The sequence below is a fragment of the Oceaniferula flava genome (genome assembly GCF_016811075.1).
Classification (GTDB): Bacteria; Verrucomicrobiota; Verrucomicrobiia; order Verrucomicrobiales; family Akkermansiaceae; genus Oceaniferula; species Oceaniferula flava.
Genome location: NZ_JAFBGL010000006.1, coordinates 113,001 through 168,851 on the forward strand (window position 1 = coordinate 113,001; position 55,851 = coordinate 168,851).

Below are 55,851 nucleotides of genomic sequence, written 5' to 3' on the forward strand. Positions count from 1 at the left end.
CCTAGGCTTTCGGTGCTTTTGCTGCCGACACCGGGGATGGAGGAGGTGAACCCAGCGTCCTCCGGTTCCACCTGGACGCGGGCGATGCCGGCTCCGAGGTTACTCAGGGCGGAGATTTCGACCTCGATTTCCTGGTGGTAATCGAAGGGGTAGGCTTTGAATTTCTTCGGCTGGCGCATGCTGTCTGTTTACGTTCCAAATTTAAAAAACCAAATACGAAAGTGGTGCGGGGGGATTTTTTGACCTTACTTCGCTGAAAAGCTTCGCAGGGGACGGCCGCGAAATAGGCGGAAGGAAGACTTGGGTTGTGGCTGGGGTTGAGATTCGTTTTTAAACCACGGAAGGGACGGAATACACGGAAGGTGCTTGGGATGATGATTCCTTGGGGTGTGGTTTTTGACCGCGAATCTGGCTAATTGGGCGAATTTTTTTGCTGGGGTTGATGATTCATTTTGGAACCACGGAAAAGACGGAATTGACGGAAGGTTGCTTGGTTGTGGGGTTTTTGACCCTGCTGTGCTAGCGCTTTGCAGGGCGCGGGCGCGGATTTTTGCTGGGGTTGTGGGGGGCTGGGGGGATTTGTTGCATGTGGGCGTTGCTCGTTCGTTATCTGGGTGTAACTTTGATTGTGATGAGATTTTGGATACCAGCGTTGTTCTTGCTTGCTGCGCCTTGTTGGGGTGGGGAGAAGGATGTTTGGTATGATGCTTCCGGCAAGGTGGTGAAGACGACGGAGCCGGTGGTGGAGAAAGAGCCTTTTGTGGCCGACTGGCAGAAGCGGGAAGCGGCGCGGCTGGAGGCGCAGCGGACGGGGAACTACAGCGATCGGGTTTACCATCGCTCGCGCAGTAGCTGGTATCACGGCTACCCGCACTACGGCGGCTATTACTATGGCAGTGCGCCGCGCTATCACTACAGCGGTCATCACCGGAACCGTGGCCACGGGCATTCACGCTGGGGTTTCCGCGGCAGCTACCACGGCAGCTACCACGGCAATGGCTGGTCGGTGCGCGTGGGTTACTGAGCGCCGAGGAGGGCGAGCTTTTGAAGCGCGGCGACGATGTTGCCGCTGATCCGTGCATGGAGGCACGGTTGTGTCGCTGCACGCTGCTATGTGAGCCGATTGATGGGCCGCTGGTTTTTCAGCGCAGGTGAACTATTCCGCAGGAGCGGCGCTGGGTGGCTTGATGGCAGCGCTGGGCTGGTCAACAGGGTTGGTGACATTGGTGCTGCTGCTACCGAGGCCGATGGATGATTCCTTGCCTTCGGCGAGCTGCTCTTTGGTGGGCAGGTTGGTATCGCTTTTGGGAACCAGAAATGCGGCCGTGGCGTTGTAGTTCTGAGGTTTCGCAGTTGCGGCGACACGTCGCTGCGATGAGCGCTGCCTGGAGTTACGGCGTGGGACTTCGACCTCTGGCTCCTCAATCACGATGGCCAGTGGGGCGTCCGTCGTGTCCACCTCGGCCTCTTTGTTGGCACAGGATGAGGCAATGACCGAGATCCCGGCGAGGGCGGTGAGCGTGAGCATGGTGGTAAAGTTCTTCATTCCGTAGGTGGCAAGCAGGTGTGGCTGACATTCATACGGCGACGATGATGGGCTGGCAATACGGAAAATCTGGAAATCCGAGCGGTGAGGGGTGGATTTCCTAGCTCATGCCGGGCACAAAAAAACAAGCGACCGGTTTCCCCGTCGCTTGTTCTCAAATAGGTTTAAGTCGCTGTGACTTAAGCGGAACTCTTGGGGAGACGCTTCATGCTGGAGATGTGGCGGACCATTTCGCGGGTCTCTTGCTGCCATTGGTTCATGGCCTTGCGGGAGACTTCCACTTTGTTAGAAATGGCATTTTCCAGCTCGGTGTAGCTCTCGCTGAGACGCTGGGAGAAGCTGTGCAGCATCTCGGTAGCTTTCTCGGTGATCGGGCTGTTCTCTTCGATGGCAGCGAGGCGTTGCTCGGCCTGACGGCGGGCTTCGCGCATCTCTGCGAGTAGAATTTTCTCATCAGGCACGGTGCGCAGGTTGCTGGCGAGGCCGAGCTTGGAGAGCGTCCAGATCATCCACTTGGTGGGATCGAACTGCCATGGCTTCACGCCGTTACGGTAGTCGTGCTGGAATGCGTGGTGGTAGTTGTGGTAGCCCTCGCCGCAGGTGAAGACGGCCATGATGGCGGAGTCACGAGCGGAGTTGTCTGTGTTGTAGGGGCGTTTGCCGATGGTGTGGCAGAGGGAGTTGATGAAGAAGGTGCAGTGCTGCACACAAACGATGCGCAGGATACCGGAAAGCAGGAAGCCGCCGAGCGCGCCCTGGGAGCCGTTCCAGAGGTAACCGAGGCCGGTAGGAAGAAGGACACCGACGACCAGGCCGATGAGGTGCACCCACTTGTGCTGCCACATGACGAGTTTGTCTTTCTTGAGGTCGTTGACGTTGTCCATAGGTGGCTCAGGCTTGAGCTTGAACATCAACCAGCCGATGTGAGCCCACATGAAGCCCTTGGAGATATCGTAAGGATCGTCGTCGTGATCGACGTGTTTGTGGTGCAGACGGTGGTCGGCGGTCCAATCCAGGCAGGAGTTCTCAAAAGCGCAGGCGCCGAACACCAGGGTGGTGAGTTTCACCGGCCACTTCGCTTTGAAGGCAAGGTGGGAAAAGAGACGGTGGTAGCCGAGGGTGATGCTCATCGTGGTGATGGTAGCGTAGAAGAAGAACATCGAGGCTTGGAACCAGTCGATGCCGTATTTCCAAAGGTAAATCGGCACGGCGGTCACGGCAGTCAGGGCCGTCACGATGAGGAAGATACTGGTAATCCAGTTGACTCGGTTAAATGGAATGCGAAGCATAATATTAAAGTTTAGGTTAAACGGGGGGTTAAAACCAACTCCTCTCAGGGGAGTGAGGCGCACTCATTACACTCGCTATCCCATAAGGTCAAGACTGGGCTGGGGCAGCGGAGCGTGAGCGAATCGTCATTTCAAACCTTGTTTTAGGCGCAATTCCCCATTCCATAAACATTGCATATGGTTGAATGGCAGTCATTTAGAGGGTGAATTTTTTTATGAATTGGTGGGGTTTCAGGTCGAAAAGTGGCTATTGCTGGGCCAGAGATGTGCCTGTTAGCCGGAATTTCGAATTTCGACTTAAGACCGAGGCACATGATGAAGTATATCTCAGTGCATTACACGCCGTTGCCTCCCGAGGCTCTTCCGGCGGCCCATTTCACCTGATCCATCATGACTCTTAGACCGCTCCTGCTCAGCCTGACCCTCGCCTCCGCCGCCATGGCGCAGGAGAAACCGAATATCGTGTTCATCCTTGCCGATGACATGGGCTACGATTCTATTTCCATCAATAACCCGGCCATGGGGCCGCTGAAGACGCCGCACATCGATCGTTTGGCAGGTCAGGGGATGAACTTCACCGATGCCCATTCCGGCTCATCGGTCTGCACCCCGACCCGCTACGCCCTGCTCACTGGGCGCTACTGCTGGAGATCGCGGCTGAAGAGCTCGGTGCTCTGGGACTACGCACGGCCGCTGGTGGAAGACGAGCGATTGACGGTAGCTGAGATGCTGAAAAAGCAGGGCTACCACACCGGAATGATCGGCAAGTGGCACCTCGGGCTGAACTGGTATGATCGCGAGGGTAAGCTGGCCAATGCTGACCTGAAAGACTCCGATGCCATGTTCCGCCGCGACAAGGGAGCCAAGCGCCTGAGGGCGGTGCAGGCGAGCATCGACTTCAGCAAGCCGACCACCGGCGGCCCGAACAGCCACGGTTTCGACTACTGGTTTGGCGTCGATTTACCCAACATGCCCCCCTATCTCTTTCTGGAAAATGGCAAGACCGTCGGCACCCCCACGGTGATGAAGCCGAAGAGCATGTTTGGCCACGATGGCCTGATGCTGGAAGGCTGGGAGCTGGAAAACATCCTGCCCACGCTGGCGAAAAAATCCACCGAGTGGATCCACAGCGCTGCCAAACAAAAGCAGCCGTTCTTCCTCTACGTGCCGCTGACCTCGCCGCACACACCGATCTCGCCAAGCAAGGAGTGGCAGGGGAAAAGTGGCGTCAGCCGCTACTGCGACTTTGTCATGGAGACGGACGCCGTGGTCGGCCAGATCGTGCAAGCGATCGATGACGCAGGCATCGCCGACAACACCTTGGTGATTTTCTCCACCGACAATGGCACCACCGGCGGGGCGGCAAAAATGAAGCAGCACCACGAACAGGGGGTCAACCTGATGAACCAGCTCAGAGGTTTCAAAGCGCAGATCTTCGAGGGGGGCCACCGGGTGCCGATGATCGTGCGCTGGCCGGGGAAAGTGGCAGCCGGATCGACTTGTTCGGAGCTTGTGGGCCTGACCGATTTCATGGCCACCACTGCTGATCTGCTAGGCGTGACCCTGCCGGAAGATGCTGCCGAAGACAGCTTCAGCATCCTGTCCTTACTAACAGGAAAAGCCGAATCTCTACCGAACCGACCCTTGGTGGTGAACCACGACATCCGCGGTAACTTCGCCATCCGCAAGGGGAAGTGGAAACTCATCCCCGGCGCCGAGAGTGCCGAACTCTACGATCTGGAAGCCGACCTCAAGGAGAGCAACAACGTCGCGGCCTCACATCCGGAACTGGTGAAGGAGCTGCAGGAAACCTTGCAGCGCTATCAGGAATCCGGTCGCTCGAAGTAGTTACGCCTTGCGTTTCCAGACACTCACCAGCGAGACCGTCCACTGGAACTTGCGGGCGGTTTCGCGGATTAAAAACGGTTCGTCGTGCTGGCTGCAGAGCTCAAAGTGCTCGGCCAGCTCGTCTTTGAGCCAGCTGAAGGTGTCCGATTGCGGCTGATTCGCCGGCGGGGTGAATTCGTCCAGCCAGGTGCAGGGGGTGGCGAGCACCAGGGTGCCGCCGGGACGGACTAACGAGCCGAGACGCTGCAGCAGCTTCTGCGGCTCGGGAAGCCGACAGATCAAGTTCGCCGCGTGCACCCGATCGAAGCTGCCTAGGCTGTCCGGCAAGTTCATCGCATCGCCCTGCAGGAAGCGGACGCGCTCAGGTATCGCCCCGTCGGGCAGGGTGGCGGTGGCGGGTCGGCTTTGTTTTCCCGTCTCCAAAATCTGGTAGTCGTGTTGGCCGCTGCTGCGTAGGGTCTCTGCGGCATCGATGAAGCTCTGTGAGAAATCGATGCCAATCACCTCCGCGCTGCTGCGGCTGAGCTCGAACGACGATCGGCCGACTGCGCAGCCGAGATCGAGGGTGCGGTCGCAGTTTTCCTCCGGGAAATAGGCCACCGTGCGCGCCGGGAATCCGATCGCCTCCTTGGGGCCGAACTTCCACGGCATGATTTCCTCCTCGCTGCCGTAATGCATCAGGAGATACTCGCTGAGCAGCTGATCGCTTTCGTAGACGTTGGCCATGGCGTCACCCTCATGAATGCGGCGGCAAGAAGCAAGGGCGAAGCGATTGCCATGGGCTGAAAATTCCTCTATCGATGCTGGCATGACCGCAGTGAGCAAGCCCAGTGGGCGAAATCGTCCGGAGCTCTGGCTCTATTCCATCGCCATGTTTGGGCCGGCGTTTCTCGCGGCATGTTATTTCGGCCTGCCGGACTCCTTGGCTCCCTATATTCGATGGATCCTCGGTGTGCACATTCTGTGGATGTTGTTAGGCGCCTGCTATTGCTCCTGGTTCAACGCCACCGATGAGGGCAAGGGGCCGCTCGCCGTGGGCCGCGCGATCCTCGGTCTGGTGATGAATGGTCTGATGCAGGTGCTGCTGCACATTGCCACGCTCATCATCGGCGCAGGGATCCTCCAGCAAGTCTGAACCCGTCTGCTGACGCTGATGGCGGATTTCCAGATTGCGTGTCTGCTAGACGATCGGTAGATTCCATCACTCATCATGATGAAATACCTCTACAGCCCCCTCATCGCGCTCACGCTTGCCAGCACTTGGGCGACTGCTGCACCGTCTGAAATCGACCCCAAAGCGGTGCATGAAATCACCAAGCGTGTGGCCGATTGGCAGATCAAGACCTTCCCTGAGCACCTGAAATACCGCGCCCTCTCGACCCGGATGCAGGAAGCGGTTCAGAAGAAAAAGGAAGACCCGAACTACAAGATGAACGGTTACGTCAGGAGCTCGACCAGCAAGAACTGGCATGACCTCGCCTGGCACAACGGCGCGCTCTACGCCGGCATGAACCAATGGCGGAAGGTGGTGAAAGATCCGAAATACATCGAGTGGCTGAAAATGATCGGCAAGCGCAACGACTGGAAACTGCACAAGCGCCCCTACCATGCCGATGACCACACCGTGGGCCAGTTCTACCTCGCCCTCTACGAAGAAACCAAAGATCTGGCGATGCTGAAACCCACGGAGGAGCACTTCGACTGGATTCTGGCCAACCCCAAGACCGGCTCGCTGACGTGGACCAAGGACAAATCGAGCGACGCCCACCACCGCTGGGGCTGGTGTGACGCGCTGTTCATGGCACCTCCGGTCTGGGCCCGACTCGCCAAGGTCACCGGCGAGCCGAAGTATCTCGATTTCATGCACCAGGAATACATGGCGACCTATGACCTGCTCTGGGACAAGGACGAGCACCTGTTCTGGCGCGATAGCAGCTACTTCGAGCAGCGTGAGGCGAATGGCGAGAAAATCTTCTGGGCGCGTGGCAACGGCTGGGTATTCGGCGGCCTCGCCTTGATGATCCCCGATCTGCCGAAGGACTGGGAGCACCGCGCGTTCTACATCCAGACCTACAAAGAGATGGCGGCGAAAATCAAAACTCTCCAGCGTGAGGACGGGACTTGGTCGATGGGTCTGTTAGGCGGTGTCGAGGGCTACCCGATCAAAGAAACCAGCGGCACCTCCTTTTTCACCTTCGGTCTCGCCTGGGGAGTGAATCAGGGGATTCTCGACAAAGAAGAATACCTCCCTGTGATCACCAAGGGCTGGAATGCGCTGACTCAGTGCGTGCAGCCTGATGGCCTGTTAGGCTACGTGCAGCCCGTGGGAGCCGCGCCGGGTGATTCATTTCCTGACAAATCGGAAGTCTACGGAGTGGGTGCATTTCTCGCAGCAGGCGCTGAGGTGTATCGGCTATCCGGTGGCAAATAAGGTTCAAGTTTGAACCAGCTGCTGCACGAGCTATCCGGGCGGCAGCAAGCAATAGCCTTGCGCTCCGGCCTTGGCTGGCATTGTCTCTGCCGCGAGTATGGATGACAGTGCGGACATCGGGCAGCAGCGACGCACCTTTCTATGGGAAATGGTGCGCTCTGTGCCTCAGGGGTTTATCGAAACGTCGGGCACCACCTTCGCCATGTATGTGGCCATTGCGGTGTTTGATGTGCCGATGGGCATGAAGATGGCGATTGCCGGAGCTGGCAGCATCGGGCTGCTGCTGAGCCTGTTCATCGTGCAAATTGTTAGGCGGCTCGGCTGCTCGGTGAATGCGATGTCGCTGTTCGTCTGGGCGGCGGCGGCGCTGGGCTTTGCCATGGCGGCGATGGCCGGGAGCTCGGCCACGCTCTACGTCGCCGGCGTCTGCGTCTCCGCCCTGATGCTGACCCTCGGCACACCGCTGATGGCGCAGATTTACCGCAAGCATTATCCGAACCGACTGCGCGGTCGGCTATTTTCCATCGCCGGCATGTTGCGCGCGGTGATCGCGGCGGCGGCAGGTCTGGGGCTGGGTGTCTGGCTCACGGCGCAGGGGAAAGATTTCCACGGATTGTTCTGGTTCTACAGCGGCTGCTGTCTGCTGATGGCCGGCTGTGTGCTCGCCATGGCGCGGGTGAAGCTACGCCGGACACGCCGGCTGCGCTTGTTCGATGCCTTCAGCCACGTCAAAAACGATCGCGTCTTCCGCAAGCTGCTGATGTCGTGGATGGTGCTCGGCCTGGGGAATTTGTTATCCTTCGCTCTTTTCGTCGAGTTCATCACTAATCCGGATTACGGCTTTGCCCTCGAGGCGAATCGGGTGGGAATGATCACCAGCACCATTCCCATGCTGGCCTTCATCCTCTGCGTGGTGCCCTGGGGCATGGTGTTTGATCGACTTCCCTTCTACCGTGTGCGCATCATGGTGAACGTGTTTTTCCTCAGCGGCACCCTGGTTTACTACCTCGGGGGCTCATACCTGACACTCTGCATCGGCATGGCCATTCACGGCATTGCGCGCGGCGGTGGCAGCATCCTCTGGAGTCTCTGGGTGACCCGTTTTTCCACCGAAGACAACGTCGGGGAATACATGAGTGTGCACACCTGCTTCACCGGCCTCCGCGGCACCATCGCCCCGATCATCGCCTTCTCCGTGGCCGGAACGCTCGGCCCCAGCGTGGTCGCGATCTCAGGAGCTTCCTTGATCGTGATCTCCTCCATCATGATCTGGCCCGAACTCCGCGAAGAAGCCCGCCAAGCTAGCAAGTAGCTCGTAGATCGTAGCGAAGGATTTGCATCCTTCGTGCTCTAACGCTTCGATGAACCTTGCGCTGACGAAGAGTGCAAATTCTTCGCTACGGGTGGAGAGCGCGGAGTTGGGTGAGTTCTTCTTGGGAGGTGATCGGGCTTAGGTTTTGGAGGACCTTGGGCCAGCTGGGGATGTGGAGGGACTCTTTTTCAATTTGCACTTCGTCCCGGGGGTAGGCTTTTGCGGGGAGGACGCTTTCGGCAAGGTGGAAACAGGCCCAGGCGCGCCAGCTGCGGAGCTCGCTGTTCGGGCCGCTCATGCGACTGGCGAGGTGCTGGTAGTGGCGCACCGGGTTACCCAGAAAGCCCTCTTCGTGGCGGCGGGTGAAGAGCCAGATTTTCGCCTGGTAGGGAAGTGGCCATGGGGTGGGGCTGTCCGCTGGTAGCGACAGCGCGTGGTTCAGCTGGAGCAGCGCTTGAGCGGGTTTTCCCTGCAGCCAGAGCGACTGGGCACAGCTCAGGCAGGTGATGAAGTAGTCCGCTTCGCCGCGACGGCTTTTCGAGTCGCCAGGGCCTAACACTCGAGTCGCCTCGGGCAGAAACGGGCAGCTTTCGCGGTCGGGGAGATGCTTGCGATCGGCCATTAGTCATCGAGGCTGCGGGCATCGGCGTGCCCATCTGCGAAGCTGATCACCATCGGGCGGCAGCAGACTTCGCAATCGTAGTCCACCTCGCAGGGGCATTCGCTGGCGGGAGGCAGAGCGACCTCAAACGACTCAAAGCATGACGGGCAGGTGACGGCGACGGTTTCCACGTTGGCAACCTGCGGTGCATTCGGGCCATCGTCAACTCGTGACTACTCCATGATCACCCGATAGAAAGCCTTGGGCTGGTTGGGGTCGACCGGGATTTCCTCGACCGTGGTTTCGCTGGCGCTGCTGGTGCCGGGGATGAAACTGCGGACGTCTTCCCAGCTGTTAGCTTCCAGGGTGTAGGACCGCTGCACGGTGAACAGGCGGGTGTCTGTGGAGTCGAAGGTGAGGTTGATGCTTGTTCCGTCGTTGCTGAGGGAGGTTTGTCTGATCTTGAACTCGGCGGGGGTGGTGACGGCGGTGAGCGGTTGCAGCTCGCTGCTGGCCAAAAACCCATCGGTGATACTGAGCTCATCGATCAGGCCGTCGAAGGCGGAGTCGATTACCCCCGAGGAGGTGAAGTGGGCACCGATGATCAGAGGTCCGTCGTTGGAGCTGCCGGTGGAGCTGATCGTCTGGGTGTCGGTCTGGCTATCGAGGGTGAAGCGCACGGTGTTCGTGGCGGGATCGACGGCGACGCTGATGTGGTGCCATTCCGTGTCTGGGATGGCGAGCGTCGAGATGATGAGCTGCGAGCCGAGGTGCAGGGCGAGGCAGTTATAGCTGGTGCTGGAGCCGTAGTTGCCGGCGGCGGCGAGGAACATGTAATCGAGGTTGGTATCGTTGCTGTTCGTCGGCTTCTTCATCACCACGGGCATGGCGCTGGCGGCATCGTTGCCGGTGGGCATGGATTCGAATTTCACCCAGGCTTCGATGGTGAACGGGTTGGCTCCAAAATCGAGCGCGCGGTTGTCGGCCACTTGCACGTAGTTTTGATCGTCTTGCTCGAAGTCCAGCGAGGCGGTGTTGCTGGCGCCTAACACATAGTCGGTGGCGTTCGGCACGGTGGCGGAAAATGCGGGGAGCGAGCTGCCGCTGCCGTTATTGCCGTAAGGCAGGCTGTCGGTGAGATTGTTTTCAAATCGCAGCAGTGTCCGATCGCCCAACATCGCGTAGGGGTCGACATTTTCTAACCGCTGGCGCGTGAGTTCTTCCTCGAGGCGCTGTCTAATCGAGGCGTAGGCAGTCTGACTGGCCAAGTTTGGCGTGCCGTGTTCGGGCAGGAGCTCGAAGGGGTTTTCCTGGAGGTCAAAGAGCTGGGTGACCTGGGTGCCATTGCTGCCGACATCGTACTTGATCAGCTTGAATCGGCCGTCGGTGATGGAGCGCATGCCCGGCTTGTCGCCGCCGGAGTAGAGGCCGTAGTGGTAAGTGTGGTGGCTGGTGGCGGTGCCTTCGAGAACGGCTTTGAAACTCTGGCCGTCGTTGCTGTCGATGGTGCTCGGAAGATCCAGTCCGGCGATGTCGCAGAGGGTGGGGAAGGTGTCGTGGAGGTAAACCAGAGCGTCTGTGGTCGAGCCGGCGGCGATGCCCGGGCCGCGGACGATGTAGGGCACGCGCCAGGTGTGCTCGTAGAGGTTTTGTTTCCCCTGGAGGCCGTGACGACCAATCGACATGCCGTGGTCCGAGGTGAAGATGATGTAGGTATTGTCCATCACGCTATCCGAGGTGTCGCCATCGTTGTTAGGGTCTTCCAGTCGGGCGTAAATCCGGCCCAGTTGCTGGTCGATCCAATCGGTGCAGGCGATCTGTCGGCCGATCTCGTTGCGGATGACTTTTTCCGTGCGGTAGGTTAAGACGCCGTTGACCGAGACCTCGTCGCGCACACCGAGGTGGCCGTTGTCGAAGGGATGAGCCGGAAAGGTGCTGGGATCGCAGGTCAGGTGGTTGATCGGCAGGGGTGGCGAGTCGGGATTGATGGAAAGGATGTTGGCGGGATCATCGACATTGAAACAGCCGTAGCGCCCGACGAGATCCGGGGTTTCACGCGCGTTGCGTTCGTCGTGGGGGTGGGAAAACCCGAGATACATCAGGAAGGGTTTGCCGTTCGCCCGGTGATTGTTCTGCCAATGGGAGATGTGTTCCAGGCCTCGATCGCCGTGCCACTCGCTGCCGGAGCCATCGGTGTTGCCGCGTTTGGTGGCATCGTTGACGATGGTGAATTCGGCATTGGCGGTGGGGTAGCTGTTGCCGTTTTTACAGGTGCGGTAGGTGGCGTAGGGGAGATCGGTGTTGCCGCTGCGCACGCCTCGGTTGAACACACCCGGGAGCGTGTCAGCGGCGCTTCCCGCGCCGGCGCGATCGGTCTCGGAGCTCCAGGTGTTTCGCCCGGTCATGATGCAGGTGCGCGAGCCGGTGCAGACGGCGGCGGTCCAGGAGCCCATGATGCGTGCCTGGTGGAACAACATGCCCTCGGTGGCGAGCCGGTCAATGTTCGGTGTGTCGGTGACATAGGGATTGCCATCCGCCTTCATCTCCACGGGTTCGAGATTGCGGTAGGCGTTGATGACGTAGGTATCGAGGTCATCGGCGATGATGAACAGGAAGTTGGGCGGCGGGGTGATCGACGACAAGGGGGTGGCGCTGGCTTCATTGCTGTCGGCGGATTCCACACTGGCTGAATTCACCTTCGAGACCACGTAGTAATAGGTGGTGTCGTTGACGGCGGTGCCATCGTAGTAGCTGTTGGTCGTGGCGGTGGCGATCTGGGTGTAAGGGCCGCCGGAGCTGGTCGAGCGTTTGATGCGGAAGTTGAGAAAGCCGAGCTGGGTGTTGGCGTCCCAGCTGAGCGAGTTGCTATTGTTTCCTGGGCTGGCGATCAGATTGGTGGGGGTGTCCGGCGCCGGAGGAGGGCCGCTTTCCACCACCAGGATGGCATTGACGTGGATGTTGCTGAAGCCGCTGGCGGCATGGGTGAGTGCCTGAGTGGTGCCATCGGCGGTGAACGAACCAATCGCATACTGCCCCCAGCCGCTGCCCTGACCGGAAACGGTCACGCTGTTGGTGCCATCACCGAAGATCATGGAGCGGGTGTTGCGCTGGTCGTTGAAGAAAACTTGGATCTGGTAGTTTTCTCCGTCGGTCAGGCCGCCGATCGTTTGAGTGCCGCTGCTGACGCCATTGTTGGTGTAAGTCAAGGAGTCCAGCAAGTTGTCCATGTTGATGTCACCGGTGCTGGCTGCGCCGCTGGAGGCTCCGGTGAAGGTGGCGCCGGTGGCTGCCGGAGCGAAGGTGAAATCGGAGTAGGTCACACCACTGAACGTGTAATTCGCCGTGCCGCTGCTCCCTCCGCCGGTGATACTGGTCGCCGATCCACCACTCCAGGCATGGACGACGTTGCCCTCGATCAGGTTGGCTTTACCGGTGGTATTTTGGGCCGCACTCCAGGTGATGGCGGCCGCGTTCAGGCTGGATAGACAGCCGATGAGACAGGTCAGATGGGCCAGGGGGCGTAGTGGGAGAAGCTGCGTGAGAGTCATCATTGGGAGGAGGCTGGGTGGATGGGGGGAAAGTGTGCAAACCTAAGACAGCGAGCGTTTCCACAGTATAGGGTATTTAACCCATGCATGCACGAGATGAATTCTGCGAGCGAGTCATTCATGCTCTGCCATTCGGCTGATGAACGGGTGGGGCGGCGATGTTTTCTGACAAAAAATAGGCTCTCTCCTGGGACGGAAAGAGCCGGTGAATTGGGATAGAAATTCTTAGCTCAATCTACTTCCGGCGACGGAGGATCAATGCCAGGCCACCTAGACCGAGCAGAGCGGCTGACGATGGTTCAGGGACTGCTGTTACAAGAATATCCACCCCCCCAATGGCCCAACCATCTCCGGCAGTGGCGTCGATGATCACGGAACTAGCAGCGGTGACGAGGTCATTGCGGCCGTCAGCGGTAAGATTACCACCCGCCGATCCTGTTGTGATAGCAACCCCATTGAGCGTGCCGGCGTCATTGTCGGACGTCCTCCAGCTATTGATGTAAACGGCTGCGAACTCGATAGAGTAAATGTTCGAGAGGGCGTCCCCCGAGACATAAGTGAACTGGAGGTTTGATAGAGTGAGTGTGCCATCACCAGCAGAGATCGTAGCTGGGCCTCCTGTGCCTTCATTACCATCGACATTGATTCCAAAGGCTCCCTTGCTTCCTCGCCCAATTAGGTCGGTTGGTGCTCCTGAGACTGTAGCGACTAGGCTGATATCGACCACTCCATTATACCCACCATCCGACCATGCGACATCGTTTAGACTGAGGTCAGACACTTCATTAAATGTCTTGGGTGAGGCGAAGTCGCCGCTCGACTCTCCGCTGCCCAAACCGTCCACGTCTTTGCCAGTCAGGTTAAGTGCGCCCACCAAAGTGGCAGCATTTGTTTGCGCGAGTGGAGCTAGGGCGAGCAGAGCAATGAAAGAGAGTGGTTTGGACATTGTGTAATTGACGAGTTCTAGTGAATTGCTTTCGCAAGCGTGAGCTATCTATCTGAGAGGTTGTATTGGATCAAGGGTGAATATCGAGATCTCTTGAAACCTTGGAGATGTTTATTAATATCTAAATACTGGCTTCGCTTCCAAATACAGGACGCCATTGCTGAGCGCACACCAATCTGTTAACGAGATTCATGACCATCAACCAGCTTGCCGATCAGAACCCTTTCACCACTGCCGATGGCTCGACCATCCGCAGTATCCTTGATGCCACCAATGCTCCGGTGCAAAACCAGAGCCTGGCCGAGGCGAGCCTGCCGGCTGGCGGTCAGACCGATCGGCACTACCACAAGCTCAGCGAGGAAATTTACTTCATGCTCGATGGCGAGGCCTCAATGGAGATCGACGGCGAGGTCAAAACGGTGGGGCCGAACGACGCCATCCTCATTCCACCGAATGCCTGGCACCAGATCACCGCCACCAGTGACATCCGTTTCCTCTGCTGCTGCGCCCCCGTGTATGCGCACGAGGACACTTATTTCAAGTGATTGCCGCTTACTCGTCCACCTTGATGGGACGGTTTTGAGCGTGGCTGGTGCGGTAGAGCATGAGTGAGAGGTCGGTGCGTTGGTTCGCCTCGATCTTGCGCCAGATGGCCCCGGCGCCGAAGCTGACCGGCTGCGACAAGTCCTCGGCCATCTCCTTGAGGAAGTGCTTTTTCTCACGCACGGTTTTGCCATCGCTGATCAGGAAGGTGTTGATGAAGCCCTCGTCCTTCGACATCACCGGATCGCGGTAGGAAACGATGTCTTTGTTCGAAAAGGAAGCCTTCGCCTTGGGGTCGCGGGTGGTGATGCCGGCCACCGGGCGGATGCCTGTGGCATCACCTTCAACCTTGAACGCCGAGCTCACCGTGAAGTGGTGCTCGCCGGCGAGCATGGTGAAGGTGCGGGTCTCGGTGATTTTCGCTTGGCCAATTTCCACTGGTGCGTAGCTGAGCACGAACTTCAATCGGAGTGGACCTTGTTCCACCACCTTGTGACTGCTGTAGACTGGGCTGGTGTAGAGCTTGTCATCGGCATCGAGGTAGCCGACGCCACCGCAGCCGAGGGTATCGCCCACCTTGTAGCCATCGAGGCCGGTGCCATTGTCCTTGTGGTAATTATCGAGCTTATACCAGGCGTTGGCGATGGAATAACGCACCGACTTCGTCCAAACATCGATGCCGCCCCGGGCTTTTTCCACGGCCAGTTTGGGGCCGTAGGCGCGGAATGCGATGCGATCGTTCTCCCAGACAAAGTCATCTTTTCGCTCAGGCACATAGCGCGCCATCAGCTGGGATTTTTCCGCCTGAGGCATGACCCCAGCACAGGCGAGGAGCTGGAAAGTGCGCTTCTCGGACGGGGTGAAGTCGGATTGGAAGAGCAAGCGGTCCGGGCTGCCATCAGCATTGTCATCGAGCACCTGCACGGGCAGGAAATAGCCGGTCACGGTGTCGCGCACGGCGGCATTCTCGGGAGTGATGCCGGACACCAGAGCGGTGGCCTTTTTCCAATCCATCGACACCACCTCATTAAGTCGGTTCTGGCGGCCGGGGTTGCTCGCGGTGAACGTGGCGAGTTTGGCGGAGGAAAGAATCAGGTGCTTGTGCAGCTCGTGCGCGGCGAGCAGGAAGCCACCCACTCCGTAAACGGCGGTCTGATCATAGGTGACCTTTTTCGGGTTCTCCCCGATGGGTTGCACGTAGCCGAGCTTGCCATTGGCGTGCACATTATTGACCAGGCGCTGCCAGCCGCGGATGGCGGCCGGTTTGAAATCGGCCTCGGCCAGCACACCATTATTGATCCCCCAGAGGAATCCGTAGGTGAAAAAGGCAGTTCCGGAGGACTCAGGCACAGGGAAGCTTTCGGGATCCAGCAATGCTGCGTGCCACGAGCCGTCTTCTAACTGCAGACTCTTGAGCTTGGCCGCCATTTCTTTGAATTGCTGCAGGTATTTGGGGCGGGTCGGGTGATCGGCAGGCATGTGCTGCAGCACGTGGCAGAGGCCGGCGAAGACCCAGCCATTACCACGCGACCAGAAAACCTTCTCGCCATTGGCTTCCTCGCGGGTGAAGTATTTCGAGTCGCGCCAGAAGAGATGGCTTTCTTTGTCGTAGAGGAAATCGGAGCTTTTCCACCACAGCTCGTCGACGTTCTCGAGATACTTCGCTTCGCCTGTGGCGGCGTAAATCATGGCGAGCGTGGGGGGCGCCATGTAGAGAGAATCGCACCATGCCCACTCGCGCATGTGCACGTGGTTTTCCCATTGTAATTCTTCATCGTGCGGGCGATCGACCCAGAGGTCCATCAGCTTCTGGGTGGGCTCAATCTGCTTGGGCAGCTCGTCGCGGAGGTAGTGCCAGAGGTGCAGCTGACCGACGCAGTGGTCGTCGGCGAAATCGATGCGTGGCCCCAGTTGGTAATCGAGATCCTCGGAGACTTTGAGCAGGGCTCGGTGGTATTTTTCCTCCCCGGTGGTCTGCACATGCGCCATCATGCCGGTCCACAGCGCGCCTTCGGTCCAGTCCCAATCGGCGCGTTCATAGGGGTTGGCCAGTTGCCAATCGGCCACGGCATTGGCCACCTTGAGAATGGCGTCGGCCTTGACGGCGGAGGAGAAGGCTGGCGACACCGGAGCGGTGCTGGCTGCGCTGACCGCTGGCTTTTCCTGGGCAACAGCAGGCACAAGGGCTGCGGTGGAAACACTGAGGGTGAGTAGGATGTGAGAGATTGGCTTCATAGGGCGCATCGTGATGGATGATGCTGCCAAGCCTCCCATGATCTAACCACGATTCAAGCGGTAAAGCGGACATAGGGTGGAAATCACAGGGAGCCATGATACATGAGATGGATGAAAAAAATTCACAAAATCGTCAAAGCTTGAACAAAAGCCGATGACGAGAGCGTTTTTACCGATGTCAGCCCGTCAACGGCTATGCAATCAACGGTAGGGTGTGTGTGTGTGTTCATGCCCTACCGTTCTTTGTTGGCAGGGGTCACTTATGGTGGATGGTGCGATTTCCATTGCGCTCCGGGCCGAAGTAGGCTCTAACTGATGATAAGCATTCCTCCTAACCCATTATCTACCAATCCCATGACTCCCAAATTCGCTCACAAATTTCTTGCCGGTGCCGCGCTAGCTCTGGCCTGTGTCACCTCCGCTGTTGCGACGCCCAAGCACACGCTTTCCGAGTTCACACCCGGCGATCTGGTTTCCGGCCCTGAGGTGGATTTTTCAAAAGCGACAGGCAAGGTGGTGGTGATCGATTACTGGGGCACACGCTGCCCGCCCTGCCTGGCCCTGATGCCGCACATCTCCAAGTTGCACAAACGCTACAGCGCGAAGGGGCTGATGCTTGTGGCTGCTGAGTCGCAGGGATCAACCACTGAGGCGATCGATAAGGTGGTGAAGAAAAACCGTCTCGAGTGCAGCGTGACCAAGTTCGTCCGTGGTCCGAAGCTTTCCAGTGGACTCCCGCACATGGCGGTGTTCGACGTCGATGGCAACCTGGTCTTTTCTGGTCGTCCCGGCGATGAGGCCGACCGAGTGATCAAAAAAGAACTCAAACGAGCCAGCGGAGACGTGGCCGAGTCCGAAGACACTTCCGCATCCGGTCCGCTGGTGAAGAACCGGACCTGGACCAATGCCAACGGTCGCACCATGTCCGCCATGCTCGTGAGCCTGGAGGGTAACACCGGCACCTTCCGTAAGGTCGGTGGCACGCCTTTCGACTACGATATCACCAAGCTCTCCGAGGCTGATCAGGAGATGATCCGCGAGGCTGCTGCGAAGTAGGCATTCAGGGTTGCGCCCACCGCCATGGTGGAGCATCTATCTTCCATGACGATAGGATCTGACACATGGAATGAACGTTATCAATCCGGGGACACCCCCTGGGATAAGGGCACCTACACGCCGGCGCTGCTAGAGGTGCTGGCCAAACAAGTCATCCCCGCCGAGGCCGAGGTGCTGGTGCCGGGCTGTGGTTACGGCCACGATGCCGCAGCAATCGCTCAAGCCGGCTACCCGACGACGGGCATGGACATCGCGGAATCCGCGGTGAAGGGGGCTCGACTGGCGCATCAGGGCGTCGACGGGCTGGACTTTGTCCAGGAGGATTTGTTCGATCCCACACTCTCGGAGGAAAAGCGCTACGGCGCGATCTGGGAGCACACCTGCTACTGCGCGATCCTGCCTGAGCAGCGACCTGATTACGTGCGGGCGGTGGCTAACTTGTTAGAAAACGATGGCATCTTCGCCGGGATCTTTTTCATCAACACCGAGATGCCTGAAGGTGAGGGGCCTCCTTTTGAAACCAGCGTCGAGGAGGTGCACCAGCGCTTTAGCGATCGGTTTGAGTTGCTCTGGGAGAAATCACCAGATGCCACCTTCCCCACCCGTGAAGGCTGCGAATGGCTGATGGTTTGGCGGAAGAAATCCTGATGGAGATGCTCCGGGGTGATGATCGCTGTGGAGCTGCGTGTGAGGTTTGGAGGTGAAGGCTGCGGCCTGCGGGCTGCCGTCAGCTGGTGTGAGGTAGCGAAGGATTTGCATCCTTCGTGGTCTAGCGCTTCGATGGACCTGACACCGACACAACGTGGCAACTCTTCGCTACGGCTAGAACCCAGCGGTGTAGGAGGTGGCGGGGGGCGGTAGGGGGCTGCTCTCGGTGGCGACCGGACCAGCGGCCTGCGCATAGTTGCCGGCCCAGAACTGGCCGGAGCGCCCGAAGCCGACGCGGGTGTATTTTTTCCCCATCATATTCTTCCGGTGGCCAGGGCTTTCCATCCAGAGACGGTGCACCAAGGGGGCATTGGGGGCTTGCGCAATGTTCTCCGCGCACCACACCTGAGGGTAGCCCTCGTTCATCAATCGCTGCTGGAAGCCGGCCTCACCCTGGGTTTGGTGGGTGAGCTGCTGCGCGCGGTTCATCGCCTCGGCGTGCTTTTGCGCGGCCCTTGCCAAGCGGGGATCGATGACTAATTCAGGTCGGCCTTTTTCCCGCCGCGATGCATTGGTCAGGCGTAAGAGGGCGGCGAGAGCTTCCTGCTGACTTTTTGGAGCGGTCATTTGCGATGCCGGCACCCGGATGGTGTAGAGGGTGCTGGATTCGCTCGTTTTGCTGCTTTTGCCACCACCGCATGCGGCCAAAAGAGCGCAGGAAATGGAGGCAAAAGTCAGTCGGCGCGTCATGCTTGCGCCTTCTTATACGCGATGACTTTCTTGACGAGGAAGAAAATCCCGACCGCTGCGGCGAGCAGCAGGGGAATACCGATCAGTGGACGATAGAAAATCCATGCAATCGAGATGGTGGCCAGGCTCAATGGCGCGGCCAAGAGGAAGGCGACGATGCCGGTGCCTACTCCCACGATGGTGCCGGCGATTGGCAGGACATCGGCGACCACTGAGAGTGGCTTGAAGATCAGGCTGAAGCCCATGAACATCAGCACAAAACCGACCAGACGTAGGATCCAGCTCATCATCTTATTGCTTTCCTGAGCGCGTTCAAACATCGCCTCGGCGCTGTGTTCGCCGGTTTGGATCATGTTGATGGTGGTGCCCTTGGAGCCGGTGAAGGGCTCGAAGCTGCTGCCTTTTTGCTTGGAAATCAGGCTGACTACGCTGGGTTCAACCTGCTGGTAGGAGATGCGCACATCGCCTACCACTGGATTGGCAGTGTCCTTGGCGAGATAGATTTGGCCTCCGGAGAGTTTCACTTCGCGCTCGGCAATTTTTTCCGGGAGCTCGGTCGTTTCTGCCACAGTCAGCGGTTGGTAGTCGTTCAACTTGCTGACGAGATCTTTGGAGAGAGTGAATGCGCCGACGGTGACTGGCGAGGCGGTCCAAGAGCTTGATGTCACAGGTAGTGACGGATTCTCATGCCCAGCTGGTTTTTTAAAGTTGGACGAATCAATGCGTCCCTCCGACCAGGTTTTGGTGTAGTTGTATGTGATGGTTTTTTCCTCGCTACCGCCGAGCTTTTTCTTGGTTTTGGTATCGGTGCTTTGTTTCCACTGATACATCTCGACCTTGCGCTTGAGCACCAGCGCTTTGGTTCGGATGCCGAGTGCTTCGTCGGCCAGCTCTACTGGAGTCTCGGCTGCGCCTGAGAGGTGCACGAGTTTGCCGTCGTTCGCCGGATCAACTGTATCGGCCGAGACCTGGACGAAATCCTTCGCCCCTTCGTTCAGATCCTTGCGTGTCTTGACCGCTCGACCTTCGTTCCAGAACAGCACTGGAAAGGCGATCACGACCATGATCATTCCTACAAAAATCCCCTTAATGGCGCCGCCAATTCGGCTAAACCAACCTGTGCTTGTTGTTTCAGTAAAGCTATCTTCAGACATAACGTCTGCATCTAACGAATAAAAGATGTAAATAACAATGAGAAAAGTAGAACTGAAGAGTCACCTAACAATTTTCATCAAGATCATGATGAAAATGGATGGAGTCCTGCACTGTGCGGACTGAGAGTGGAAAACCATCTTCTGTCTGAGATGGCATGCTTGCAGCCTAACAAGGTGGCTGACTAAATGATCTACTTGTTAGCTTGGTAGCTTCCAAGTGAGACGCCTGCTGCTGGCCAAGTTGCAACAGCTAGGCGTGAGAATGAAGAAGTTCGCAGGGGGCTGATTGCCCCCTGCGTAAGATACTTGCTTAAACGCGAGGCAATCTACTCCTCGGTGGCCTCTGTCACCTTCAGTCGGGTGAAGAGCTGACCGTTGACCGCGTTGCTCAGCGGGATGCTGACAGTGACCTCGTCAGGGTCTCCGGCTGGGACGATGATGTCGTTCCAGGTGTTCATGTCGGTGGACCACTGGACCATCTGCACGGTGCTGGTCTTGGATTCAGCGGTGCGGGTGTAGCTCATCTTCATGTGGGTGGCGTCGGAAACCACCTGCGGCAGGGTGACGTTACCTTTCGCCATGGGGTCGCCGTTGAGGACGAATTCCAGACCGTTGGCGATTCCGTCCTGATCTTCATCGGCATCGAAAGCTCCGGCAACAGAGCGAGCCGCTGCCCAGATTTCGTAGGCACTGGTCATTTCTTCGATGCGGATATTGTCCAGGGCGGTGTCCGAGGAGTTCCAGGTCTTCTCTTTATTGGTGAAGCGGACAGTGACCTCCGGGTTGCCGACGTAGGGGGTGAGGTCGACACAGGCGGTCGACCAAGCATCCTCGCTGCTGCTGTGTTGGGCACTGGTTTTTTTCCAGACATCGTAGGTCCAGGTGCTGCCGTCGTAGACATCCACGGTGAGGTAGTCGATGTAGACGCCGAACATGTGGTAATCGAAGGTTAGTTTCGCGTGAGCCACGGTGCTGAGATCGACGGTGCTCTGCAGGGATGCGGTTTTGTTTTTCAACAACACACCGCCTGTTTTGTCGTGGCCTTCGAAGTAGACATAGGAGCTGCCTTCCGAAGCTGCGGCTGGGCCGGTGCCTGCGGTGGGTGTGCCACCGCTGATACGCGTCCAATCGGCCTCTTCATCGTTAGGCTGCGCCCACGATCCGAAACCTTGCTCGAAGGTTTCGATGTAGGGCAGTGATTTCACCCGCTCTCTGACGATGATGTTATCGATCGCCGGGTCGGCCGAGTTCCATGCTGTGCGTTTGGTGCGGAAGCGGATGGTGACGGAGGAGTTTCCATCATAGGCGCTGAGGTTCACCACGGCGCGCGACCATTCTTCGTCGCTGTCACTGTGCTGTTGGCCATTTTTCACCCAGACATCGTTGGTCCAGGAGTTGCCATCGTGAACATCCACGGCCACGTAGTCGATGTAAGAGCCATACATGTGGTAATCGAAGCTCAGCTCGACATCATCGACGCCGCTGAAATCGAACTTGCACTCGGCCTGGGCGAGGTCAGCAGACGAGCTGGAATCGTGGCCTTCGGCAAAGAGGTAGTAGTTGCCGCTGGAGGCAACATTAGGTCCGGCAGCGCTTGATGGTGTGCCGCCGGTGCCGACTTCCCAGTAGTAGCCGCCGTCGGAGAACTGGTGCCATGCGCCGATTCCATTCTCGAAGTCCTCTTCGTAGGGAAGCGTCTGCACGCTGGTGATTTCCGATGGTTGCGCCGGGGCGATGAAGCGGAAGCGGGCGTTGTCGTTATTCACGGTGTTGTTCTCAACCACCACGTCGTGGCTGCTGTTGATGGAGAGGCGTTTGCCGCTGGACGGGTGGTTGACGTAGAACCAGCCATACTGGTATTCGTCGATTTCCCACTCGACGTTCGCTCCTGTGGTGCCTGCCGGGGAGAGACCGACGGAGCTGCCGTCGTAGTGCAAACGGCGACCGTCGCTCAGGCCGACGATGTATTTCTTATCGCCTCCGGCCGAGACCAGCATGAACTGCTCGGTGGCGGCGCGGTGGCTGACATCGGCGGTGGTCACCGAGGCTTCGTCCGGGTGATCGATCAGGCGCATCATTTGGCCTTTGTTGTGGATCAGGTAGGCTTTGTCATCGCGCACGGTGTCGTCACCGTCCCAACCGGCAAGCAGCAGCCCGCACTCACTGAGATCTTCCCAACCTGGATCACCCGAATCGTTGGAGTTATGCAGGGCCAAACGGGGTGAGTTCATGTCGAAGACGCCGGTGCTGCTGGCATCCGAGCTGTCAGGATCTCCCCCATACAGGGACCACTCGAAGATCGAGTAGCGCTTGAGCCAGTCGAGACTCTCGGCACGCCACATGAATTCGGCGAGGAAGTTGTAGTTATGCGCACGACTCCAGGTGGTCTTGTCTCCGACGAAATCACGGGTGGAGAACTCGGTCAGCCAGATCGGTTTGCCGTAGAGATCGTAGAGGTATTTCATGTTGTTGATCAAGGTGCCGGGGCTGCCTGTGGAGGCACCGGAGATGGAATACCAGTGCACTGCCATGTATTCCGAGCGGTGGCCGAGTTCTTCGGCGGCGGCTTCGAAATCTTGGCGCCAGTATCCTTTGTAGGCAGCAGGCACAGGGCCACCCAGTGGCAGACGCATGCGCTCAAGGCGCGGCCATTGGTAGGAGGCGGTTTCGACTTCCATGTTCGCCTGGTCGTGTAGATCAGGCTCGTTGAATCCTAACACCGTGGTCTGATTGGCACGGCCATACCAGATCGGCTGATGGTTCAAAATCCCTGGTGAGGCGGAACCCATGCCACCCCACTGCATGGGGATGTATTGGCCACTCTGCAGCAGGCTCTCGTCGTTGTAAGTCCAGCGGTATCCCCAGCTGGGTTTGAACATGTGGCTGAAGTGGAAATGGGATGCCTGTCCTTGTTTTGGGAAGTGCTTCTCGTAGTTGATTTTCCACTGCTGATTGGCACTGCCAGTGGCGACCTGCTGCACCACGGTGGTGCCATCGAGACCCAGAGCCATGCCGGACCAGAGGTTGACGATCATGGAGTAGCCGTCTTCGACCGGGATGATCTGCCAGCGTTGATGCGGCATGTGTGAGTAGGTGCCCTCGACCACCGCAGCTCCTGCTGTGGTGGAGGCCATGGCGACTTCAAAACATTCTTCCGTGTCCTTGCTGCGGATGCGGTAATCATCGGTGCCGATGTTCAGCAGGACCTGGAACCATGGCTCGTCATTGGTGAGTTCGGAACCACTTTCGGAGGTCGAGAGCTGGCCGCCGGCGCCTCGGTTCTCGAGGGTGTAGTAGGCGTCGTCGTAGTCGAGGAAGCTTTTGGACGATGGCGCTTCATCGCTGACATCGGTCCACAGCGGGAACCAGTCGCCGCCGAGTTCCGGCAGGGCAACGAGCTCACGGATCACGGCCTGGGTGGAATCTAGCGAGCGGATGCGGATTTTTTTCGTCACCGCCGAGGTGGTAAATTGGACGCTGCGTTCGAGTTCGGTATTTCCCGTGATCGAGCCACCGTCGAAGACGACCCAGCTGCCATTGTCATCGTAGGAAACTTCAAAGTCGCTGATCTGCGTGCCGTTCTGGCCAGCGTAGCCGGAGTAGAGGTGGATGCCGGCGATCTTTTCCGCATGTGCCAAATGGATTTCCAGATCGTGGGGGCCAGCGGTGTCGGCGCTCGCCCAGGCGGAGTTGTCATGGGCAAAGCCATCGATGGCCAGCTTCGGGTAGCGGGTGCCATCGATGCTGGAGTAAGCATACTGGCGAAGTTTGGCCAGGTTCAGGTCGATGTCGGTTCCGAAGGGCACTGGTTCGCCATCGGCGGTGGGCGCATACATCGCCAGCTCCACCACGCGGGCGGTGCCGTCGGTGGTGGTGAGGCGGAACTTCTGCGCGGTGACCGGCTGGGTGAACTCCAGGTTGACAATTCTCGATGTGTTGCCAGTGAGGCTGGCACCATCGATACTCACCCAGTCATTGCCATCGTGATACTGCAGCTCGGCATTGGACATGGCGGCATCCCAAGTGCCTCCGGTGAAGAGGTGGGCACTGCCAATGGTCATTGGCGTGGCGAGCTCCACTTGCAGCCAGTGGGAATCGCCCGAGGTGGAGAGCCAACGACTGTCCTGTGTGGCAAAGCCGTCGGTGGCATACTGTGAGGGCCAGCTGCCGTTCTGAGAATCTGCGCTGGTGGTTTGGTAACGAGCCAGGTTGTGGATGGTGGTAGCGGCTGTGGCGTCCTCAGCAACCACGCTGATGTTATCAATCCAGGCGCCACCATTGAGTGTGCCATTGTTCGCGATGCGCAGGGCGCTGATCTCGCTGACGCTGCCGTCCTTGGGGCCGATGTTGACCTGAACCCACTCGCTGGCATCGTCGTAGTCGCCATCGGCATTCCAATCGATACTGATCTCGGCCAAGGTCGAGGTGACTTCCAGTTTCACGTGCACTTGGCTGGCACCGGTCCAGGCGAGAAAGCCGTCCACGGCCGGGTTCTTAAAGCCGTTGTTAACGCCGGTGGTATTGCCGGTGCTGATGCTGGCCGACCCGTCTTCGCTGGTGGCGAGGAACTTCTTGGTGTTGTTCATCTGGAAGGTGAACTCGTAGGCCTGATTGCCACTGGCGTCATCCAGCGAGAACAGCACCGCCTGGTTGTTCGCCTGGCGCACCGCGTAGACGTCCATTTCCATGGTCAGCGACTTGGCACTGAGGTCGATGCTTTCGCTGAACTGGGCTGTCACCGCATTGTTCGTTTGGCCGGAGGTGGCACGATCGAAAACAAAGGCGTTATTTGTATGGCCGCTTGTGGCGATGATGGCACCCGGAGCGGAGCTGACCTGCCAACTACCGATGGCCGTGCCAGCATCCAGGTTACTGGCTGTGGCGTTGGCGGAGACCGATCCGCTGATGGCTGTGGCGGCATCAAAGTCGGCTTCGAAGACCGTGGTTTGAGCGTGTGTGAGAGAGCTTCCTAACAAAATAGGAAGCATAATGGACGAGAGCGGAATAGGTTCGTTAATGAGACGAACTAATCGTGATTCTGAATTGGATTTCATGAAATGGAATGGCGTTTGAACGCAGTGTTTTTGAGCGTTCGCAGGAAGCAGTTTCCATCCCAAGTGGGCATCGATTTTCTATTTTTTTAGGTCTTTTTTTTAAGGTGTAACTGACAAATTAGACAATAAATCTCCGTGCAGCGAGACTCATGATAACCATGTATCAGGCAATGGGGAAAAGTGCCCATCTTGGGCCTTTTGAGAATCTTAACAGGGGGGCTACGATTTTTTGAAAATAGCCACGTGCCGGTCCACAGACTTCTCCACACCGGCAGGCACATCGTGCAGTTTTCGCGACTGCGTGTTCTGTTCGCTGAGCACGAGTTCGGCTCCCAAGTTCTGAATCGCGTCGAGCGCGAGTTGGTGTTCGCGGTCGGAGTAGGAGGTGATCACTAACAGGCCGTCCTCTTTCAGTCGATGCAGTGCCTGATCATAGATCTTGCTCCAGGTGGTATCACCATTCCAAAAGTTTTGGTGGCGCATGAAGGCGATGTTGAAGTCATCAGGAAGCACACCGAGGTCGTCGAGCTTGGCACAGTCCTGCACCAGGAACTCGGCTTCGGCGTGTTCGGGTAGGAACTTCTTCCAGCGCTCTTGGGCTTCGCCAATTTCGCGGTCGCGGATATCCAGACCGGTCAGGCTGATGCCCTGCTTGCCAAAAACATCCGCCAGCACGGCCGACTCATCGGCTCGGCCACAGGCGAGGTTGAGCAGCTGGGTGTGATCTCCCTGCGGTAGCTGCACGCCGGCCTTGCCCAAGCTCTCGTTGAGAAATTGCTTCAGGCGAACCAGGTCGCTGGTGGTGCTTTGGTTGGAAAAGAGAGCTGACATCGGCTGGCGGGAGCATAGGGGCTACGGGACTTAATCGCAAGAGCAGCAGCTGCAAGAATCCCCGCAGTCGCAGCCACATTTCCCTTTCGAGCCGCAGTCACAGCAGTCGCCACAGTCACAGCTGTAGCAATCGCACCAATCACACCAGCTGTCTTTTTCCTTCTTCTTCTTTTTACCTCCTGCTGCAGGCGGCTTAAGCATTTCCTGATGATGGTGGATGGAGTGATCGATCACCGAGCTGATAAGCGCCGCGTGTTGGTTCCAAGGGATGGCTGCCGTGGCGGACTGAAGTTGATCGAACTCCGCGCGAACCAGTGCCGGCAGTCGGTCGGGCGATTCGTGGTTCAGCGGGTTGAACTGGCCACGGCGGATGTCGTCCTGCCAGTCGTCGATGGCGTCTTTCCAGTAGATCAGACGACCCAGCGAGCTGCCTAACATCCAAAGTGGTCGGCTGAGTTGTGATCGACCGTGTAAGCTGGCGAGGTGGGAAAAGATCTGCCCGTAGGACTGCGCGGTGGGCTCACTGGCAGCGGTGAAGCCGGCGCCGGTGGCTTCAATGGTCGATTGCTGCTGGAGCTGATCGATGACCTTGGCGGTGGGAAAGCCGGAGGAGTTCAGCACGCCGGTGGCCTTGTCGCGTGCGGGAGAGATTAGGCTGCCGGCCCAGGCGGGCAGCTGCTTGCGCCAGCCACGTTCGTCATCGGCATTGTCGGCCAGTTTGGTGGCCAGTCCACTGATGGTCACGGCGGCGGCGTAGCTCAGCGACGGGGCATGGCAGGCCACCGGCTTTTCCTTGGCCAGCGGGTTGCAGCAGGTGCGCAGCTGCATCGGTGTATCTTCATGGGCGAGCGCGGCACCGGCGAGAGCGAGGAAGGTGGAGTCGCGGTTCACCAGGAAACGGGCGGCGGGAGAGTAATCGCTGCTGAGCCGACACGATAAGCCGCAGAAGATGCTTTGATACAGTGATTTTGCCGAGCTGCCACAGGTGGGGGCCGGAGCGTAAAGATAGCCGAACATTGTGGCTATTCTGAGGACGGGGCAGGATTTGGGAATGAAAAAACTGGGTAAAAAACACCCGGTGTGAAGGATTTTGACTGAATAATTGTCTGGATCGATCGCGTAATAAAAGCGATGAATCATCCCATGAACCGAATTACCCGATTTTCAGTCAGCCTGCTCTCCGGAGCCATGATGCTCGCTTCCTGCCATGCCAAGGAAGGTGACGCCGCAACGAAGGAGGACACCAAGAAGGCGGATGCCGGCGAGTGGATCCAGCTTTTCAACGGCAAGGACCTCACTGGCTGGACCCCCAAATTCCGTGGCCACGAGCTGGGAGTGAATTTCAAAGACACCTTCCGCGTGGAGGACGGCATCCTCAAGGTCTCCTACGATAACTACGAGAAGTGGAACAGCGACTTCGGTCACCTCTTCTACAAGGATGAATTCTCCCACTACATCCTTCGCGCTGAGTATCGCTTTGTCGGCGACCAGGTGAAAGGCGGACCGAAATGGGCGCTGCGCAACAACGGCTTCATGATCCACGGCCAGTCCGCGGCGAGCATGAAAAAGGGGCAGAATTTCCCGGACTCGATCGAAGTGCAGCTGCTCGGCGGCGCACCCGATAGCAAAGAGCCACGTCCCACCCTCAGCATCTGCACCCCCGGCACGCACATCGAGATGGACGGCAAGTTGATCAAGCCACACGTCATCCGCGCCAAGGGACCGACCTTCCACGGTGACGAGTGGGTGACCATCGAAGTGGAAGTCCGCGGCAGCGAAGTGATTCGTCACAAAGTGGGCGATAAAGTGATCCTCGAGTATAACAAACCTCAGCTCGATAACGGCACGCTGCTGGAAAAAGGCACCATCTCCATCCAGGCAGAAAGCCACCCCACCGAGTTCCGCAAGATCGAACTCAAGGTGCTGGAGAAGTAATTTCAAACTAGGCAAGGTTCCAACTTGCCGACCGATCAAGGCTCCATTCCCGTCAGGGGGTGGAGCCTTTTTGGTTCGAGCCCAAGAGGGCGTCAGCAGCTCCACTCAGCATGATGATCGACAGCTGAGTTGGAATCGGCTAAACTCCAGTATGCAAAAATGGTCATCCGTCCTCTGTTCCATCGCGCTCACACTCAGTGCAACGGCAGAGACACCGAAGCAACTCACCTGGCAGAATTTTGATCAGGTGGCGGACGATGTTCGCCTGAAGCCGAGCGATGAAACCTATCAGAAGGTCAGCTGGCTGGACACCGTGCTGCAGGGGCAACAGCAGGCGCAGCGGCAGGACAAACCTCTGCTGCTCTGGCTCTACTTCGGCGATCCACGGGCGAACTGCTGACAGAATGGAGTCAAAACGAGACAGTTAGTCTTCAACAACACCGAGGTCGCCGAGTTTGCTCAAAAGCATTTCATCAACGTCGCCGCCAGTGACGTGGCTTACAACAACGTGCCGGACGCCGCGAAGGCGAAGGGCGAGTATCAGTTTCTTCAGAAAGCGCTGACCGGTGCGCCGCACGGAATTCATCAGGGGATCTACATCGTGACTCCTTCCGGTCGCTACCTGAAACAATGCAACGTCGGCTGGCCGAAGCTCGATCCTCAGCAGTCGCTGCAGCGGATGAAGGAGGCGCTGGCCGAGTTCCGTGCGATGCCGAAGGGGCAGCGATTGGCCACGCGGGCATTGACCGAGAGTGATCGGTCGATGCCCGAGGACCGCCATCTCAGTCCGGCCCCCGAGTGGTTGAAAATCCGCAGCACCACGCGCAGTTATGCCTTTCCAGACATGGAGTATTTCGACCAGCGCCACCCGGACTACTACAAGATCGATCGCCTCTGGATGACGCCAGAGACCGCACGCAGTTTGTTGCCGGGCAAATTGGAAGTCGGTGAAGTGGGGGATATCCAAGGCCGCGCACTGAACCACTTGACCCATGACTGCCACCTGATGTTAGGCTGCCCGCCGTGGACTAAGGAGTCGGTCAAAACCGCCAAGATGCAGGTGAAAATTGTCGCCAAGAAAGGCCGCTATTTCGACCTCCGCTACAGCGGCGACTTCCACTTCGATTCCGACTCGCGCTGGAACAAGTCATCGTATCGCGGGAAGCTGTTAGGTAAGGCGGTGTGGGACGATGAGAAGAAGCAATTCACCCGGCTGCAGTGGGTCGCCTTGGGCGAGCGCAACCAGCGTGTGCTGCGATCGAACGAAGCACGCGGCAGCGTGCACGTCACCACCGTGGGCAGCGTGCTGGAGCTCGATCCGATGCGGCCGAACGATCGTCATATCCTACCGCACCGCTGGGAGCACGGCTACCCGAAGGAGATGAAGCAGCAGCTCGTCGCACCCTAGGAGAACTCGCTGGGGACGCCAAAGCCCTCGCGGTATTCCCGGCTGACTACCTTGGCATTGGCTTCATCATGGTTGCTGAAGCGGCACTCGCTGCTGTTCCAATCGACCTCTGTGTTAGGGAAGGCGGTGAGCTTGGCAGGCAGCAGTGAGAGCTCGGTGATCAGGCAGCCTGTCTCGAAGGGCGACCACAGATGTTTCTTCGCGCCGAGGCAGTTGGCCACCCAGTCGTGCCAATGGTGGTGCACGGTGGTTTTTGGCATGGTCAGCGATTCCTTCACGCTCTTGCCATCCTTGTAAATGTTCCAGCCCTTGCCTGCGGCGGTGCTGATCAGGGTGCCGGCTTCGGTATCGATCATGGTTTGGTTGGCGCCGAATTTCAGGCCTTCTGGGAAGTGGTAGTCGGCCGCCTTGGGTTTTTCGCCATCGGTGACATGCACCACGAACTCCTTGCCACCACTGGCCTTGACGCCGTCGAAGGTGAGCTTGCTGTGGAAATTTTGGCCGAAGGTCACCTTGTGCGGCTGGCTCTGGCTCAGGGTGATGGCCTTTTTCGGCCCCTGTTTCAGATCCATGCCATAGACCACGGCATCGACTAAGTGAGGTGTCCAGTCGCCCATCATGCCGCTGCCAAACTCCCAGCAGGCACGCCATTTTTTATCGAAGAGACCGGGGTGGAAATCGAGATCTTCTTTCGAGCAGCCGAGCCATTTGTCCCAGGCGCCGTTGGCCGGTGCGGGGGCATCGGAAACCGGATAGGCATCGAGGTTGGGAGGGATGAAGTATTTGCTGGCAGACATCGGTTTCGACCACACCCAGGCGCCTTTGATCTCGCCCAGTGCGCCCGATCGGAGCAGCTCGACAAACTGCATTTTCAGCGGCGAGCACGACCGTTGGTTGCCCATTTGAGTGACCAGGTGAGGTTTGGCGGCGATGGCCTTGCGGACCATGCGCAGTTCGTCCAGCTGGTGCAGCAGAGGCTTCTCCGCGTAGACATGTTTATCCATCGCCATGGCCTTCAGCAGGATGGGGGCATGCATGTGATCGGGGGTGCTGATCACCACGGCGTCAAATTGATCGGCGTGCTCCTTGAAGAGCTTGCGGTAATCGAGCTCGTAGTGCGCCTTGGGATATTTCTTTTTCCAGCCGTCCATGGCCTTCACATTGACATCGCAGAAGGCATAGGCCTCCACCGCCGGGTGCGACATCACGCTATTGACGTTCTTGGCGCCACGATTGCCAACGCCGATGAAGGCCACGCGGAGCTTCTTTTTTTCCTGCGCCTGCAGCGAGGTAGCTCCCATCGCGCCGAGGGCTGCGGCGGAGCTGACTTTGATAAATTGGCGGCGATCGTATCCAGCGTCGAGTGGTGATTTCATCTTGCCGAAGCATACGCACGACGACTGCGGGTTTTTCCAGCGATTCCTGAAATCCGAGAAGCTCAAAAAAATTCCCATTAAATGAAAAAAATCGGGAATAGGGTGAATTCATCCAGCTCCTACGATTGATCAGCGGATGATAATCATTTCGGCTGGTCGTTCATGGCCCAGCCAAACAGATCTGCGCAAGCAATTGTGCGGTTGTTGTTCCCCCGGGCCCTCCTCTCGTTGTTGCTTACGAAGGAGGGTTCGGGGGTAGCTTTTTATAGGGGGGAGTCAGGAAGTCAGGAAGTCAGGAAGTCCGGAAGTCCGAGAGACCGAGAGACCGAGAGACCGAACCGATGCTTGTGGTTGGCATCAGGGCAAATGCCGATAGGCCAGCAATCCGTAGACCCGAAGGGTCGGCAGAAACTAGCGCAGGGTGAAACCCCGGGAAACCCAGGCACCCTAATGATCAAGTCCCGGAGGGACGATACAAGGCAGGCCAAGCGTGCAGAGCCCCCTAGCCCCGGCGGATTTCAGACCCCTTAAAGCGCACCATAATGCGGAATACGCGCTTCTCGCGACAGGTGATCTGGCCGGTTTTGAGATCAAATTGATCAGGGATTTCCACTCTGTGGAGATCAACGGAGGCAAAATACCCTCGCTCGGAGAACACATCGATCAACATGGCCAGGGCCTTGGGGTCCTCCAGCAAGGGATCTTCCGAGTTGATCAGCGCCCGACCGGAAATCGCGTGCGGCTTGACGATGGGGATCACCTTATTCTCGATGAATTTTACCACATCATCGAACAAGTTCGGGTGCTCGAGACGGTAGCGATCGATCCGATACACCAGGTCGCGGCGTGCGTGTTTGACGATTTGCGCTGCCTCCGGGAGATTGCGCAGGACGTCGTAGGTGCGGGGGTCCAGCTCCAGCGAGCTCTGATACTCCAGCTCCTTGAGAATTTTCTGCTGCACCTCATCGAGTGGCAACTGGGCGTTGATGAAGTGGTAGTGGAAGATTTGTTTCAGCGACAGCAGCGCATCGTAGGTCTTCTCCTTGAACGTGCGGTAGCGGCCACGGGCGAGATCGATATTGGTATCGGTGGGGCGCTCTTCCAGCAGCTCTCCACTGCCGGTTCGCTTGACCTCTTCATTGTGCGCGATGATTTCACGACCGCGCTTGAGCTGGCGGGCGATGCTTTCCGCCTCGTCGACGAAGAGCACCATGATGTGGTAAATCGGTTGCTTGAAATGCACTTTCAGCGGCGAGTCCTGGTAGGCGCGGCGCAGGCTGACCATTTTATCGTAGAGCATTTTGATGCATTCCACCTGCACGGTGGTGCGCGGGAAGCCATCGAGCACAACACCCTCGCGGTAAATGGGGTCGAGCATCTTGCGGAAAAGGATATCCACCACCTCGCGGTCGCCCACCATGTTACCGCCGGCCTTGAGGGCCTCCATTTCCGGAGTGTCCAGTAGTGAGCTGACCACGATCGGTGGGGCGATGATGTCGCGCACCTTGCAAATGTAGGCGGTGTTCGTGCCCTTACCGGATCCGGGTGCACCACCCAGCAGGATGATCTCCTTGGGGAAGCGCATGTTGTCACGGCCACGCTCGGTCTCCAGCTCGTCCCAGACGGAGTTGAAGATCAGTTGCGCGTCCTTGACTTCAAGGTCGGGCGTTTTTTTCGGGTCAGAATCACGAGTGCTCACGGACTTGTGGGTATAGAAGGATGGTTAGGGAGTCGAGTATTTAGGCGGGGAATCGTGCAGCAGCTCAGGCGAGCGCCTTGGTCAGCAGCTCGGCCGCCTCTGGCGAGTAATCAAGTTCCTGCGCCGCCTCGTGACCGCGCGGGCTCATCTTCGCCCAGGTTTTCTGCACGATGCGGATCATTTTTTCTTCCTCGGTGTCGGCGATGAGGTCGTCGAACTGGTGCTCGAGAAAGACCAGGCAGAGTGCGTCCTCGAGCGTTTGACAATCGGCATCCGTTTTCAGGTTTTTCTTCTGATTGAGCGATTGCACCCGCTCAATGACCTCTTCCGGGTAACCGACCTCACGGAGAATGGCCGCGGACGTTTCCGCGTGGAATTTCTGCAAGCCCTTCCGCCACTTGAGGTAGCCGGTGCGCCCCATCGGCTGGGTGTCGCGCGGCACTTCCCAGCGGCGGATGTGCTGGCAGCGGGACGCCAGCTGCAGTGCTTCGCTGGCGTCTGGATCGAGATCCATGACCGCCTCGGTCAGGCGCTCGGCAAAAACAAGCTCCTTCGGTCGCTGTTCGCCATCGACGATGATGGAGTTGGGGTCTTGGGCGTTAGCTCGATCAAATAATTCAAAAGCGCGGGCTAGCTGGTCGTTCATGACGCCAAGCTGAGGCCTGGGACACGATCGGGCAATGCTGATCTTTGCCAGCATGTGGAGCGATTACAATCGGTCGGAGCTTTTCTTGGCCAGGTGTTCTTCGGGTGTCTCGCGCCACATCAGCAGGCCACGGAAGAAATCGCCGAGTTTTTTCGACCCGGTGTGTGACTCCCTCTGGATTTCCAGCACCGCCTGCTCGTAGGTGTCGCTGTCTTCGATGCTTTTACGAATCCCCGGCATCCGCTCTTTGAGCTCGGAGTTGAGTTCATTCACGAGGTCGTCGCTGTCGTGGCGAATGGCTTCGAGCTTGCCGCGCAGCAGTCGGCGCGTGCGACGCAGGCCAATGGTTAGCTGGGACAGCTCGACGACATCATCGTCGTTGGGGTATTTTCCGCTGAGGTTTTCAATGCGATCGGAAATCTCTTTTTCCAGACGTTCCAGGCGTTCGTCGTAGTTCACGAGTTTCTGGTCGAAGTTGTTTTCCAGATCTTCGCAGAGGTGAATGAGGTCTTCTTTCATAGTAGGGTAATCTCACACAGATATGGGACTCCAGCAAGTGACGAGTTGTTGAAATCCTGAGCATGCTTGACAGCGTCAGTAATTCAACTTCCAGTGAGGCCGCCATGACCGATGCCCCATTGCTTGAAATCCTCCACACCGACGATGCCTTTGTGGTGGTGAACAAAGTCAGTGGCATGCTCTCCGTGCCGGGCAGGGGGCCGGATAAGATCGACAGTGTGACCCACCGAGTGAAGCAGATGTTTCCCGGCTGCATCGAACAACCGGCGGCGCACCGACTGGACATGGACACCTCCGGGCTGATGGTGGTGTCACGGACCGCCGAGGCGCACCGGGAGCTTTCGCGCCAGTTCCAGCAGCGCGAGACCGAGAAACTCTATCATGCGTTGTTAGAAGGAGTCTTGGAGAAGGAATGCGGCACCATCGAGCTTCCCTTCCGGCTGGATGTGGAGAATCGGCCGTTTCAAATTTACGATGAAGTGCACGGCAAAATGGGCACGACCCACTGGCGGAAAATCGCTGTCGAAGGCGGCTTCACACGGGTGGCCTTCAGCCCGGTGACCGGTAGGACCCACCAACTGCGCCTGCACGCCGCGCATGAAAAAGGCCTGGGGATCCCGATCGTGGGCGATCCTTTTTACGGCAGCGGCACAGGGCCGGGGCAGATGAAGCTCCACGCCTGTGAGCTCAGCTTCACTCATCCGGTGAGTGGCGAGCGGGTGACATTTTTTTCCCAGCCTGATTTTTGATGTTGCCAAGTGCGGATCACTTTACTAATTAACGCCCGTGCCGCACGACGTGAGGCCACAACAAGCGGGTATAGCTTAATGGTAAAGCTCCAGCCTTCCAAGCTGATCATGCGAGTTCGATTCTCGCTACCCGCTCCATTTAACACCCTTCGCGGGTGTTTTTTTGTGCCTGGTGACTGGGGTTGCCAGTGACGCTGTTCGTCATCCGGTAGGGCGGCATGGCCTCATGCCGCCGGACGGCGCCGTTGATGTCTCGGTCTGGAAAAATCGACCCCGAAGCCACTGACCCCTTTATCGTGAAACCAAGGTGGATGGCTTCGATCCGATTGCTTTGGCAAAGCAACCCTACCGACTGCGCTGGTGAGACATGCGTTATTGGTTCGGAATCGTCTGCGTTCCTTCAGGGTGACCAGAGAGAAGCTATGAAGAAGTGTGGCGGTGAGGCTGATTGTTAGTTGGTAGGGCGGCATGGCCTCATGCCGCCGGACGGCACCGTTGATGTCTAGGTCTGGAAAATCGACCCCGAAGCCACTGCTCCCTTCATCGTGAGGCCAAGGTGGATGGCTTCGATCCGGTTGCTTTGGCAAAGCAACCCTACCGACTGCGCTGGTGAGACATGCGTTATTGGTTCGGAATTGTCTGCGACCCATCAGGGTGATCAGGGAGAAGCGATGAACAAGTGTGGCGGTGAGGCTGATTGTTAGTTGGTAGGGCGGCATGGCCTCATGCCGCCGGACGGTGCCATTGGCGTCTGGGTCTGGAAAAATCGACCCCGAAGCCACTGCTCCCTTCATCGTGAGGCCGAGGTGGATGGCTTCGATCCGGTTACTTTGGCAAAGCAACCCTACCGGCCGGCATGACTGTCATGCCGACTTTTGCCGCAAGGGGATCGAGCAGACGAGGGCGATGACAATTAGGGCGGCGCTGGTCCAGAGACAGGCAGAGAGGCCTCCAACGAGAAACATCACCCCGGAAAGCAAGGTGCCGAGCAGCCTGCCCCAAGCATTTCCCATGTAGTAAAAGCCCACATTGAGCGCGACCTGATCGTCGTCGGTGAAGTTGAGGATTAGGTAGGAATGCACCGCCGAGTTAACCGCGAAGACGATGCCAAACAAGCCCAGCCCGGTGAGCAGGGATGCGACCGGGTGGAACTCGAACACCATCGCCACTGCCAGTGCCGCCGTGGTAGCGGCTAGAATGCCGGCCCAGGTGATGGCGGCTTGGTTAGGATCGGATTTCCTCACCAACTTGGGCGCTGCCGCCTGAACAAAACCGTAGCCGATGACCCAGGCGGCCATGAAGGAGCCGACCTGATTAAAACTCCAGCCCAGACTCTCTTTGAGAAAAACCGGCAGGGCAACGACGAACCAAACGTCACGCGAGGCAAAGAGAAACAGTCGCGCCGCCGAGAGCCAGTTGATCTCGCGGCTCTTGGAAAACAGCTGATTGAACTTCACCTTCTGCTTGGTTTTCCCCATGTCTTCTTTGAGTGTCAGCAACGCGGCGATGAGCACGATGGCCAAACCTCCAGCCATCGCCCACAGCGCGCCGTCGAAACCAAGCCAGGTCAGCAGCACGCCACCTAACAGGAAGCCAACCCCCTTCAGGGCATTTTTTGAACCGGTAAGAATCGAGACCCACTTGAACAAGGCGCCCGATTGATCGGCCACCAGCAGTTTCACCGCACTTTTCGAGCTCATCTTGGTGAGGTCCTTGGCGATGCCTGAGAGTGCCTGGGAGGCCATCACGTAGCTCACCGAGACCGCGGTGGCCCAGCCGGGGTTCATCAGCGAGAGCATGACCAGCGCGATGACTTGTAGCGTCAGCCCTGCATAAAGGGTGAACTTCAGCCCGGTGCGTGAGCCCAGCCAACCTCCTAACAAGTTTGTTAAAACTCCGCAAAATTCGTAGAGCAAAAACAGGAAGGCAAGACTGACCGGCGAGTAGCCGAGCGCATGGAAGTGCAGCAGCACTAGCATGCGCAGCGCGCCGTCCGTGAGGGTGAATCCCCAGTAGGAGGCGGTGACGATGGCGTAGCTTTTTTTGTTCATTATTTTGGACCGCGAATCTGACGAATCACGCGAATTTACGAAGGTTGATTATTCAGTTGAGAACCACAGAATGAACGGAATAAACGGAAGCTGTTATAGCGTGTTCCGATGATTCAGTGTGTTCCGTGGTGGGTATCTGTTTCATTGTGCTCAGGAAAAATTCGCACCATTCGCTAGATACGCGCTTAGATCGAACGAGCCACCATGGCGGTCAGTTCCATCATGCGGTTGGCGTAGCCGACTTCGTTGTCATACCAGACGAGGATTTTCACCTGGGTGCCGTTGGTGACCATGGTGCTGGGGGCATCGACGATGCCGGAGCGGACGTCGTTGGTGTAATCGGCGGAGACCAGTGGCTTTTCCTCGTAGCCGAGGATGCCTTGCAGTTCGTTCTCGGACGCGGCCTTGAGCAAGGCGTTGACTTCCTCGACGCTGGTGGCTTTTTCCATCTCGAAAACACAGTCGGTGAGCGAGGCGTTCAGCAGTGGCACGCGCACGGCAACTCCATCCAGCTTTCCTTTCAGCTCCGGATAGATCATGGTAATCGCGGTCGCCGAGCCGGTGGTGGTGGGGATCAGCGAGTTGACGCAGGAACGGGCGCGGCGCAGATCCTTGTGGGGGGCGTCGACAATGGTCTGCGTGTTAGTCAAATCGTGCATGGTGGTGATCATGCCGTGTTTGATGCCAATTTTTTCCTGCATCACTTTCACCACCGGAGCTAGGCAGTTGGTGGTGCAGGAGGCGGCGGTGAGGATGTTGTGCACGGCCGGGTTGTAGAGATGGTCATTGCAGCCCATGACGACGTTCAGCGCGCCCTGTTTCACCGGGGCGGCGACGATGACTTTCTTGACTCCGGCGTCAAAGTAAGGTTGCAGCGTTTCGGGGGATTTATGCACTCCGGTGCTGTCGATGACGATGTCCACGCCCTCGAGGTCCATCTCGGCGGGCGTCTTGGCATTGCCGTAGCGAACCTCTCGGCCGTCGATGCTGATGCTGTCCTCGCCAAAACCGATCTCGCGGTCCCAGCGACCGTGCACCGTGTCGTATTCTAACAAATGGGCGGCGGTTTCTGGTCCGCCATGAAGTTCGTTGATGTGGCTGATGGTGTAGGCGTCGTTGTCCCAGCCGGCACGAAAGCCGAGCCGACCCATGCGGCCGAATCCGTTGATTGCGATGTTCATTGTTTCAGTGGTTGTTGGATGAAGGTGAAAATTTCGGAGGCTAACAGCATCCTTGATTGGGTGAGCAGAGTTCGGGTTTTCCCTGGCAGCAGTCTTCGGTGAGGAAGCTCATCAGCGAGCTCATTCCGGTGACATTCAGGCTATAAATGATCGAGCGGCCCTGGCGTTCGGAGTTGATCAGTCCGGCGTGGCTGAGTTCCTTGAGGTGAAACGAGAGGGTGGGCTTGGGGATGCCGAGCTGCTTGGAAAGGTCGCCGGCACAGAGGCCGTCGTCGCCACGAGTGACCAGTAGCCGGAAGACTTCCAGACGAGATGGCTGGGCGAGGGCTGACAATGCGACCGCGGCTTCTTTAAGTTCCATGGTTATGGAAATATCAAACAATAAGCCGACGGTCAACCGAAGATCATGTGAATCAATCGTCACAAAAGGAGTCGGTGAGCTTGTGATCGAGGCTTTCTCCTGGCGATCGACGCAAAACACCCCGTCACCTGAGGAGAGGTGACGGGGTGGTAAAGAAGGGTCAGGAGTTCGTCGGCAATCGACTATTTCTTAGTCTTGCTGTCTGGTTTTTCGTCCGTAGCACGGTCGGGCACGAATTTCAGCACGATGCCGTTGATGCAGTAACGTTTGTCGGTGGGGGTGTTGAATCCCTCTCCGCTGAAGACGTGGCCGAGGTGGGCGTCGCAGACATTGCAGCGAACTTCCAGACGCATGCCGTCGGGATCCATCAGGGTTTTGACGTTCTTGGCATTGGCCGGATCATAGAATGATGGCCAGCCGCAGCGGGCGTCGAATTTCTCCTTGGAGGAAAACAGCTTGGCGTTGCAAGCGACGCAGTAGTAGGTGCCGCTGCCTTGTTTTTTGAATTGCTGATAAACCTCGCCATTGGGCATCTCGGTGCCTGATTGACGGGCGACGCGGTATTGCTCCGGTGTCAGTTCCTTTTTCCAATCGGCATCGGACTTAGTGACTTTTTTCTCAGGCTGGGCGGGTGGTTCTTCGGATGTGGACATGGGTTTCTTGGGGTCGGCTGCCAGGCTGTGGAAGGCGATTCCCGCACTGAATATCAGTAGGAAAAGGCGGCGGATGAGTGGAGCGGTCGATTTCATAATGTGGCTTGTTGGATTTGAAACGTAAGAGCCGCAGGTGTGGCAAATTATTCCATCGCAGTGCTGGGATGTCAACCGAGGTGGATGTCGGACGATGCCAAAGGGGTGAGGTTTTGTCCAAATGTGGTGTTAGAAAAATGTTGTCGTGGGTGGCTTTGTTTGATCATGCTGTGTTGCATGAAATGGCTCGTAATATGGTGTCTTTTAATCGCTCCGCTGAGTGCGGCAAACATCCCCGATGGCGCCTGGAATGGCAAACTGTGGGATCGGAACGAGTTGTTAGCCGGGGTGCAAAAACAAGATCCTGATGCCTTGGCCGAGTGGGCCTACTGCGCGCGCAGGAGCTTGCTACAGCTACCCTACGACGCCAAGTTGATCTATCAACGGGCGAAACAGGCGGCACAGGCGGGCTCGCTGGTGGGCATGCGTTTGGAGGCAAAATGTCAGTATTTGGGCACTGGCATCAAGCAGGACGAGGCGGCGGCGATGAAGAAGTGGGAGCGATTGGTTGAGCTTGGGATGGCGGACGCCATGGTTGATGTGGCAACGTACAGTCCCACTGAGGATGCTACAAAATGTGCAGAGATCGAAAAGCTTCTCGATCAAGCGGATGCTAAAGGTGCCATCAGGGCATTGGGAGCCAGGGCAAATTTGTTGTTGGAGGACGATTATGCGAAAATGGATCGGCGTGAGAGCTACCGTTACCGTGTCAAGGCCTTCAGGGCGTCGAGAGATGTCTTCAGTGCAATGTCAATTTCCTACCTCCATCACTCGGGAGAAAGCCGCGGCTATGAAGCAATCTTGACTCCCAAGCTCATTGCCGAGGCTAGAGCGATGCTGCAAGAGGGAGTTGAGCTAAATCATCCTAACGCGATGTTTCGCCGCAGTTGGGAAGAGCTAGAGCTTCCCGGAGGAGACAAGCATAAGGGCGTGATGTTACAAGTTCGTGCCGCCAATCTAGGAAACCTTGATGCAGTGAGGGTTCTGACTAAATGGATGGGTTATGGGTATAGGGATTATCATGAGGGGAAGAGGCGAACATTAGTTAAAAGCAATGTGCCAACGGCACGCCGAGCTGCGAGGTATGCCTACGATGCCGGCATCCGTGAAAATCGGGTTGTATACACCTATGCGACCCAGATGGCTCGTGGGGGTAAGAAAAACCACCCCTTGGCGGAGAAATTGTTAAAGGGGCTGATAGCAAATGGTTTCTACGTCGCTCATGACGAACTTGGCCTCTTGCGAGTGGACAGATACATCCACAAAAGAGCACCCAAGGCGGAAGCTGATCTCGGTTTTGCCAACCTTTACTATCTCTCCAATCGTTCGAGTGATGCGCTCTATTATGTGTTTTGGCTTTGTGCGGAGGATGAAAAATACCCTTGTTATGATCTCGTGCGTGGGGCGGCCGCGGCGCAGTGCTATTTGAAAAATTATCGGAAGAGCGAGAACCAATGGGTGATCGATTACGCTGAAAAGCTCGTTAAGAAGGCCGAGCAATTCTCTGAAAAGGAGAGCAAGGAATACCGACGATTGGTCGAGCTGGGATATCCCATGTCTGAAAAATACCGCCGCGAGGCCTTTGAGATGCTCAAAAAAGCAGGGGACATTCCAGCCGATGCCCGTTTTGCCGAATAAACACATAGTATTTGATGATGAAAAATTTATCCTTCCAGATTGTTGCCTGCGTGATGGTATTGAGCACTCAGTTGCTAGCGAATCCGAAATCGGCCCCCAAACAGATTCCTAATGTGGCCAAGGTGGCGTCCCTACTCCTGGCTGGCAAAGAGTTCAGTGCGAGTGAGCAAAAGTTGTTTGCACTGACTTCTCTCAAACATGCAAAGGAACTGAAAGAGGCGCTGGTGCTGGCCAAGTTCTCTGGTGACGATAATCAGTATGCCAGTGCCAAGAGGGCGCTTGAAAAGGTCAAGGAGATCGGAGAGTCGCAGTCGGCATCTGCAGTTCACGGTGCCACGATTACCTGGTATCTTTTTTTCCAAAAAGACAAGATCAGCTCCATTCCGATGATCGATCGTGTGCAAAAAGGCAGTCCGGCGGATCGTGCCGGCCTACTTCCGGGTGATGTCGTTGACGTCTGTGCCGGTATTCGGCTAGCCTCGGAGAACTCACGGAACCGGTTCGCTCAGTTGCTGGCGCAGTGGCCAGAGTCGATCCCTCTTGAGCTGAAAGTGCGACGATCCGAGCAAGCCGCCAGCTGGAGCTCGATGATGAAACGCACCCGGAAAACCCTGGTCATGTTTGCCAAGCCGTAGCCGGCATCACCCCGCCAGGCCGATGGGGAAGAAGATGTTCATCAGCATGGTCAGGAAGAAGTTGAAAATCAGAATGGCCAGCGAGGAAAAGACCATTGCCCGTGTGGTGCCCTGGCCGACGCCTACGGCACCGTGCGAGGCCTTGAGTCCCTGATGACAGGAGATCAGCACGATCAGCACGCCGAAGACGGAGCCCTTGATCAGTGCGATGTAAATGTCGGCCAGATCGGTGTGCTCCCGCGTGTGCAGCGACCACCATGCCTCGGACACACCGAAGGTTTGGGTGCCCACCACCCAGCTGGCAGCAATGCCGAAAGCGGCGGCCTCGGTGATCAGAAGGGGCACCGAAACGATCATGGCAATCAGGCGCGGGGTGACCAGGTAATCGATCGGGTGCACGCTCATCGAGCGCAGGGCGTCAATCTGCTCGGTGACTTTCATGGTGCCGATCTCTGCTGACATCGATGCTCCGACCCGCCCGGCGAGCATGATGCCGGTCAGGGTGGGGCCGAGCTCGCGCAACATGCCCACACTGACCAGGGCGCCGCCCATAGACTCCATTTTTAATCCGCTAAGCTGAAACAGCCCCTGCGCCGCCAGCACGGCACCCACAAATGCTCCGGTGATGATGACCACCGGCTGCGATCTGAATCCGATCTCCACCAGCTGATCGATCATCAGGCGCCAACGTTGTTTTCCTAACAGCAAGGATTCGATGATCTGCCGAGTCAACTCGGCAAGCTCGCCCAGGTAATTGATAAAACCTAACAGTGGTCGGCCAATGGCAGCAAGCATGCCTGCAAACTAGTGCCAAGCTAGGCACAAGCCAACATGAAAAATACCGAGCCGTTGATCAGTCGGATCTCGCCGCTGGCATGCACGACATGGTGGTAAAATGCAACCTCCAGAAAAGTGATGACCGTGCATTTTGCATCATTTGAGCACGTAGGCGACCAGTGATCACTCGGGGGTGGAAGATCGAAACTCTTTGATTTTACAGGACATTCAAGAGTTGTTCTGGATCTCAACACTGCCTTGGTATGTCGCCTGCAAAGAGGGTGGGGTATGACGACCATGACCCAAGAACTGAGAGAAAAGCTAATCGATCTGCTGCAGACGGCCTATTCAGCCGAGCTGGAAACGGCGGAAAATTACCTCAGCTGGTCGGTCAATCTTGATGGGCTGCATGCCCAGACAATCAAGGAGATGCTGGCGAAAGATGTGCAGGTTGAACTCGCTCATGCCCGCCTGCTCGCCGAACGCATTTACGTCCTCGGCGGTGTGGTTCCCGGCAGCATGCAGCTGAACAAGAACCAACGCTACTTGCAGCCGTCGCAGGAGCAATCCGGCATCGATTATGTGGTGCGCGGCGTGGTGACCGCCGAAGAGTCTGCCATTCAACACTACCGTCTGCTCGCGGAAATGGCCGAAGGTGCTGACCCGGCGACCCAGGACCTGGCGGTGAGATTGTTAGCTGATGAAGAAATGCACCGCCGCGAATTCACCGGCATCCTGCGTGAGATCGAAGACCGCGAGGTGGCTGCCGGAAGAATGTCTGAGGAGGAGAAGCATTGCCTCACCTATTAACTCAATTTGTATAACTCACCGTCCTTTCGAGTATCTAACGATTACGCCTAACTCATTCATGTTTCACTTTGCTGTGACTAGTCTCGTGTTCGCCTACATCGCCGCCGTCCTTGGGTTTGGGGGCTTGGCCGGGTCGGCTATGGGGACAGCTCAAATCAGCTTCTTTGTCTTTCTCGCTCTCTTTCTCCTGTCAGCTCTCGGTCATGTCGCCAGAGGCTCCCGCTAGAAAGTCTCCCAACCACTTTTCGTTACACAACACACACACACCACACACAAAACGAACACGCGGCTGGCACATAGATTGCCGTGCCAGCCGCGACCCTTTTCCTAACAATTAGCCCCCGCTACCATGTCCGAAGCCCAAGAAGTTATCATGAAGTCCCTGACCAGTATTTGGCAGGGAACCTTGGAGCGTGTCCCGTTTCTGGTGGGTGCGGTCTTCGTGCTTATCCTCACCTGGTTTGTCGCCTCAATGGTGAGCAAGGTGATGAACTCGACACTGGGGAAGTTTTCTTTTCGCGACTCCTTGGTGCAATTGCTGGCACGTTTGGCTAAAACGGGAGTCTGGATCATCGGTATCGTTGCTGCGGCGATGGTGGTTTTCCCCGGCTTAACTCCCTCGAAGGCTCTCGGCGCTGCCGGTTTGGTTTCAGTGGCGGTGGGTCTGGCCTTCAAAGATATCTTCCAGAACTTCTTCGCCGGCGTGATGCTGCTGTGGAAGTTCCCTTTCGAGGAAGGCGATATGATCGAGTGTGGTGACATTGCAGGTCGGGTAAAAAGCATCGAACTGCGCCATACCCAAATCCGCGACACTTCAGGCGAACTGATCATCGTGCCCAATTCAAAGCTGGTGACTGAACCAGTCGAGGTGCTGACTTACGACAAGCTGCGCCGGGTGGAAATGACGGTGGGCGTTTCCTACGATACCGACGTTGCTGAGGCTCAGTCGGTGATTTTGAAAACGGTGGAGGGCCTAGAACAGCTCGACCATAACCAGCCGGTCAAGGTGTTACCGACGGAATTTGGCAGCAGCAGCATCGATTTCGAGGTGCTCTTCTGGGCTGGTTCCTCGCCCATGCAGCAGCGCGAAGCGAAGGCAGAAGCGGTGTTGAAGATCAAAAAAGCGCTCGATGACGCCGGTATTGAAATCCCGTTCCCATACAGAACGCTAACCTTTAAGGAGCCGCTCACCACGCAGCCTTACCAGTCGTGCAACTCCGACGAAGAAACGGAAGAATTATGCGATGACGTGGCCTAATCCATCTCTCGAGCAGGCTACTTTAACTGCCATGGACTTGGCATGGATGCCGGACTTTGATCCATCCAGCGTAGTGCGGAATCTAAGCATCATGGGCATCGCCTACCTACTCTCTCTACCGATTGGCTGGGACCGGGAAAAGGCAGCACGTTCAGCCGGTGTGCGCACCTTCCCCTTGGTGGCCGTCTCCTCATGCGCCTTTGTGCTGATGGCTGTGGGGGTGGATTCCTCGGGGAGTAATGAAGTTTTTTCGCGTGCCTACAATGGGGTTATCACAGGTCTCGGATTCCTCGGGGGCGGGGTGATTTTGAAACAATCGAAAAAAGTCCACGGCATGACCACGGCGGCGGCTATCTGGCTGACTGGGGCACTCGGTATGGCCTGCGCTCTTGAGCGCTACGAAAATGCCGTCGCTCTCGCAGCTGTCTGTTTCTTCTCGCTGCGCTACGGCAAGGTTGTGAAGCCGGAGAGCGACTGGGATGAGGGCTCGAATGAGAAATCTGACCAGGATGCGGATAAAGATGAGGGCTCCGATCGCTAAGTCGATCTGGATCAAGCGTCAGGGCACAAAAAACCCACGGCACTTTGCAGTGACGTGGGTTGATGTTAACTGATTCAGTAGGAAACCTTAGAGGGAACCTTTGAGGCTGGAAGAAGCCTTGAAACCAACGGTCTTGGAGGCCTTGATTTTCATGGCTTCGCCAGTTTTAGGGTTGCGGCCCATGCGAGCTGCACGCTTCTTGACTTCAAAAGTGCCAAAGCCAATGAGTTGGACTTTGCCGTCTTTCTTCACACCCTTGGCGATGCAGTCGAGAACGGCTGCAAGTGATTCTTCTGCACAACGTTTGGTTGCGTCTTTACCAAGGGATTTCTGAATTGCTTCGACGAGTTCGGATTTGTTCATAACGATGTTTTTTTCGCACTGGGCATTCATTCTGTAAAGTTAAATAATCGTCTATTTTCCTTCGCTGGGGCTTGACTTGCGGCGTTTTTTTGCTTCGCGAAGAAGGGATATGATGACGCGCAAATGCCCATGGTTACGATATATATAATTGTTAGATTCTGTTAGGTGTGAAGAGTTGCCTCTACTTTGGCGGGTTGACGCTGGTGAAGATATGTGAGCAAAATGCAGAAATGAGTGAGGATACCCTGTCCGATGTCTCGCGGATGATACAAACAGCGGCCAGGTCTGTTAGGTCGATCGCGCCGGCGATGCCGCAGCGCGATGAGATGGCTAGCGAGCTCGCTGATGCCGCCGCGGCGGAGGCTCGTGGCTACTTTCTCCCGGACGAAGACGAGCGGATCCGCGCTGTGTTCTCACGCTATCTAACAGTGCGCGCCGCATTGTTGGAAACGGTGGATTCGATCCAGCCGATCTTCGATCGTTTGGGAGAGTTGTCGGACGATGCGGAGCTGGTCTGGGAAAAGCGACTGCAGGCATTTGTGGTGGGGTTCGCGGCGGCCACGATGCTGGTGCGCTCGGCAAAGTTCATTGTCGATCTGGCAGCGGAGCGTCCGGTGGTGTGGAAGAAGCTCGATGAGCCGGAACCACGCTTCGGCATACCGGTGAAGAGCTACACGCGGATTTACAAGAACCTGGTGGCGTCCAGAAGGATGTGGCGTTTTCACGAGGCGCTGATGTTTTACGAAGTGCACCGCGAGGATATTGCCGTCCATGAGGCCGACCCGGTGATCGGGGAGCTGGTGGCTGTGCTTAAAATTGAGGAGCCATTTTTACAATACCGCAAGCGCGACTACTTGAAGCGGAAGTGGGATTACCGACTGCACTCGTTCAAACGCCGTCACGTGTCCGGATACAAGAAAGTGATGTTCCACCTGCTCAAGCTCAGTGGCAGTGCGGTGGCCGAGCTGCGGCAGCCCTTTGGTGTCTTGGCGGCCGATGCGCCTCAGCGGTCGCCGGGTCAGCTGAAACGGGTGACCGCCGAGGTAATGGCAACCATTTCCGCGCTGTTGCGTCCCGGCGATGTCTTTGTCACCCGTCACGACGATGCTCTCAGCAACCTCTTCCTGCCGGGATTTTGGCCCCATGCGGCACTTTATATAGGCAGTGCCGAGGAGCGGGGCTTACTCGGAGTGCCGACCCCTGCGGACGATTCCCGCTGTCTGGAGCTGGTCCGCTTTTTAGAGGCTAAAAAAGACGGAGTGCTCTTTCGTGCCTTCGAGGATACACTGCAGGTGGACGCCTTCATGGTGCTCAGGCCGAAGCTGGCGCAGGCAGAATGTGCCGAGGCGCTGACCAGGGCGATGAGTCATGAGGGGAAGCTGTATGACTTTGTCTTCGATTTTCGCAAGGCGGATCGACTGGCCTGCACGGAGGTGGTTTATCGGGGCTATCACGGCATCGGTCCGGTCCGTTTCGAGCTACGCCAACACAGCGGTCGATCCTGTCTCTCGGCGGAAGATTTGATCGAGCAGGCGCTGGGGTCTGGGTGTTTCGAAAAAATCGCCGATTACGGGGTGGAGGAGAATATCGTGCGGATATATTAAAACATGGTTTATTTTGTGAAAATCCATGATGAAAAGTGAGCGAATGCGGGCTCTTACTGGGCTTGCGCAGTGACATGCCCGTCACAAAGTATCTGCTTTTTTTCCAATGACTTACCTCAGGCACGCAATAGTTTGTGAAATATTTCACAAATAGTCTTGCGCGGCATTCGCTGGCACGATAAAGACCGCGCGCCGGTTAATGAATTGGCACCGATTCCATGGCTAGATTTCTCTCAGCGCGCGTTTTCTTACCCGCAATCTTCTTGTTCCTCTTCTCAGGGGCTGCTTCTGCGGCGGCTGGTCACCAGCTCCCGCTTTATCCTCACTCTCCATTTGAAGGGACTCCGTTTTTCTGGGTCACCAACTCCATGATTATGGTCTGGATGGGTGCGGCTCTTATTTTCCTGTTCTGCAAAGCAGCAACCGGCAAGATGGATATCGTTCCCACAGGCTTCCAGAACTTCGCTGAGTGGCTGATTGAGAGCCTTTACAATTTCTTCGGCAGCATCCTCGGTGATCACCTGGTGAAACGCACTTTCTGGTTCTTCGGCGGCACCTTCCTGCTGATTTTGATCGTCAACTACCTTGCACTCCTTCCCGGCGTCGGCACCATCACCTACGTTGATGCCGCTGGTCACGTGCAGGGTCTTCTCCGCGGTGGTAATGCCGACCTTAATATGACCGGTGCCATGTCCTTCACCTTCGCGCTGCTCTGGTTCTACTGGGCCTTCACTGAGAATGGTGCCAAGAACTTCTTGGCTCACATCTTCGCCCCCAAAGGCGACTTCAAAGGTGCCATGCTCGTCGGTATGGTGGTGATCTTCTTCATGGTCGGTATCCTTGAGGTGATCTCCATCGCCATTCGCCCAGTGGCCCTCAGTTTCCGTCTCTTCGGTAACATCTACGGTGGTGAGCAGACGCTCGGCGGCCTCATGGCCCTCGTGCCTGAATACCTCGCTTTCCTTCCTGCGCTGCCCTTCTACTTCATGGAGCTGCTGGTCGGCCTCATTCAGGCCCTGGTGTTCACTCTGCTGAGTGCCGTCTTCCTGAAGTTGATCTGCGATCACGGTGACCACGATGATCACCACGACGAAGAGCACGCACACTAAACAATTTTCCAACTTTTGGCAGTCAGACCATAGGCAAACAGTGGGGGCTACCGAAAACACCAAACCAAATAACCAACACCAAACCAACTAATATCATGGTATTTACTAAAGCATTCGCAGTCGCGCTCGCAGCACTCGCTGGCGGAATCGGAATCGGAATCCTCGGATCCAAAGCAGCTGAAGCAACTGGCCGTAACCCCGGTGCAGCGACTCCAGTTCTGACCATCTCCATCATTCTTGCCGCGCTTATCGAGGGTATCTTCATCCTCTCCGCATTCGCTGTTAACTACGGTTAATCCGCCGAGCGCAACCCAATTACCGGGTGCTGCGGAGATCATCGGTTTCCGCAGCACTCACCTTTCACTTTCTCAGGCCCTCACTCTTCCGTCCACGTAGGACGTTCTTTTTTCAAACATACATCACAATATCATGTCTCCCTTGTATTTAGCAGCAGCCGAAACAGGCAAGTCCGGACTCCTCGAGACTTTCGGAGTGGCTTGGCCGTATCTCATCGCTCAGCTCGTTAACTTCATTATTGTGATCCTGGTGCTCAAGAAGTTCGCCTTCGGTCCCATCCAGGCCATGCTTGAGCAGCGTAAAAACCGCATCGCCGAGGGCGAAGAGAAGCTCAAACGCATCGAGCAGCAACTCGCCGATAGCGAGAAGCAAACTCAGGAAGCCATCGATGCCGCCAATGCCGATGCCCAACGCCTGATCACCGAGGCCAAGGAAAGCGCCGCCGCCATCTCCGAGAAGAAGGCTCAGGAAGCCATCGCCTCCGCTCAAACCATTCTCGCGAAAGCCGAAGAAGCCGCCAAAGCTGAGCGCAGCGCCATGCAGGCCGAGCTCAAGCAGGAATTCGGTCGCCTGGTCACCGCCACCACCGCCACCGTCACCGGCAAGGTTCTTACCGACGACGACCAGAAGCGCATCAACGAAGAAGCGCTCGCCACGGTGGAAGGCTAATCCCTGCTGACTACCCACTTTCTACCGACCACTGAATTCATGAAAGTTTCCAAGGACGCCGCCCGCACCGCCAGCCGGATTTTCCGCCTCTGCTCTCCCGATGGACGAGTGGATGAGGCCAAGATGCGCTCCGCCATCGCTCTGATCGTGGAAAGAAAGCCACGTGACTACCGCGCGATCCTTCACTCACTGCACCGTCTGATCCGGATCGATGCAGAAAGCCGCCAAGCGCTCGTCGAGAGCGCCGCGGATCTCGACACCGCCAGCCGCGTGCGCGTCGAGAAAAGCCTCGCCGATCGTTACGGCGAAGGTCTGACTTACTCCTACAAAACCACCCCCGAGCTTCTCGGTGGGGTTCGCATCCGCATCGGTGATGATGTTCTCGACGGCTCCGTCAAGTCACGTCTCGACCGCCTCGTGAACACCTTCTAAGCAACTTCAAAAACTTCAATCTGATAACTTCAAACTAACAAAGCCATGAGCAGCATCCTCCAGGAACTTGAACAACAAATCGCCAACGTCTCTTCGACAGTTGAAAAAAGCAACGTCGGCATCGTCCGTGAGACCGGTGACGGTGTGGCCAAAGTCGAAGGCCTCAGCGACGTCCAGCTGAACGAGATGATCGAATTCCCCGGCGGCCTCACTGGTCTCGCCCTCAACCTTGAGGAAGGCGAAGTCGGTGTCGTGTTCCTCGGTGACGGTCTCCACATCAAAGAAGGTGACGAGTGCCGCACCACCGGTAAGCTCCTCTCCGTTCCTGTCGGCAACGGCCTGCTCGGTCGCGTAGTCGATACCCTTGGTAACCCAGTTGACGGCAAAGGCGAACTCGATGCTGCTGATCAGTATCCTGTTGAGAAAATCGCTCCCGGCATCATTAAACGTAAGTCGGTTTCCGTGCCACTTCAGACCGGTATCGCATCCATCGACGCCATGATCCCAATCGGTCGTGGTCAGCGTGAGCTGATCATTGGTGACCGTTCCACCGGTAAGACCACCATTGCCGTGGACACCATCATTTCCCAGGCCAACCAGAACCGCGAAGCCGCTGAAGGCCGCATGGAAGGTCACAAGCCAGTGCGCTGCGTCTACGTTGCCATCGGTCAGAAACTCTCCAACGTTACCCGCACCGTGAAGACCCTTGAGGACGCCGGTGCTCTGGATAACACCATCGTCGTTGTGGCATCCGCCTCCGACTCTGCTGCCAGCCAGTTCCTGGCTCCATACGCAGGTTGCTCAATGGCCGAATACCTCATGGACCAAGGCGAGGACGTGCTCATCGTTTATGATGATCTCTCCAAGCAAGCCGTGGCATACCGTCAGGTGTCCCTCGTTCTTCGCCGCCCTTCAGGTCGTGAAGCTTACCCTGGTGACGTTTTCTACCTGCACTCCCGCCTGCTTGAGCGCTCCGCCCGTCTTTCCGACGCCATGGGTGGAGGTTCCATCACCGCCCTGCCGATCATTGAAACTCAGGCTGGTGACGTTTCCGCATACATTCCTACCAACGTGATTTCCATCACCGATGGTCAGATCTTCCTCGAAACCGACCTTTTCTACCAAGGTATCCGCCCAGCGATCTCCGTGGGTCTCTCTGTATCCCGTGTGGGTTCCGCAGCGCAGACCAAGGCGATCAAGAAGGTGGCAGGAACAACCAAGCTCGACCTCGCCCAGTTCCGCGAACTTCAGGCGTTCGCCCAGTTCGGCTCCGACCTCGACGAAGGCACCAAGAAGAAACTCGATCGCGGTGCTCGCATCGTTGAGCTCTTCAAGCAGAACCAATACTCACCTAAGTCAATGGCCATGGAAGTGGCAGTGCTCTGGTCCATGCAGAACGGCTACTTCGACGATGTTGAAGTTGAGCGCGTGAAAGAATGCCAGGACGCACTCGAAACCTACATGGAAGAGCGCAAGTCCGATGTCCTTCAGGAAATCGCCAACGAAAAAGCCCTCACCGACTCCGTTCTCGAAGGTCTCAAGACAGCCGTCGAAGACTTCAAGAGCTCTTGGAAGTAAGTCAGCCCAGCTGACATCACCGCCCACCGTCCACTGACTACCGCCCACAGAACACATGGCTAACCTACGTGACATCCGCCGCCGCATTAAGTCGGTCAAGAACACCTCGCAGATCACCAAGGCGATGGAGCTTGTCGCTGCGGCGAAGATGAAAAAAGCCCAGGACCAGGCAGTGGCCGGGCGTGAATATGCGGACTCCCTCAATCAGGTGTTGACCAACCTCAAGGACAACACCGACGAGGAATCCCACCCGCTGCTCGAAAAGCGCGAAGGCGGTAAGGAGCTGATGCTCGTCATCTCCACCGATAAGGGACTCTGCGGAGGCCTGAACACCAACCTTCTCAAGAAGGTCCGTTCATCCGCTGGGGAAGACACCGATTACATCACCGTCGGCCGCAAGCTGCGCATGCAGATTGCCAAAGCCGATGGGAACCTCATCGCCGATTGGCATGTGGGTGATCCGGTTCCGTTCAACGATGCCAAACCGATCGCCAAGTTCGTCACCGAGAAATTCCTCGCCGGCGACTACGATCGCATCAGCGTGGCCTTCAACAACTTCGTCTCCACCCTGCGCCAAGAGCCATGGGTAAGCCAGCTGCTGCCGATCGAGGCAGACACTCTGGCTGAAAAACGCGCCTACGAAGGTGTCGGAACCGGTGACGCCAAGGAAACTGACAAGGAAACAGCCCTCGGCAAAGACTACCTCTTCGAGCCTAACGCCGAAGGCGTGCTCGATAAGCTGTTGCCGCTTTACATCAACTTCCAGGTCTACCAGATGCTGGTAGAAGCCCGCGCCTCCGAGCACTCCGCTCGTATGGTAGCAATGAAGTCCGCCACGGACAACGCGAAGAACATGATCAAGGACCTCACCCTTGAGTATAACAAACTCCGTCAGGCTGCGATTACTGCCGAGCTTCTGGAGATCACCACCGCCATGAAAGCCATGGAGTAATGCCGCCCGCGCGGGTTAATTCAATCCGCCAGCCACTCACTCCATTTCCCAACAACCGCTTCATTTTCAAAAACAAACAACTTCAAACTAAACACCACCATGTCCAACCAAGGAACCATCGTCCAGATCATCGGCGCCGTCGTCGATGCCGACTTCTCAAAAGCTGACAAGCTCCCAGACATCTACAACGCCCTCGAGCTGAGCTACGATCTCTTCGGCCAAAAAACCAAGCTTGTGCTCGAAGTGCAGCAGCACCTCGGTGACGGCTGGGTTCGCGCTGTGGCCATGAGCACCACGGACGGCCTTAAGCGTGGCATGACCCTCACTGACACCGGCGCTGCTATCTCGGTCCCAGTTGGCGAGCAGGTTCTCGGTCGTATTTTCAACGTCACTGGTGACATCGTGGACGAAAACGTGCCACTTCCCAACCCTGACCAACGCGCCCCTATTCACCGCGCCGCTCCTTCCCTGACTGAGCAGTCCGCTACCACAGAAATTCTGGTTACCGGAATTAAGGTGATCGACCTCATCTGCCCACTGATCAAAGGTGGTAAAGGCGGTATGTTCGGTGGTGCTGGTGTGGGTAAGACCGTGGTTATCATGGAGCTCATCAACAACATTGCGAAGGCACACGGTGGTTACTCCGTCTTCGCCGGTGTGGGTGAGCGGACTCGTGAGGGTAATGACCTTTACTGGGAAATGATCGAATCCGGCGTTATCGCCGTTGAGCAGGACGACAACGGTCATCCCAAGCTCGATGAAAAAGGCAACCCAATCCTCAAGGACGGATCCAAGGTGGCACTTTGCTACGGTCAGATGAACGAGCCTCCAGGCGCCCGTCTCCGTGTGGCACTGTCCGCTCTCGCCATGGCTGAAAACTTCCGTGACGAATCCGGACAGGACGTTCTGCTCTTTGTGGATAACGTTTTCCGTTTCTCCCAAGCCGGTTCCGAGGTGTCCGCCCTTCTTGGCCGCACACCTTCCGCTGTGGGTTACCAGCCAACACTCGCCGAGGAAATGGCCGGCCTTCAGGAGCGTATTACCTCCACCACCAAAGGCTCCATCACTTCCATCCAGGCCGTTTACGTTCCTGCGGATGACTTGACTGACCCAGCTCCTGCCAACACCTTCGCTCACCTCGACGCCACTGTGGTGCTTGAGCGTTCGCTCGCTGAGCAGGCTCTCTTCCCAGCGGTTGATCCACTGGCATCCAACTCCAAGGCACTTGCCCCTGAAGTGGTTGGCGAAGAGCACTACCGCGTCGCCCGTGGCGTTCAGTTGACTCTCCAGCGCTACAAGGATCTGCAGGACATCATCGCCATTCTCGGTATGGACGAACTTTCCGATGAGGATAAGCTCACCGTGTTCCGCGCTCGTAAGATTCAGCGTTTCCTCACCCAGCCATTCCACGTGGCCGAGGTCTTCACCAACGTTCCTGGTGTGCTCTGCACCGTTGAGGACACCGTCAAAGGCTTCGCCGAAATTCTCGACGGCACACACGACTCCGTGCCTGAGGGTAACTTCTACATGAAGGGCTCCATCGACACTGTCGAAACATCCGCGAGTTAAGTTGCTCAGTGTGCAGTTTGCTAGTGAGCAGTCATGCCACCGAGCAGAGCTCGCACACTGAAACTGACATCCGACACACCAAAATACTAACAGACTTCAATCATGCTTCATCTCGATATCGTCACCCCGGAGAAAAAAATCTTCTCTGATACCGTGCAAAACGTCTACCTGCCTTCTTCCGAGGGTGAGATGGGCGTTCTGGAACTGCACGCTGCCCTGGTGACTCCTTTGGAGCCCGGCGAACTGCGTTACCTCAAAGACGGCAAGGAGGAAGTCCTCGCTGTCGGTGAAGGATTCGTTGAGGTGACTCAGGAAAAAGTCATTGTCCTCTGTGACCTCGCCCTTGCCGGTGAGGACATCGACGAGGCCGCCGTGGAAAAAGCCATGGAGCGTGCCAAGGAAGCTCTTGAAAATGCCGAGCACGAAGCTGACGTCGATATCGCCGCATTGCAGGCCATGATCGCCAAGTCCACAGCTCAGCTTAAGGTCAAGCGTCGTAACCGACACTAAAAACCTTCGAGTATCCCTACTTTATCAGCCCCTATGCGCACATCGCATAGGGGCTTTTTTATGTTTTGTGAGAAAGGTAAGTGGACTTGGCACAAGCTATACGATCGATGGCCACTAACGAACTTTGTGTTTACGGTGGGAAGTTAGGCGGTGGGTGAGCAGAACAATGAACAATCTGAATCATGGAAAAAATGAGGCTTTGTGAGATGGGCAGATTTTTTAACATCAAGTTGATTTGCCGCACATAAATAGTCCTCTGCTGAATTTTCACGGTCTAACCGTCTGGTTATGTTGGTGTTAACTATGATCGATTGTTGTTTCGTCTTTTCATTGGAGAAGACGCAGTCGTCATACGAATAAAAAAACAATGATAACACACACGCAAATATTACCATTCATGATGGCGACACTTGCTCTATCAGGAGCTCAAGTATCCGCTGCCATTTCGTTGTCAACGACTGAGCCTACGGATGATGTTTTGCTCGACTACATGGTCGGTAGCAAGGTGTCCACCAAGATTAATTCCACTGCGGCACAAGGATCCCGAGGCAGTGGTTTTAGCCTGGAATCCTCTCTGGGAGGAAGTCAGTTTGATATCTCGAGTATCACTCTGGATACCAATGCCAACACCCTGGCAGAAGGTTTCGAGTTCACAGTCAGCATCATTCAGGCCGGGGATGCACCGCCCTATTACCAAGGGGTTTACAGTGTGGATTACACCGCTGTCGGATCGGGCAACGTCACCGCCGCCAACTTTGCCAGCGCTGTTGGAGGATCGATTCTCGGCGAAGAAACGTTTACCATTGGCACCGGAGGACTGACGACCTTGGCTAGTGAGTATATTACCTTCGAGTTCAGTAGTGCCATCCGTGTGGATGCGGATACCCAGCTCGCTGTGTTGGTAAGCACCAACGGGGAATTCAACCAATATGAGGGAACCAACAACGCCAATCTGGCGACTCCGACTGCGTTGAATAGAATCCTGTTCTCAGACACGTCGACATCCACACCTGACATGACAGGTAGTTCACGAGACTTCCGCTTCCTGGTCTCGGGCACAGTGGTTCCTGAGCCATCCTCTGCGGCTCTGCTGGGTCTTGGGGGGCTGGCTTTGATGCTTCGCCGTCGTAAATAATTGGGCATTAGCGAATCCAATTACACAAGCCACACTTTGCTGGATGCGAAGTGTGGTTTTTTTGCAAATTCATGAACGGAGAGAGACTTGTAAGCTGATATCGAGAGCGTGCAGGATGGCATTTCTAACATCGCATTATGCCATCTCCAGTAGGGGGGATAACTCGATGCCTACCTGACACGTTAGGAAAATTGAAATGCCTCAATGCCGCAACTACGGTCTTTAGCGACGATTGTGCATCTGCCATGCGACGCGTGGAAGGATCTGGCCACCGATATGCTTGAGTAAGGATGAAGTGCTGAAAGTCAGCATTTCATTCAACAACCCAATCCAACCAACATGTCGAACCAACTCAACAACAAGAAAATAGCCTTCCTCGCCACCGATGGTGTGGAACAAGTAGAACTCACTCAACCGTGGGAAGCGGTGAAAAACGCAGGTGCCACGGTGGAATTGATCTCTCTGGAAGAGGGAGAAATCCAAGGGGTGAACCACGATGAAAAGAAAGACCGCTTCAGCGTCGACCGAACCATCGACCAAGTCAGCGCCGATGATTACGACGGCCTGGTGCTGCCCGGTGGCGTGTTTAACCCGGACGCCCTGCGGGTCAACGATGATGCCGTGAGCTTTGTTCGCCAGTTTTTCAAACAACACAAACCAGTCGCCGCCATCTGTCATGGCCCTTGGCTCTTGGTCGAAGCAGATGTGGTCCGCGACCGCAAAGTCACTTCATGGCCGAGTGTGAAAACCGACCTGATCAACGCCGGAGCCAACTGGGTGGACGAAGAGTGTGTGGTCGATGAAGGTCTGGTCACCAGCCGGAACCCCGACGACCTCCCTGCCTTCTGCGACAAAGCCGTCGAGGAATTCTGCGAGGGCAAACACAGTGGTCAACTGGCAGAAGTCTAACCATTACCATGAAAAAAATTTCCAAATACGCCTGCCTAATCGCTCTGGCCACCACTTCATCGTTGATCATTTCCTGCGCGGGTAACAAACGCGCGGGTGACAGCCTGGCGACCGTAAGCAACTTCCATGCGAAGCAATACGCCGGTGAGTGGCACGAGGTGGCACGCCTGCCGAACTTTTTCGAACGGGATGTGGTCGCGGCCAAAGCCACTTACCGAGTTGAACCGGACGGTAAGATCTCGGTGCTTAACGAAGGTCTGAAGGCTGACGGTGAGATGACCTCGATTCAGGGCACGGCCAAGCCAGTGGGTAACACCCCCGAGGGTGAAGCCAAGCTCGAGGTCCGCTTTGATCCTTTCCCAGCCTCGCTCTTTGCGGGCGACTACTGGGTGCTCGATCTCAACGATGCGCATACGATGGCGATTGTGGGCAGTCCGAACCGCAAGTTCCTCTGGCTGCTAGCCAAGGATCCCTCCGCACAGACCGATGACTTTTCCGCAGGCCTCAAGCGGATGCAAACACAAGGCTTTGACGTCAGTCAGCTGATCGTCAACCCGAAGCGACTGAAATAAATCAGTCTGCCAAATACCCAAAAAATG

General features: G+C 56.9%; 54 protein-coding genes and 1 tRNA gene (1 of these 55 cut by a window edge). 31 read left to right on the top strand and 24 right to left on the bottom strand.

What is annotated here, in order from left to right; genetic code table 11:
• Positions 1-179, bottom strand: the beginning of a protein-coding gene (locus tag JO972_RS10285; protein ID WP_309489958.1) for a class I SAM-dependent RNA methyltransferase. The gene continues 1,126 nt to the left of window position 1, outside the view; only the first 179 of its 1,305 coding nucleotides appear in the window; it begins with the start codon at positions 177-179; its stop codon lies off the left edge, out of view.
• Positions 180-631: 452 nt separating this feature from the next.
• Between JO972_RS10285 and JO972_RS10290 the strand changes: the two genes are divergently transcribed.
• Entirely contained in the window at positions 632-1,024 is a 393-nt protein-coding gene (locus JO972_RS10290; protein WP_309489959.1) for a hypothetical protein, read from the top strand.
• Between the two features lie 132 nt (positions 1,025-1,156).
• On the opposite strand, the gene JO972_RS10295 is transcribed toward JO972_RS10290, so the two are convergent.
• Positions 1,157-1,528, bottom strand: coding sequence for a hypothetical protein (locus tag JO972_RS10295; RefSeq protein ID WP_309489960.1), 372 nt, complete (start codon positions 1,526-1,528; stop codon positions 1,157-1,159).
• A 197-nt stretch (positions 1,529-1,725) separates the two neighbouring features.
• Entirely contained in the window at positions 1,726-2,835 is a 1,110-nt protein-coding gene (locus JO972_RS10300) for an acyl-CoA desaturase (RefSeq protein WP_309489961.1), read from the bottom strand.
• A 390-nt stretch (positions 2,836-3,225) separates the two neighbouring features.
• On the opposite strand from JO972_RS10300, the gene JO972_RS10305 reads away from it, so the two are divergent.
• Entirely contained in the window at positions 3,226-4,683 is a 1,458-nt protein-coding gene (locus tag JO972_RS10305) for a sulfatase family protein (RefSeq protein WP_309489962.1), read from the top strand.
• Here JO972_RS10305 and JO972_RS10310 read toward each other — a convergent pair whose 3' ends face one another.
• Positions 4,684-5,493, bottom strand: coding sequence for a putative 4-mercaptohistidine N1-methyltransferase (locus tag JO972_RS10310; protein WP_309489963.1), 810 nt, complete (start codon positions 5,491-5,493; stop codon positions 4,684-4,686).
• Between JO972_RS10310 and JO972_RS10315 the strand changes: the two genes are divergently transcribed.
• The 3 genes from JO972_RS10315 to JO972_RS10325 all read left to right on the top strand — a co-directional run bounded on the left by JO972_RS10315 (position 5,492) and on the right by JO972_RS10325 (position 8,426).
• Positions 5,492-5,818: a hypothetical protein gene (locus JO972_RS10315; protein WP_309489964.1), complete on the top strand. Its 327-nt coding sequence runs from the start codon at positions 5,492-5,494 to the stop codon at positions 5,816-5,818. The genes JO972_RS10310 and JO972_RS10315 overlap by 2 nt on opposite strands.
• Before the next feature lie 75 nt (positions 5,819-5,893).
• The gene (locus JO972_RS10320; protein ID WP_309489965.1) at positions 5,894-7,114 is read left to right on the top strand and encodes a glycoside hydrolase family 88/105 protein; all 1,221 of its coding nucleotides are present in this window, start codon (positions 5,894-5,896) and stop codon (positions 7,112-7,114) included.
• A gap of 70 nt (positions 7,115-7,184) precedes the next feature.
• Positions 7,185-8,426: an MFS transporter gene (locus JO972_RS10325; protein WP_309489966.1), complete on the top strand. Its 1,242-nt coding sequence runs from the start codon at positions 7,185-7,187 to the stop codon at positions 8,424-8,426.
• A gap of 85 nt (positions 8,427-8,511) precedes the next feature.
• Here JO972_RS10325 and JO972_RS10330 read toward each other — a convergent pair whose 3' ends face one another.
• The 4 genes from JO972_RS10330 to JO972_RS10345 form a co-directional block, all read right to left on the bottom strand.
• Entirely contained in the window at positions 8,512-9,048 is a 537-nt protein-coding gene (locus tag JO972_RS10330; protein WP_309489967.1) for a hypothetical protein, read from the bottom strand.
• A complete protein-coding gene (locus tag JO972_RS10335; protein ID WP_309489968.1) occupies positions 9,048-9,218 on the bottom strand; it encodes a zinc ribbon domain-containing protein in 171 nt (56 codons plus the stop codon). Before JO972_RS10335 ends, JO972_RS10330 begins: the two co-directional genes overlap by 1 nt.
• 42 nt (positions 9,219-9,260) lie before the next feature.
• Positions 9,261-12,578 (bottom strand): sulfatase-like hydrolase/transferase, encoded by a 3,318-nt coding sequence (locus tag JO972_RS10340; protein ID WP_309489969.1) that lies wholly within the window; start codon positions 12,576-12,578, stop codon positions 9,261-9,263.
• A gap of 232 nt (positions 12,579-12,810) precedes the next feature.
• Complete coding sequence (locus JO972_RS10345) at positions 12,811-13,521, bottom strand: PEP-CTERM sorting domain-containing protein (protein WP_309489970.1); 711 nt, start codon at positions 13,519-13,521, stop codon at positions 12,811-12,813.
• A gap of 191 nt (positions 13,522-13,712) precedes the next feature.
• Here JO972_RS10345 and JO972_RS10350 point away from each other — a divergent pair, with 191 nt between their 5' ends.
• A complete protein-coding gene (locus tag JO972_RS10350; protein WP_309489971.1) occupies positions 13,713-14,066 on the top strand; it encodes a cupin domain-containing protein in 354 nt (117 codons plus the stop codon).
• Between the two features lie 7 nt (positions 14,067-14,073).
• Here the strand turns inward: JO972_RS10350 and JO972_RS10355 are convergent, their stop codons facing one another.
• Complete coding sequence (locus JO972_RS10355; RefSeq protein WP_309489972.1) at positions 14,074-16,299, bottom strand: glycoside hydrolase family 88 protein; 2,226 nt, start codon at positions 16,297-16,299, stop codon at positions 14,074-14,076.
• A 354-nt stretch (positions 16,300-16,653) separates the two neighbouring features.
• Here JO972_RS10355 and JO972_RS10360 point away from each other — a divergent pair, with 354 nt between their 5' ends.
• On the top strand, positions 16,654-17,355 hold the full coding sequence (locus JO972_RS10360) for a TlpA family protein disulfide reductase (protein WP_309489973.1): 702 nt from the start codon (positions 16,654-16,656) through the stop codon (positions 17,353-17,355).
• 45 nt (positions 17,356-17,400) lie between these two features.
• Positions 17,401-18,003 (top strand): methyltransferase domain-containing protein, encoded by a 603-nt coding sequence (locus tag JO972_RS10365; RefSeq protein ID WP_309489974.1) that lies wholly within the window; start codon positions 17,401-17,403, stop codon positions 18,001-18,003.
• A 174-nt stretch (positions 18,004-18,177) separates the two neighbouring features.
• Here JO972_RS10365 and JO972_RS10370 read toward each other — a convergent pair whose 3' ends face one another.
• From JO972_RS10370 to JO972_RS10390, 5 genes are all read right to left on the bottom strand, one after another.
• Complete coding sequence (locus JO972_RS10370) at positions 18,178-18,753, bottom strand: CAP domain-containing protein (RefSeq protein WP_309489975.1); 576 nt, start codon at positions 18,751-18,753, stop codon at positions 18,178-18,180.
• On the bottom strand, positions 18,750-19,907 hold the full coding sequence (locus JO972_RS10375) for a TMEM43 family protein (protein WP_309489976.1): 1,158 nt from the start codon (positions 19,905-19,907) through the stop codon (positions 18,750-18,752). The genes JO972_RS10370 and JO972_RS10375 overlap by 4 nt, the downstream gene beginning before the upstream one ends.
• Before the next feature lie 326 nt (positions 19,908-20,233).
• Entirely contained in the window at positions 20,234-24,895 is a 4,662-nt protein-coding gene (locus JO972_RS10380; protein WP_309489977.1) for a glycosyl hydrolase, read from the bottom strand.
• A gap of 285 nt (positions 24,896-25,180) precedes the next feature.
• Positions 25,181-25,792, bottom strand: a complete 612-nt coding sequence (locus JO972_RS10385) for a methyltransferase domain-containing protein (protein WP_309489978.1) — start codon at positions 25,790-25,792, stop codon at positions 25,181-25,183.
• Between the two features lie 30 nt (positions 25,793-25,822).
• Positions 25,823-26,809, bottom strand: a complete 987-nt coding sequence (locus JO972_RS10390; protein ID WP_309489979.1) for a DUF5685 family protein — start codon at positions 26,807-26,809, stop codon at positions 25,823-25,825.
• A 126-nt stretch (positions 26,810-26,935) separates the two neighbouring features.
• Here JO972_RS10390 and JO972_RS10395 point away from each other — a divergent pair, with 126 nt between their 5' ends.
• From JO972_RS10395 to JO972_RS10405, 3 genes are all read left to right on the top strand, one after another.
• Complete coding sequence (locus tag JO972_RS10395) at positions 26,936-27,727, top strand: 3-keto-disaccharide hydrolase (RefSeq protein ID WP_309489980.1); 792 nt, start codon at positions 26,936-26,938, stop codon at positions 27,725-27,727.
• Between the two features lie 151 nt (positions 27,728-27,878).
• Positions 27,879-28,127 (top strand): hypothetical protein, encoded by a 249-nt coding sequence (locus tag JO972_RS10400; protein WP_309489981.1) that lies wholly within the window; start codon positions 27,879-27,881, stop codon positions 28,125-28,127.
• A 93-nt stretch (positions 28,128-28,220) separates the two neighbouring features.
• Complete coding sequence (locus JO972_RS10405) at positions 28,221-29,135, top strand: hypothetical protein (protein WP_309489982.1); 915 nt, start codon at positions 28,221-28,223, stop codon at positions 29,133-29,135.
• Here the strand turns inward: JO972_RS10405 and JO972_RS10410 are convergent.
• The 4 genes from JO972_RS10410 to JO972_RS10425 all read right to left on the bottom strand — a co-directional run bounded on the left by JO972_RS10410 (position 29,132) and on the right by JO972_RS10425 (position 33,375).
• Positions 29,132-30,511 carry a Gfo/Idh/MocA family protein gene (locus tag JO972_RS10410; RefSeq protein ID WP_309489983.1) on the bottom strand — a complete coding sequence of 460 codons (1,380 nt, stop codon included), beginning with the start codon at positions 30,509-30,511 and terminating at the stop codon, positions 29,132-29,134. The genes JO972_RS10405 and JO972_RS10410 overlap by 4 nt on opposite strands.
• Before the next feature lie 502 nt (positions 30,512-31,013).
• Complete coding sequence (locus tag JO972_RS10415; protein WP_309489984.1) at positions 31,014-32,210, bottom strand: nucleoside/nucleotide kinase family protein; 1,197 nt, start codon at positions 32,208-32,210, stop codon at positions 31,014-31,016.
• 64 nt (positions 32,211-32,274) lie between these two features.
• The gene (locus JO972_RS10420) at positions 32,275-32,856 is read right to left on the bottom strand and encodes a DUF4202 domain-containing protein (RefSeq protein ID WP_309489985.1); all 582 of its coding nucleotides are present in this window, start codon (positions 32,854-32,856) and stop codon (positions 32,275-32,277) included.
• A 63-nt stretch (positions 32,857-32,919) separates the two neighbouring features.
• Positions 32,920-33,375, bottom strand: coding sequence for a hypothetical protein (locus JO972_RS10425; protein ID WP_309489986.1), 456 nt, complete (start codon positions 33,373-33,375; stop codon positions 32,920-32,922).
• A 62-nt stretch (positions 33,376-33,437) separates the two neighbouring features.
• Between JO972_RS10425 and JO972_RS10430 the strand changes: the two genes are divergently transcribed.
• Entirely contained in the window at positions 33,438-34,124 is a 687-nt protein-coding gene (locus JO972_RS10430; protein ID WP_309489987.1) for an RluA family pseudouridine synthase, read from the top strand.
• Between the two features lie 64 nt (positions 34,125-34,188).
• A tRNA-Gly gene (locus tag JO972_RS10435) sits at positions 34,189-34,262 on the top strand.
• Positions 34,263-34,987: 725 nt separating this feature from the next.
• Here JO972_RS10435 and arsJ read toward each other — a convergent pair.
• From arsJ to msrB, 4 genes are all read right to left on the bottom strand, one after another.
• Positions 34,988-36,175, bottom strand: coding sequence for an organoarsenical effux MFS transporter ArsJ (gene arsJ / locus JO972_RS10440; protein ID WP_309489988.1), 1,188 nt, complete (start codon positions 36,173-36,175; stop codon positions 34,988-34,990).
• A 185-nt stretch (positions 36,176-36,360) separates the two neighbouring features.
• Positions 36,361-37,356: an ArsJ-associated glyceraldehyde-3-phosphate dehydrogenase gene (locus tag JO972_RS10445; protein WP_309489989.1), complete on the bottom strand. Its 996-nt coding sequence runs from the start codon at positions 37,354-37,356 to the stop codon at positions 36,361-36,363.
• 40 nt (positions 37,357-37,396) lie between these two features.
• Entirely contained in the window at positions 37,397-37,717 is a 321-nt protein-coding gene (locus JO972_RS10450) for an ArsR/SmtB family transcription factor (protein ID WP_309489990.1), read from the bottom strand.
• Positions 37,718-37,899: 182 nt separating this feature from the next.
• A complete protein-coding gene (msrB, locus tag JO972_RS10455; RefSeq protein WP_309489991.1) occupies positions 37,900-38,466 on the bottom strand; it encodes a peptide-methionine (R)-S-oxide reductase MsrB in 567 nt (188 codons plus the stop codon).
• Between the two features lie 177 nt (positions 38,467-38,643).
• Here msrB and JO972_RS10460 point away from each other — a divergent pair, with 177 nt between their 5' ends.
• Together JO972_RS10460 and JO972_RS10465 are read left to right on the top strand one after the other, a co-directional pair.
• Positions 38,644-40,104, top strand: coding sequence for a hypothetical protein (locus tag JO972_RS10460; protein ID WP_309489992.1), 1,461 nt, complete (start codon positions 38,644-38,646; stop codon positions 40,102-40,104).
• A gap of 14 nt (positions 40,105-40,118) precedes the next feature.
• Positions 40,119-40,739, top strand: a complete 621-nt coding sequence (locus JO972_RS10465; protein WP_309489993.1) for a PDZ domain-containing protein — start codon at positions 40,119-40,121, stop codon at positions 40,737-40,739.
• 6 nt (positions 40,740-40,745) lie between these two features.
• Here JO972_RS10465 and JO972_RS10470 read toward each other — a convergent pair whose 3' ends face one another.
• A complete protein-coding gene (locus JO972_RS10470; RefSeq protein WP_309489994.1) occupies positions 40,746-41,534 on the bottom strand; it encodes an MlaE family ABC transporter permease in 789 nt (262 codons plus the stop codon).
• Positions 41,535-41,813: 279 nt separating this feature from the next.
• On the opposite strand from JO972_RS10470, the gene JO972_RS10475 reads away from it, so the two are divergent.
• From JO972_RS10475 to JO972_RS10490, 4 genes are all read left to right on the top strand, one after another.
• Complete coding sequence (locus tag JO972_RS10475; RefSeq protein WP_309489995.1) at positions 41,814-42,326, top strand: ferritin-like domain-containing protein; 513 nt, start codon at positions 41,814-41,816, stop codon at positions 42,324-42,326.
• A 58-nt stretch (positions 42,327-42,384) separates the two neighbouring features.
• Positions 42,385-42,552 (top strand): DUF1328 domain-containing protein, encoded by a 168-nt coding sequence (locus tag JO972_RS10480; RefSeq protein WP_309489996.1) that lies wholly within the window; start codon positions 42,385-42,387, stop codon positions 42,550-42,552.
• A 123-nt stretch (positions 42,553-42,675) separates the two neighbouring features.
• Entirely contained in the window at positions 42,676-43,584 is a 909-nt protein-coding gene (locus tag JO972_RS10485) for a mechanosensitive ion channel family protein (protein WP_309489997.1), read from the top strand.
• Between the two features lie 31 nt (positions 43,585-43,615).
• Complete coding sequence (locus JO972_RS10490; RefSeq protein WP_309489998.1) at positions 43,616-44,125, top strand: MgtC/SapB family protein; 510 nt, start codon at positions 43,616-43,618, stop codon at positions 44,123-44,125.
• Positions 44,126-44,212: 87 nt separating this feature from the next.
• Here JO972_RS10490 and JO972_RS10495 read toward each other — a convergent pair whose 3' ends face one another.
• Positions 44,213-44,488 (bottom strand): HU family DNA-binding protein, encoded by a 276-nt coding sequence (locus JO972_RS10495; protein WP_309489999.1) that lies wholly within the window; start codon positions 44,486-44,488, stop codon positions 44,213-44,215.
• A 230-nt stretch (positions 44,489-44,718) separates the two neighbouring features.
• Between JO972_RS10495 and JO972_RS10500 the strand changes: the two genes are divergently transcribed.
• The 12 genes from JO972_RS10500 to JO972_RS10555 all read left to right on the top strand — a co-directional run bounded on the left by JO972_RS10500 (position 44,719) and on the right by JO972_RS10555 (position 55,824).
• A complete protein-coding gene (locus tag JO972_RS10500) occupies positions 44,719-46,092 on the top strand; it encodes a YiiX/YebB-like N1pC/P60 family cysteine hydrolase (protein WP_309490000.1) in 1,374 nt (457 codons plus the stop codon).
• Between the two features lie 218 nt (positions 46,093-46,310).
• Positions 46,311-47,201: a F0F1 ATP synthase subunit A gene (locus JO972_RS10505; RefSeq protein WP_309490001.1), complete on the top strand. Its 891-nt coding sequence runs from the start codon at positions 46,311-46,313 to the stop codon at positions 47,199-47,201.
• A gap of 95 nt (positions 47,202-47,296) precedes the next feature.
• Positions 47,297-47,497 (top strand): ATPase, encoded by a 201-nt coding sequence (locus JO972_RS10510; RefSeq protein ID WP_309490002.1) that lies wholly within the window; start codon positions 47,297-47,299, stop codon positions 47,495-47,497.
• Positions 47,498-47,630: 133 nt separating this feature from the next.
• Positions 47,631-48,167, top strand: a complete 537-nt coding sequence (atpF, locus tag JO972_RS10515; protein ID WP_309490003.1) for a F0F1 ATP synthase subunit B — start codon at positions 47,631-47,633, stop codon at positions 48,165-48,167.
• Positions 48,168-48,206: 39 nt separating this feature from the next.
• On the top strand, positions 48,207-48,599 hold the full coding sequence (locus JO972_RS10520; protein WP_309490004.1) for a F0F1 ATP synthase subunit delta: 393 nt from the start codon (positions 48,207-48,209) through the stop codon (positions 48,597-48,599).
• Positions 48,600-48,644: 45 nt separating this feature from the next.
• Positions 48,645-50,177, top strand: a complete 1,533-nt coding sequence (gene atpA / locus JO972_RS10525; RefSeq protein ID WP_309490005.1) for a F0F1 ATP synthase subunit alpha — start codon at positions 48,645-48,647, stop codon at positions 50,175-50,177.
• Between the two features lie 55 nt (positions 50,178-50,232).
• Positions 50,233-51,129, top strand: coding sequence for an ATP synthase F1 subunit gamma (atpG, locus tag JO972_RS10530; RefSeq protein ID WP_309490006.1), 897 nt, complete (start codon positions 50,233-50,235; stop codon positions 51,127-51,129).
• 99 nt (positions 51,130-51,228) lie between these two features.
• Positions 51,229-52,698, top strand: a complete 1,470-nt coding sequence (atpD, locus tag JO972_RS10535) for a F0F1 ATP synthase subunit beta (protein ID WP_309490007.1) — start codon at positions 51,229-51,231, stop codon at positions 52,696-52,698.
• Between the two features lie 102 nt (positions 52,699-52,800).
• On the top strand, positions 52,801-53,208 hold the full coding sequence (gene atpC / locus JO972_RS10540; protein WP_309490008.1) for an ATP synthase F1 subunit epsilon: 408 nt from the start codon (positions 52,801-52,803) through the stop codon (positions 53,206-53,208).
• Positions 53,209-53,605: 397 nt separating this feature from the next.
• Complete coding sequence (locus JO972_RS10545; protein WP_309490009.1) at positions 53,606-54,343, top strand: PEP-CTERM sorting domain-containing protein; 738 nt, start codon at positions 53,606-53,608, stop codon at positions 54,341-54,343.
• Between the two features lie 339 nt (positions 54,344-54,682).
• On the top strand, positions 54,683-55,252 hold the full coding sequence (locus tag JO972_RS10550; protein WP_309490010.1) for a type 1 glutamine amidotransferase domain-containing protein: 570 nt from the start codon (positions 54,683-54,685) through the stop codon (positions 55,250-55,252).
• 8 nt (positions 55,253-55,260) lie between these two features.
• A complete protein-coding gene (locus tag JO972_RS10555; protein ID WP_309490011.1) occupies positions 55,261-55,824 on the top strand; it encodes a lipocalin family protein in 564 nt (187 codons plus the stop codon).
• Positions 55,825-55,851: the final 27 nt, after the last annotated feature.

Bases quoted from the DNA above. Each gene is read 5' to 3' on its own strand.
- JO972_RS10390 (WP_309489979.1), bottom strand. From the start codon at position 26,809: ATGTTCGGCTATCTTTACGCTCCGGCCCCCACCTGTGGCAGCTCGGCA.
- atpG (WP_309490006.1), top strand. From the start codon at position 50,233: ATGGCTAACCTACGTGACATCCGCCGCCGCATTAAGTCGGTCAAGAAC.
- atpD (WP_309490007.1), top strand. From the start codon at position 51,229: ATGTCCAACCAAGGAACCATCGTCCAGATCATCGGCGCCGTCGTCGAT.
- JO972_RS10395 (WP_309489980.1), top strand. From the start codon at position 26,936: ATGAACCGAATTACCCGATTTTCAGTCAGCCTGCTCTCCGGAGCCATG.
- JO972_RS10300 (WP_309489961.1), bottom strand. From the start codon at position 2,835: ATGCTTCGCATTCCATTTAACCGAGTCAACTGGATTACCAGTATCTTC.
- JO972_RS10320 (WP_309489965.1), top strand. From the start codon at position 5,894: ATGATGAAATACCTCTACAGCCCCCTCATCGCGCTCACGCTTGCCAGC.
- JO972_RS10290 (WP_309489959.1), top strand. From the start codon at position 632: ATGAGATTTTGGATACCAGCGTTGTTCTTGCTTGCTGCGCCTTGTTGG.
- JO972_RS10445 (WP_309489989.1), bottom strand. From the start codon at position 37,356: ATGAACATCGCAATCAACGGATTCGGCCGCATGGGTCGGCTCGGCTTT.
- JO972_RS10360 (WP_309489973.1), top strand. From the start codon at position 16,654: ATGACTCCCAAATTCGCTCACAAATTTCTTGCCGGTGCCGCGCTAGCT.
- JO972_RS10475 (WP_309489995.1), top strand. From the start codon at position 41,814: ATGACCCAAGAACTGAGAGAAAAGCTAATCGATCTGCTGCAGACGGCC.
- JO972_RS10370 (WP_309489975.1), bottom strand. From the start codon at position 18,753: ATGACGCGCCGACTGACTTTTGCCTCCATTTCCTGCGCTCTTTTGGCC.
- JO972_RS10365 (WP_309489974.1), top strand. From the start codon at position 17,401: ATGACGATAGGATCTGACACATGGAATGAACGTTATCAATCCGGGGAC.
- JO972_RS10450 (WP_309489990.1), bottom strand. From the start codon at position 37,717: ATGGAACTTAAAGAAGCCGCGGTCGCATTGTCAGCCCTCGCCCAGCCA.
- JO972_RS10380 (WP_309489977.1), bottom strand. From the start codon at position 24,895: ATGCTTCCTATTTTGTTAGGAAGCTCTCTCACACACGCTCAAACCACG.
- JO972_RS10495 (WP_309489999.1), bottom strand. From the start codon at position 44,488: ATGAACAAATCCGAACTCGTCGAAGCAATTCAGAAATCCCTTGGTAAA.
- JO972_RS10510 (WP_309490002.1), top strand. From the start codon at position 47,297: ATGGTATTTACTAAAGCATTCGCAGTCGCGCTCGCAGCACTCGCTGGC.
- JO972_RS10385 (WP_309489978.1), bottom strand. From the start codon at position 25,792: ATGTCAGCTCTCTTTTCCAACCAAAGCACCACCAGCGACCTGGTTCGC.
- JO972_RS10480 (WP_309489996.1), top strand. From the start codon at position 42,385: ATGTTTCACTTTGCTGTGACTAGTCTCGTGTTCGCCTACATCGCCGCC.
- JO972_RS10375 (WP_309489976.1), bottom strand. From the start codon at position 19,907: ATGTCTGAAGATAGCTTTACTGAAACAACAAGCACAGGTTGGTTTAGC.
- JO972_RS10305 (WP_309489962.1), top strand. From the start codon at position 3,226: ATGACTCTTAGACCGCTCCTGCTCAGCCTGACCCTCGCCTCCGCCGCC.
- JO972_RS10550 (WP_309490010.1), top strand. From the start codon at position 54,683: ATGTCGAACCAACTCAACAACAAGAAAATAGCCTTCCTCGCCACCGAT.
- JO972_RS10500 (WP_309490000.1), top strand. From the start codon at position 44,719: ATGAGTGAGGATACCCTGTCCGATGTCTCGCGGATGATACAAACAGCG.
- JO972_RS10330 (WP_309489967.1), bottom strand. From the start codon at position 9,048: ATGGCCGATCGCAAGCATCTCCCCGACCGCGAAAGCTGCCCGTTTCTG.
- atpA (WP_309490005.1), top strand. From the start codon at position 48,645: ATGAGCAGCATCCTCCAGGAACTTGAACAACAAATCGCCAACGTCTCT.
- JO972_RS10470 (WP_309489994.1), bottom strand. From the start codon at position 41,534: ATGCTTGCTGCCATTGGCCGACCACTGTTAGGTTTTATCAATTACCTG.
- JO972_RS10555 (WP_309490011.1), top strand. From the start codon at position 55,261: ATGAAAAAAATTTCCAAATACGCCTGCCTAATCGCTCTGGCCACCACT.
- JO972_RS10430 (WP_309489987.1), top strand. From the start codon at position 33,438: ATGCTTGACAGCGTCAGTAATTCAACTTCCAGTGAGGCCGCCATGACC.
- JO972_RS10295 (WP_309489960.1), bottom strand. From the start codon at position 1,528: ATGCTCACGCTCACCGCCCTCGCCGGGATCTCGGTCATTGCCTCATCC.
- JO972_RS10460 (WP_309489992.1), top strand. From the start codon at position 38,644: ATGAAATGGCTCGTAATATGGTGTCTTTTAATCGCTCCGCTGAGTGCG.
- JO972_RS10425 (WP_309489986.1), bottom strand. From the start codon at position 33,375: ATGAAAGAAGACCTCATTCACCTCTGCGAAGATCTGGAAAACAACTTC.
- JO972_RS10355 (WP_309489972.1), bottom strand. From the start codon at position 16,299: ATGAAGCCAATCTCTCACATCCTACTCACCCTCAGTGTTTCCACCGCA.
- JO972_RS10485 (WP_309489997.1), top strand. From the start codon at position 42,676: ATGTCCGAAGCCCAAGAAGTTATCATGAAGTCCCTGACCAGTATTTGG.
- atpF (WP_309490003.1), top strand. From the start codon at position 47,631: ATGTCTCCCTTGTATTTAGCAGCAGCCGAAACAGGCAAGTCCGGACTC.
- atpC (WP_309490008.1), top strand. From the start codon at position 52,801: ATGCTTCATCTCGATATCGTCACCCCGGAGAAAAAAATCTTCTCTGAT.
- JO972_RS10345 (WP_309489970.1), bottom strand. From the start codon at position 13,521: ATGTCCAAACCACTCTCTTTCATTGCTCTGCTCGCCCTAGCTCCACTC.
- JO972_RS10545 (WP_309490009.1), top strand. From the start codon at position 53,606: ATGATGGCGACACTTGCTCTATCAGGAGCTCAAGTATCCGCTGCCATT.
- msrB (WP_309489991.1), bottom strand. From the start codon at position 38,466: ATGAAATCGACCGCTCCACTCATCCGCCGCCTTTTCCTACTGATATTC.
- JO972_RS10315 (WP_309489964.1), top strand. From the start codon at position 5,492: ATGACCGCAGTGAGCAAGCCCAGTGGGCGAAATCGTCCGGAGCTCTGG.
- JO972_RS10505 (WP_309490001.1), top strand. From the start codon at position 46,311: ATGGCTAGATTTCTCTCAGCGCGCGTTTTCTTACCCGCAATCTTCTTG.
- JO972_RS10490 (WP_309489998.1), top strand. From the start codon at position 43,616: ATGGACTTGGCATGGATGCCGGACTTTGATCCATCCAGCGTAGTGCGG.
- JO972_RS10400 (WP_309489981.1), top strand. From the start codon at position 27,879: ATGCAAAAATGGTCATCCGTCCTCTGTTCCATCGCGCTCACACTCAGT.
- JO972_RS10350 (WP_309489971.1), top strand. From the start codon at position 13,713: ATGACCATCAACCAGCTTGCCGATCAGAACCCTTTCACCACTGCCGAT.
- JO972_RS10340 (WP_309489969.1), bottom strand. From the start codon at position 12,578: ATGATGACTCTCACGCAGCTTCTCCCACTACGCCCCCTGGCCCATCTG.
- JO972_RS10420 (WP_309489985.1), bottom strand. From the start codon at position 32,856: ATGAACGACCAGCTAGCCCGCGCTTTTGAATTATTTGATCGAGCTAAC.
- JO972_RS10410 (WP_309489983.1), bottom strand. From the start codon at position 30,511: ATGAAATCACCACTCGACGCTGGATACGATCGCCGCCAATTTATCAAA.
- JO972_RS10520 (WP_309490004.1), top strand. From the start codon at position 48,207: ATGAAAGTTTCCAAGGACGCCGCCCGCACCGCCAGCCGGATTTTCCGC.
- JO972_RS10310 (WP_309489963.1), bottom strand. From the start codon at position 5,493: ATGCCAGCATCGATAGAGGAATTTTCAGCCCATGGCAATCGCTTCGCC.
- JO972_RS10465 (WP_309489993.1), top strand. From the start codon at position 40,119: ATGATGAAAAATTTATCCTTCCAGATTGTTGCCTGCGTGATGGTATTG.
- arsJ (WP_309489988.1), bottom strand. From the start codon at position 36,175: ATGAACAAAAAAAGCTACGCCATCGTCACCGCCTCCTACTGGGGATTC.